This is a genomic window from Kocuria rhizosphaerae, assembly GCF_044462265.1.
GTDB classification, from domain to species: Bacteria; Actinomycetota; Actinomycetes; order Actinomycetales; family Micrococcaceae; genus Kocuria; species Kocuria rhizosphaerae.
In genome coordinates this window covers 1-57,671 of sequence record NZ_JBISWL010000044.1, presented here as the reverse complement: position 1 = coordinate 57,671, position 57,671 = coordinate 1, and the positions used below count along the sequence as shown (strand labels likewise).

Here is a 57,671-nt window from a genome sequence, read left to right as displayed (position 1 = left end):
GCAGGACCGGCTGGGCGATCCATCCGCGGGGGTCGGCCAGGACCTTCGCGCGCAGCTGCTCGAGCTCCGCCTCGGTGGCCTGCGGGCCGATGACCAGACCCTTTCCGCCGGAGCCGTCCACCGGCTTGACCACGAGCTCGTCCAGGTGGTCCAGGACGTAGGCCCGGGCCTCGGCCTCCTCCAGCCGGTAGGTGTCCACGTTGGCCAGCACCGGCTCCTCGTCGAGGTAGTAGCGGATGAGGTCGGGGACGTAGGAGTAGGTGAGCTTGTCGTCGGCCACGCCGTTGCCGATGGCGTTGGCGATCGTGACGTTGCCGGCGCGGGCGGCGTTGACGAGCCCCGAGCAGCCCAGGACGGAGTCCGAGCGGAAGTGCAGGGGGTCCACGAACTCGTCGTCGATCCGCTTGTAGATCACGTCCACCCGCTGCTCGCCGTCGGTGGTGCGCATGTACACCTTGTCGCCGCGGACCACCAGGTCACGGCCCTCCACGAGCTCCACGCCCATGAGACCCGCCAGGAGGGTGTGCTCGAAGTAGGCGGAGTTGAACACGCCGGGGGTGAGGACCACGACGGTGGGGTCCTCGGCCGCCTCGGGGGCCGTCGCTCGCAGGGCCTTGTAGAGGTGCCGGGGGTAGGCCTCCACGGCGCGGATCGGCTGGGACATGAACGCCTCCGGCAGTCCCTTGGCCATGGCCCGCCGGTTCTCGATCACGTAGGAGACCCCGGAGGGCACGCGCACGTTGTCCTCGAGGACGCGGAAGACGCCCTCCTGGTCCCGGACGACGTCGATGCCGGCCACGTGGATGCGGACGCCGCCGGCCGGCTTGAAGCCCCACACGGACCGGTGGAAGTGCGCCGAGGACGTGATGAGCGACTTCGGGACGATCCCGTCGGCCACCACGCGCTGCTCGCCGTACACGTCGTCGAGGAAGCGCTCGAGCGCCTGGACCCGCTGCACGACGCCCCGCTCGATCACGTTCCACTCGGCGGCGGTGATCACCCGCGGGACGATGTCGAGCGGGAACGGCCGCTCCTCCCCCGCGAAGTCGAAGGTCACGCCCCGGTCCAGGAAGGACCGGGCCATGGAGTCCGCCCGAGTGTTGACGTCGCTCAGGGAGAGCTCGTCCAGGACCCCGCCGATCCGTGCGTAGCCGGGGCGGGTGCGCTGGTCGGGCGTGAACATCTCGTCGTAGGCCGCCGCCCCGGCCATGTCGGCCGCATAGTTGTCGAACAGATCGGACATCTCGGTCGATCACACGCCTTCCGGGGTCGGGACGGTGGTTGCGGACAGCTCGGGCGGGCCGTGCACCGGGTCGGTGACCCGCACGCGAGGCTGTCCCCGATTGTGTCACGCGGCGCGGCCGGGCCCGGGCCGGACGTGCCCCTACGATGGGATCGCGTGTCCGGACGCCCCGGACGCGACACCGTGCCCCGGACCGGGCCCCGGTGACCCCGAGCGGAGAGGACACGATGGACGCGCCGGAGCCCCAGGACCGTGTCACGGTGGTCGTGGCCACCCGCGACCGGCGTGAGGAGCTCCTCGCCCACCTGGACCGGCACGAGGGACCCGTGGTCGTCGTGGACAACGCCTCCTCGGACGGCACCGTCGAGGCCGTGCGGGCCGCCCACCCCGGCGTGCAGGTCGTGGCGCTGCCCCGCAACGTGGGGGCCGTCGCCCGGACCGTGGGCGCACGGCTGGCCCGCACCCCCTACGTCGCCTTCGCCGACGACGACTCCTGGTGGGCCCCCGGCGCGCTCGCCCGCGCGGCCGCGGTCCTCGACGCCCACCCGCGGCTGGGCCTGCTGGCCGGGTCGATCGCCGTGGGACCCGAGGAGCGCCCCGATCCCCTCAACGCCGTCCTGGCCGCCTCCCCGCTCGGCATCCCGCCGGGGTGCCCGGGGCCGGCCCTGCTGGGCTTCGTGGGGTGCGGCGCGATCGTGCGCCGCTCGGCGTTCCTCGAGACGGGGGGCTTCGACGACGTCGTGCGCTTCCCAGGCGAGGAGGAGCGTGTCGCCCTGGACCTGTTCGACGCCGGGTGGCGGCTGTCCTACGTGCCGGAGATCCGCGCCCACCACCATCCCTCCACGCACCGCGAGCCCGGCGACCGCCGTCAGGCGGAGCTCGTCCGCAGCCGCCTGCTGACCGCGCTCATGCGCCGGCCCTGGCGGGTCGTGGCCCGCGAGGCACTGGGCGCCCTGCGCGGCGGCCCGCGCGGACGGCGGGGCCTGCTCGGTGCCCTGCCGCGGGTGCCGGCGGCCCTGCGGGCCCGCCACCCGGTCTCCCCCACCACCGAGGCCGCGCTCGCCGTCCTGCACGGCGCCGCGCCCCCGTCCGCACGGCGGCAGCGCCGCCACGACCCCTCCGCACGGCGGCGGCGCCGCCACGACCCCGAGGAGACGACCCCGTGAGCGAGACCCCGACGCCGCCCACCGGCCCGGACGAACGCCCCGACGGGCGGCCCGACGTGCGCCCGGACGAGCGGGTGGCGGTCGTGATGATCACCTACAACCGCCGCGAGGAGGCCCTGCTGGCCCTGTCCCGGCTGCGGGAGCTGCCAGAGCGGCCGCACGTCGTCGTGGTCGACAACGGCTCCGGGGACGGCACCGCGGAGGCCGTCCGGCGGGAGCACCCCTGGGCGGAGCTCGTGGCGAGCCCGGTGAACCTGGGCGCGGTGGGCCGCAACCTGGCCATGGAGCGCCTGGACGTCCCGTACGTCGCGTTCTGCGACGACGACACGTGGTGGGAGCCCGGGTCCCTGCGGCGCGCGGCCGACGCCCTCGACGCCCATCCGCGCCTGGGCGTGGTGACCGGACGGATCCTGGTGGAGCCCGGCGCGCGGGAGGACAGCATCAACGCGGAGCTGCTGCACTCCCCCGTGCAGGGCCCGGCGTGGCTGCCCGGCCCGGCGCTGGGCAGCTTCCTGGCCGGGGCCTCCGTGGTCCGGCGGACGGCGTTCCAGGCGGTGGGCGGGTTCAGCGAGCGGCTGTGGCTGGGCGGCGAGGAGGAGCTGCTGGCGGCGGACCTCGCGACCGCCGGCTGGGAGCTCGTGCACCTGCCCGACGTGGTGGTCCACCACCAGGCCTCGACCGTGCGGGACCCCCACCTGCGGCGGCGGCACGGGCTGCGCAACACGCTGTGGTTCACCTGGCTGCGCCGGCCGCTGCCGGCGGCCCTGCGCCGGACCCGGGACGTCCTCGCGGGCGCGCCCCGGGACCGGGTGACGGCGCTGGCCGTGCTGGACGCCGTGCGAGGCCTCCCGTGGGTGGTGCGCGAGCGGCGGCCGCTGCCGGAGCGCGTGGAGCGGCGGTTCCGCGCGCTCGAGGAGTCCCAGCGCACCAGCGCCGCCCGCCGCTACGTCAGCTGACGTCGCGGGCGCGGGCCCGGGCTCACCCGTGCGAGGCCGCCGCGCCCACGACCGGCACGCCGGCCTGCTCGCGGAACCACTCGACCGTGTGCGCCAGTCCCTCGGCCCACGACACCTCGGGGGCCCAGTCGAGGAGCTCGGTGGCGAGGGTGGTGTCGGGCCGGCGCACCTTCGGGTCGTCGACCGGGCGGTCGACGAACTCGATCTCCGAGGCGGAGCCGGTGGCGGCGAGCACGTCCCGGGCGATCCGGAGCACGGACAGCTCGTGCGGGTTGCCGATGTTCACGGGACCGGCGTGCCCCCTCCCTGCCAGGGCCAGGATGCCGCGCACGAGGTCGGAGACGTAGCAGACCGAGCGGGTCTGGCTGCCGTCGCCCGCCACGGTGAGGGGCTCCCCGGCCAGGGCCTGCCGGATGAACGTCGGGATCGCCCGGCCGTCGAAGGGCCGCATCCGCGGGCCGAAGGTGTTGAAGATCCGCACGATCCCGGTGTCGACCCCGTGCTCGGCGCGGTAGGCCACGGTGAGGGCCTCGGCGAAGCGCTTGGCCTCGTCGTAGACGCCGCGGGGGCCGACCGGGTTGACGTGGCCCCAGTAGCTCTCCGGCTGCGGGTGGACCTGCGGGTCGCCGTAGACCTCCGAGGTCGAGGCCAGCACGAAGCGGGCGCCCTTGTCCTTGGCGAGCCCGAGCGCGTGGTGGGTGCCGATCGAGCCGACCTTCAGCGTGTGGATGGGCAGCTTGAGGTAGTCGATCGGCGAGGCCGGGGAGGCGAAGTGCAGCACGAGGTCCACGTCGCCGGGCACGTGCACGTAGTCGGTGACGTCGCACTGGACGAGCCGGAACCCGGGGTCGCCCACGAGGTGCTCGATGTTGGCCGCGGAGCCCGTGAGGAAGTTGTCGAGGCACACGACCTCGACCTCGCGGCGCCGCAGCTCGGTGCACAGGTGGCTGCCCAGGAAGCCGGCGCCGCCGGTCACGACGGCGCGGCGGATCGGGCGGGCCGCGCCCGGGGTGGTGGTTCCGTTCGGCGTGGGGTTCACGGGGCTCCTCCGGTTCGTGGGTGGTCGGGGGGACGCGGACGGCGACGGGCGGTCGTCACCCGTCGTGGCGCGGCCTGCCGGTGCGTGCCGGCCGTCACGGGTCCGGGCGTCCCGGGTCCGGGCGTCCCGGATCCGGACGGGCGGCCAGCTGGTGCCGGGCGGCGGCGAGGACCTCGTCCACGGTGACGGCGGCCAGACGCCGGTCGAGCTCGGCCGCGTGGGGGTCGCCCCACGCCCCGGCGGCGGGGTCGCCGTGCCACAGGACGGTGTGCAGGCCGGTGTCCACGGCCGGGCCCCACCAAGCGGGCGGCGTCGGGCCGAAGAGCACGACGGAGCGCACGGCGAGGGCGGTGGCCAGGTGCGCGACGCCGGTGTCCGCGCTGAGCACGGCGGCGGCGGAGCCCACGGCCCCGGCCAGGCCGGGCAGGTCCAGGGTGCCGCAGCGGTTCTCGGCGCCGGGCACCCCGTCCACCACCGCCGCGGCGAGACCCGCCTCGGCCGCCGACCCGGTGACCACGACGCGGTGCCCGTCCGCGGCGAGGGCCGCCGCGACCCGGCGCCAGCGCCCGGCCGGCCACCGGCGGGAGGCGGAGGCCGCACCGGGGTGGATCAGCACGGGGGCGCCCACCGGGGCGGGCCGGTGGGGGCGCAGGCGCAGGTCCTCGGGGCCGCACGGACCGCCGGCCTCGCCCACGAGCCGGCACCAGCGGTGGACCTCGTGCTCCTCGCGCCGCCAGCGGGGGCCGTCGTGGCCGGGCGCGGCGAACGCCACGAGCCGCTCCGGCCGCGAGGCCCGCAGCACGTCGTGGCTGGCGGGCCCGCGCCCGTGCAGGTTCACGGCCACGTGGCCGCCCGCCAGCGGGGGCAGCGGGTCGAGCCCCGCGTGGGGCAGCACGCCGTCCACGACGCCGAGGTCCGTCAGCCACGTGCCGGGCGCCGACGGGGCGGCGAGAACGAGCCGGTGGCCGGGCAGCATGCGGCGCACGCCGCGCAGCGGAGCCACCCCGGTGAGGGCGTCGCCGAGCCCGAGGGCGCGCAGCACGAGCACGTCCCCGGGGCCGAGGTCCGCCGGGTCCACGGTCCGGGTCCCGGACGCGGTGGCCGGCTCAGCGCTCACGGCCGGCCCGCTGCAGGATCGCGGTCGTGGACCGCCCCGAGAGGTAGGGCAGCACGGTGACCCGCCCGCCCCAGCCCTGCACGTCCGCGGCCTCGGGCAGCTGCTCGGGCGTGTAGTCCCCGCCCTTGACCCACACGTCCGGGCGCAGCAGCCTCAGGGCCGCCCGGGGGTCGTCCTCGTCGAAGACGAGCACCGCGTCGACGCTGCGCAGCGCGCCCAGGACGCGGGCGCGGTCGGCCTCCCCGACCACGGGCCGCCCCGGCCCCTTGAGCCGGCGGACGGAGTCGTCCGAGTTGAGCAGCACCACGAGGGCGTCCCCCAGCCGCCGGGCGGCGTCGAGGGAGGCGATGTGCCCCGCGTGCAGGACGTCGAAGCACCCGCCCGTGGCCACGACCGTCCCGCCCCGGCCGCGCACGTCGGCGAGCAGGTCCCGGACCTCGCGCGGCAGCCGCTCCGTCCCGGGGTGCGGGACGGGCCGGCGCGGGACGGCACGGCGCGCCCGGTAGGCCGCGGCCCCGCCCGCGGCGACCCACTGCCCGGCGGCCTCGACGGCCGCCTCGACCGCGGCCGTCACGTGCGCCCCGGCCGCGAGCCCGAGGACCGCGGCGGACGCGAAGCGGTCCCCGGCCCCGCACGGGTCGGTGTTCCGCACGGGTGCCGCCGGGACCAGCTCGGTGCCGACGGCCGTGGCGAGGTACGCACCCTCGTCCCCGGCGGTCACGGCCACGGCGCGGGCCGCCCAGCGCCCGCGCAGGGCGCCCGCGAGGTCGCGCGGGGTGCCGGGCGCCCCGAGCGCGGCCTCGGCCTCCGCGGCGTTGGGGGTCACGAGGGCGCACCCGGGCACGGGCTCCCCGCCGCGCGGGTGCGGGTCCCAGACCACCACGCCGTGGCGGGCGTGCTCCGCCAGGGCCGCCCGCACGGCCGGGTCACGGGTCACCCCTCCCCCGTAGTCGGAGACCAGGACGGCGTCGGCGCCGTCCAGGACCTCGGCCACACGGTCGGCCGTGACGCCGACCGGGGTGCCCGGCCCGCCCTCGTCCACGCGCACGAGCGTCTGCCCGGAGCTGCGGATCCGGGTCTTGGTGCGGGTCCCTCCCTCGTGGCCGAGCCGTTCCAGGGCGACCTCCCCGAGGGCGTCGGCCAGTTCGTGGCCGGCCGCGTCGGGGGCCACCGGCGCCAGGAGGGTCACGTGGGCGCGCGCCGGGACGGCGCCCACGGCCGGCGGCTCGCCGCACAGCAGCGCCGCCAGGCCGGCCCCGCCGGGGCTCGCGAGGACGGCGTCGACGTCCACGACGGGCACGGGGGCGTCCGGGCTGAGCCGGGTGGAGGTGCCGGTGACGTCCCGGTCCAGGAGGGCGTCCCCCACGACGACGACGCGGGGCCCGCTCACGCCGCCCCCGCCCGGACGGTCGCCCGGGCCGCCGGTGCGGCCGCCGCCTGCGCCGCTCCCGCGGGCGGGGTGGCGAGCCGGGAGTCCACGGCCGCGCACACGGCGTGCAGAAGCATGAGGTGGACCTCCTGGATCACGGAGGTGCTGGGTGCGGCGACGGTCAGCACCTCGTCGGCGAGCTCGGCCAAGGGGTTGGGGCCGGGGCCCGTGAGCGCCCAGACGTGGAGTCCGTGCTCCCGGGCGCGCTCGGCGGCGGCCAGGACGTTCGGGCTGCGCCCGCTCGTGGAGAGCAGGACGAGCACGTCGCCGGGGCGGCCGTGGGCCTGGACCTGGCGGGCGAAGACCTCCTCCGCGCCGTAGTCGTTGACGATCGCGGTCAGGCTGGAGGTCTCCGCGGACAGGCACACGGCCGACAGCGGTCGGCGTTCGGCCTCGAAGCGGCCGACGAGCTCGGCGGTGAAGTGCTGGGCCTCCGCGGCGCTGCCACCGTTTCCTGCGGCGAGCACCCGCCCGCCGCCGGTCAGGAGCCCGGCCAGCCGGGCGCCCCACCGGTCCACGACGTCGGCGTGGCCGGCCGCGTCCCGCGCGGCGACGGCGAGCTCGTCGAGGTGCGCGCCCAGCCACCGCTCGGTCTGCCCGAGCAGCGGCGGGTGCTCGCGACGGTGGCGCTCCACGACCCTGGCGTAGGAGTGCTCGGTCTGCTGGGCCACGCGGCGCCAGCCGAAGAGCCGTTCCACCCGCTCCCGCCCGGCCCGGCCCATGCGCGCCGCCAGCTCGGGGTCCTCGAGCAGCCGCCGCAGGGCGGCGGCGGTGCCGGCGACGTCGCGCGGAGGGACGTGCAGCCCGGTGACACCGTCCTCGATGCTGTCCAGCAGACCGCCCACCGCGCTGCCCACGACGGGGCGCGCGCAGGCCATGGCCTCGAGCGGCACCATGCCGAAGGGCTCGTACCAGGGGGTGCAGGCGACGACGTCGGCGCCGGCGAGCAGCGCGCCGGTGTCCTCGTGGTCGATCCGCCCGAGCAGCCGCACGCGGTCGGCGACGCCGAGTTCCCGCGCGAGGGCCCGCAGGCGCAGTGCCTCGGGGTCGCGGTCCAGCGCCGAGCGGTCCGGTCCACCGGCCACGACCAGCTCGGCCTCGGGCAGCTCGGCGAGGGCGCGCACGACGACGTCGACGCCCTTGCGCTCGACCAGCCGGCCGAGCGCGACGATCCGCGGCCGGTGGACCCCGGCGCGGGGCGGGGCGGGGGCGAAGGCGTCCAGGTCCACGCCGCAGGGCACCACGTCGATCCGATCGAGATCCCCGCCCAGGGCCAGCAGCTCGGCGCGCTCGTCCCGGCAGGTGGCCAGGACCAGGTCGGCCGCGGCCACGATCTCGTTCTCGGCCGCCAGCCGGCCGGGCGGGCTGGTGTCGGCCGCGCCCTGGTGGCGGCGCTTGACCGCACCGAGGGCGTGGAAGGTCTGCACCACCGGGACCTGCACCGCCTGGGCGGCCCTGCGGGCGGCGAGCCCGGACATCCAGAAGTGGGCGTGGACGAGGTCGGGCGCGCCCCTGCGGGCCCAGTCGCGCACGAGCCGGCGGCCGAACTCGTCCATGTAGGGGGCGAGGTCGTCCTTGGGCAGGGGGCTGGGCGGCCCGGCGGGCACGTGCACGACCCGCGCCCCGGCGGCCAGGGGCACCTCGTCGGGCAGCCGGGCGTCGTCGCGCCGGGTGTAGACGACCACCTCGTGGCCCAGGCCGGCGAGGTGCTCGGCGAGGGCCGCCACGTAGACGTTCTGTCCGCCGGCGTCGACCCCGCCGAGCGCGGCCAGCGGGCTCGCGTGCTCGGAGACCATTGCGATTCTCATGCTGTCACCTTCTCCAGGATGCGGTCCCAGTCCGCGTGGAAGCGGTCCAGTCCGTAGTGTGCCAGGGCGTGCTCCCGGGCGGCAGTGCCCGCCGCCGCCGCCGCGTCCGGGTCCTCCAGCCAGTGCCGGGCCTGCCCGGCCAGGGCGTGCAGGTCGTTCGAGAGCAGGCCCGCCTCCGGCGGCACCGCGCGCGGCGCCTCGGTGGTCGAGAGGCCGAGCACCGGCATCCCGATGGTCATGGCTTCGAGCAGTGCGAGCCCCAGGCTCGTCCACCGGTAGGGGTGGAGGTAGGCCCGGTGCTCGCCGAGGGCCGCGTGCAGCCGTCCCTGCGGGAAGTTCTCGTGCAGCCGCCCGGCCATGTGGGGCGCGGCCTGCGCGAGCCGGTCCATGCCCATGCCGTAGACGTCCACGGGCAGGTCCTCGGCCAGCGTCGTCAGCAGGTCGGTCCCGGCGATCCTGCCCCGCCGCACGGGCTCGTTGACGACGACCGCGAGGCTGGGCCTCGTGCCGGTGTACAGGGGGCCCGGGTCGAGGATCCCGTGCTCGACGACCTCGGTGGGTGCCGACCCGTTGTCCCACATGATCCGGTTGAAGTGCGTCACGTGCACCACGGGGATGTCGCCCCGGTCGGCCAGGGGGTGTCGCGTGGCCACGGCGGGCCCGCGCGGGGTGTCGTGCTCCACGTATACGGCGGGGACGTCGACGCCGGCGCGGCGGCCGGTCCAGCGCTCCAGCAGCTCGAGCTCGCAGGGCCGCTGCAGCAGCACGACGTCGACGTCGGCGCCGGCCAGCTCCTCGGGGGACAGCTCCCGGGCGGCCGCCGGCCAGTCCCAGGTCCGGGCGCGGCCCCGGCCGTCCGGGCCGCGGTCCTCGACCACGGGCAGCAGGTACTCGTGGGTCCCGTGCACGAAGGACGTGGTCCAGGACCCGTGGACGTGCCAGGTCAGGATGCGCACGCGCGGCCTCCTTCCGCTCCGGGGACGGCGACGGGCTCGCCGTGCCGCCCGCCGTGCCGCCCGTCGTGCCGCCCGGTGAGCCGTTCGACGGCGGCGACCACGTCGGAGGCCGGCACGGACGAGAGGCAGGGGTGCCCGGGCACCGGGCAGTCCCGGGCCCGGGTGCCCCGGCACGGCGCGTCCTGGTCCCCCAGCAGGGCGAGGGGCACTCCCCACGGGGCCCAGCGCTCCGCCGGGACCACGGGGGAGAAGAGGGAGACCACGGGGGTGCCCACCGCCGCGGCGAGGTGGGCCGGCCCCGTGTTTCCCACGACGACGCACCGCGCCGCGTCCAGCACCGCGGCCAGGCCGGGCAGGTCGGTGCGGCCCGCCAGGTCGAGGACGGGGACCCCCGGGACGGGCGGGCCGGAGGCGCCGTGGACGGCGGCGGCGAGCTCCCGCTCCCCCGGTCCGCCGGTGAGGACCACCGCGTGCCCGGCGGCCGTCAGGCCCGCCACGAGCGAGCCGGCGTGCACCGGGTCGAGTCCGCGCGAGGGCACGGACGCCCCGGGGTGGAGCACCACCCACCCGTCCGGCAGCGCGGCGACCTCGCCGGGCAGGCCCGGCAGCGGCCGGCGCACGGCCAGCCGCCGCCCGTCCTCGTCCGGTTCCGGGGCGCCCGCGGCGACCGCGAGCTCGACGGCGGCCTCGACCTCGTGCCCGCCGCCGGGCGGGTCCGCGCGGCGGTGCCGCACGTCGAGGAGGGAACCGGGATAGTCCTCGCTCGTGGCCACGACCCGCCCGATCCCGGCGAGCCGCGCCAGCAGCGCCATGGGCAGCGGGCTCTGGTGATAGGACGTGAACACCACGGCGAGGTCGTAGCCGCGCACGGCGAGCTCGTCGACGAGCCCGAGCGTCGCGGCCCGGTCCACGGGCGGCGGGCGGAACCCCGTCCACGGGGCCGCGTGCACGAGGACGTCGGCCACGTCCGGCAGCAGCCGGGCGGCGGCCGCCCCGGACGGGGACGCGAGCAGGTCGACGGGGTTCCCGGCCCGTGCGAGGGCGCGGACGGCGGGGCCCGTCAGCAGGACGTCCCCGTCCGAGTCGAGGCGGACGGCGAGGGTGCGGCCCACGCTCAGCCCCGGACCCCGGCCGTCTCCGCGGCCGGGACCTCCGACGTGGCTCCGCCGTCCCCGCCGCCGGACTCTCCGTCCCCGCCGGCGAGCACCGACCGCACGGCCCCGAGCAGGGTCGCCGCCACGGCCGGCGCCGCGGCGACCTCCTCGGGGCGCGTCACCGGGGTGGCGACGAGCACGCTGCGCGCCCCGGCCGCCTGGGCCGCCTCGACGTCGGCGCCGATGTCCCCGATCAGCACGCACTGCGAGGGGTCGACCCCGAGCTCCTCGGCCGCGGCGAGGACCATGCCCGGCCGCGGCTTGCGGCACGCGCAGTTCCCCTCGGGGGCGTGCGGGCACAGCTGCCAGGACCCGAAGGGGCCCAGCAGCTCCGCCACGCGGGCGTTGACGGCGTCCACCTGCGCCCGGGTGAGCAGTCCCCGGCCGATGCCGGACTGGTTGGAGACCACGCCCACGGCCAGGCCCGCGGCGCGCACGGCGGCCACGGCCGCCGCCGCGCCGGGGACGAGCTCCACCTTCGCGGGGTCGCCGTTGTAGGGCACGTCGTGGACGAGGGTGCCGTCGCGGTCGAAGAGCACGGCCCGCACGGGCACGGGCCAGGGCCCGGTGTCCCGGTGCCGCCACCAGCCGCGCACGCGGTGGCGCACGGCCGCCGCGGGGATCGTCACGCTCGTGCGGACCATCCGGGACAGCTCGGGGACGAACTCGGGATCGCCGGGACGGGGTCCCGGGGCCACGCGCAAAGCGACGAAACGGGCGGTGAGCCAGGTCCACGCCGCCGCGCCCGCGCCGGCCGCCACGAGGGCGCCGCGGGCCGCCGGACGGTGGCCGAGGGCCGCGGCACCCAGGGCGGTCCCGGCGCCGGCGGCGGCCGTGCCCAGGGCGGCGCACGTCGCCACGTGCCACCGGAAACCGCCGGGCGGGGCCTCCGCCACGGCGCGCCAGCCGGGCCCGTGCAGGCGCCGCATGAGGGCGTCGTCGGCGTTGCCGGCCTGCACCCTCAGGCTCACGAGGTCGTCGGCGGGCCGGACCGGGTGGGTGATCCGGCGCTGTCCGCGCACGAGGTTCCAGCCGGCGCGGCGCACGCGCAGGGCGAGGTCGGCGTCCTCGCGGTAGGCCCGCGGGAAGCGCTCGTCGAAGCCGGAGACCGCTTCGAGCGCGACCGTGCGGTAGGCCATGTCCGCCGTGGCCCAGTCCGCGGCCTCCAGCGAGGCGGTGTTGCGCTCCCAGTCGGTGGGCCGGCGGTGGGCCGGCAGCGGCACGTCGATCCGGCCCTGGGTCGCACCGATCTCCGGGCCGCACGCGGCGAGATCGGCGGCCAGGCGCCGGGCCCAGCCCGCGGGCAGCTCGACGTCGTCGTCGAGGAAGACGATCCACTCCGCGCCCGAACGCCGCGCCGCCCGCCAGCCGCGGTTGCGGGCCGCGGCCGGCCCCCTCCCGTGGCCGCGGACCGTCCGCACGCTCCAGGCGACGGTCTCCGGGACGGTCGGCTCCAGCGGAGCCACGTCCCCGCGCCGGTCGTCGACCACGACGACCTCGAGGGGGCCGGGGGCCTGCACGCCGAGGTCCTGGGCGGCGAGGGTGTCCAGCAGCCACTGGAGGGACGGGCGGCCCACGGAGGGGACGACCACGGCCCAGGTCGGCGTCGCGGCGGGATCGGTGTACGTCATCGGGCCTCCTGGAAGAACTGGGCGCGGCGGACGAGGTGCGGGCCGAGCACGAGCGCGGCCACCGGCGCGGAGCCGAACAGCTCGAGGGCGTCGCGCGGGTCGTCGACCATGGGCCGGCCGGCGGTGTTGAGGGACGTGTTCACGACGACGGGCACGCCCGTGCGCTCGTCGAAGGCCCGCAGCAGGGCGGCGATCCCGGCGTTGTCCTCGTCGGTGACGGTCTGGATGCGGGCGGTCCCGTCCACGTGGGTGACCGCGGGGATCCGGTCGCGCCACTCCGGGGCCACGTCGTGGACGAAGAGCATGAAGGGGCTCGGGATCGGCCCGCCGCTGAAGATCTCCGCGGCACGCTCCTCGAGCACCATCGGCGCCACGGGGCGGAACTGCTCCCTGCCCTTGACGTCGTTGAGCCGCTCGAGGTTCTCCGCTCGCAACGGGTTCGCGAGCAGGGACCGGTGACCCAGGGCCCGCGGCCCGAACTCGCTGCGCCCGTCGAACCACGCGACCACCCCGTCCTCGGCGAGGACGTCGGCGACCTCCCCGGCCAGGTCCTCCGGGGTGGTGAAGGGCACCTGTGCCGTGGTCAGCCACCGCGCGAGCTCCTCGTCCGACCAGACGCGGCCCAGGGCAGCGGTGGGCTGCGGCGCGCCGAGCTCTCCCGCCTCCTGGGCCAGGTGCAGGGCGGCGCCCAGCGCGGTGCCGGAGTCGCCGGACGCGGGCTGGACCCAGACCTCCTCGAAGGGGGTCTGGCTCCAGATCCGGGAGTTGGCCACGCAGTTCAGGGCGGTGCCGCCCGCCATCGTCAGCACCCGGTCCCCCGTCCGCCCGTGGAGCCAGGTCGCCAGGTCCACGAGGACCTCCTCCACCACGGCCTGGACCGACGCGGCGAGGTCGGCGTGGTCGCCGCCCCACGTGCCGTCGTCGACCCGGCGCGGGGCGAAGCGGGTCCAGTCCGGTGCCTGGGCGCAGAAGCCGCCGTCGCCCTTGGCCCGCACGATCTCGCGCAGCTCCGGCAGGAAGCGGGGCTTCCCGTAGGAGGCCAGGGCCATGACCTTGAACTCGTCGGAGGAGCGCAGGAAGCCCAGGTGGTCGGTGAGGGACTCGTAGAGCAGGCCCAGGGACTCGGGCAGGGGCTGGCGGTGCAGGATCTCCAGCTCGCCGTCCCGGTAGCGTCCCGCCAGGTGCGAGTGGGCCTCGCCGCGGCCGTCCACCACCAGGACGCTGCTCGTGCGCTGCGGGGCCGCCAGACCGGCGGAGGCGGCGTGCGCCACGTGGTGCTCCACGAAGCGCACCCTCGAACGGTCGAGGCCGGGCAGCGTCTCCGCGAGGAAGCCCGGCGCCCGGCGGGCGTAGTCCACCCGCACCGGGTCGTACGGGTCGTCGGGCATGTGGGCGGCGATCGAGGGGTCGAAGGAGTAGCCCACGCCGTCCAGGTCCTCGGGGCGCAGTCCCGCCTCGTCCAGGCACCAGCGCATGGCCTGCTCCGGCAGCTCCCAGGCGGAGAACGGCACGGGCCGCTTGCCGTGCTTGCGGCGGGAGAAGCGCTCCTCCTCCGCCGCGGCCACCACCGTGCCGTCCACGACGATCGCCGCCGCGGGGTCATGGAAAATCGCGTTGACGCCCAGGAAGTTCATGGTGCGGAGTATTGCACAACTCGATCAGTCTGCTGATGCTGGACGCGGCCCGCTCCAGGCGGGAGGGGGGTCGGGGTGCGCGCACCGGCCCGTGCGGGCGCTCGGCGGCCCGCACGGCGTCCTGCCCGGCGGCCGCCACGGTCGCCCGTCCGGTCGACGGCAGGGAGGCCCGCCCGGCGGCCGGGGCCCCCCGGTTCGCCCGGCCCGTCGCGGTCGCTGCACGGGCAGGACCTGGCCGCCGGCCACGGCCCGGCGGGACGCCTGGCGGTTCCGGGGCCAGCGGACTACGCTCCTGGTACGGGTCGAGCAGACGGCCGCGGAACTCCGTCCTGGAAGGACCCACCTCCATGGAGCCCACCCTGTCCCTCGCCGTCCGGCCCGACCCGGGCCACACCGTGAACGGGCGCTGCAACACCCGCCTGGCCCCCGACCGCGAGTTCCCGGCCGAACTGGCCGCCCTGACCCTCGTGGAGCTGCAGGTGCTGCACAGCAGGATCGTGTGCCAGCTCGAGCACGAGCACCTCGAGCTGCCGGACGGCCCACACCCCGTCACGCGGGACCGGCACGAGGAGATCGTCGTCGAGCTCGGGGCGCGCACGGTCCGCTGACGCCTCGGGGGCCGGGCGGCCCGGATGGTTCAATGGCACCGTGCGCAACGACAACCTGACCCGCAGCGAGGCCGCCGACCGCTCCGAGCTGGTGGACGTGGTGAGCTACGACGTGCTGCTGGACCTCACCACCGCCCCGGACCCGCAGGCCGCCTCGTTCCGGTCCGTGACGACCGTGCGCTTCGCCGCCGAGGAGGGCGCCCAGACGTTCCTGGACTTCATCGCGGAGTCCGTGGAGTCGGTGACGGTCAACGGCCGGGAGCACGACCCGGACGACCTCGTCGAGGGCGCGCGGATCCGGCTGCCGTCGCTGGAGGCCACCAACGAGGTGACCGTGGCCGGGCGCGCGCTGTACTCGCGCTCGGGCGAGGGGATGCACCGCTTCGTCGATCCGGCCGACGGCCGCACCTACCTCTACACCCAGTACGAGCCCGCCGACGCCCGCCGCGTCTTCGCCGACTTCGAGCAGCCCGACCTCAAGGCGTCCTTCCGCTTCACCGTGCTCGCCCCGGCGGGGTGGGAGGTGTCCTCCAACGGTGTGCGCATGGCCACCTCCCCCGCTCCCGACGCCGAGCGTCCCGGTGCGGTGCGGCACGAGTTCTCCGCGACCGAGCGGATCTCCACCTACATCACCACCGTCCTGGCCGGTCCCTACCACCGGGTGGCGGGCGAGTGGCGGCACTCCTTCGAGGACGGCAGCCGGATGTCCGTGCCGCTCGCCCTGTACTGCCGTGCCGCGATGGCCGAGCACCTCGACGCCCGCGAGCTGTTCGACCTCACCCGGCAGGGCCTCACGTTCTTCACCGAGCTGTTCGGCTACCCCTACCCCTTCGGCAAGTACGAGCAGGCCTTCGTGCCCGAGTACAACCTCGGGGCCATGGAGAACCCCGGGCTGGTGACCTTCACCGAGGAGTACCTGTTCCCGGACGGGGCGACCCGCGCCCAGTACCAGGGGCGGGCGAACACCCTGCTGCACGAGATGTCCCACATGTGGTTCGGCGACCTCGTGACCATGTCCTGGTGGGACGACCTGTGGCTCAAGGAGTCCTTCGCCGAGTTCATGGGCGCCCACGCGTCCGTGCAGGCCACGGACTTCGAGGAGGCGTGGATCGCCTTCGCCGACCGCCGCAAGGCCTGGGCCTACCGGCAGGACCAGCTGCCCACGACGCACCCGGTGGTGGCCGACGTCCAGGACCTCGAGGCCGCGCGGCAGAACTTCGACGGCATCACCTACGCCAAGGGCGCGGCCGTGCTCAAGCAGCTCGTGGCGTACGTTGGCTACGGGCCGTTCGTCGACGCCTGCCGAGCCTACTTCCGGCGCCACGCCTACGGGTCCACCACGCTCGAGGACTTCCTGGCCGTGCTCGAGGAGGCCTCCGGGCGGGACGTGCGCGGCTGGGCGGAGTGCTGGCTGTCCACGTCCGGGGTCTCCACCCTCGCCCTGGACCTCGCCCGGGACGACGACGGGGCCGTGACGTTCGCCGCCCTGCTGCAGGAGCCCGGTGACGGCGTGCTGCGTCCCCACCGGCTGCTCCTGGGCGGCTACGAGCGCGGGCCCGGGGACCTTCTCGTGCGCACCGGGACGATCGGGGTGGACCTCCCGGCGGAGTCGAGCGTGGAGGTCCCCGAACTGGTCGGCTCCACCGCCCCGCTGCTGGTGGTGAACGAGGAGGACCTCACCTACGCCAAGACCCGGCTCGACCCGGTCTCGCTCACCACGGCGCTGAGCTCCCTGTCCTCCGTGGAGGACGACATGGCCCGGGCGCAGCTGTGGTCCGGGCTGTGGAACGCCACCCGGGACGCCGAGCTCGACCCGGGGGACTGGGTGGGCGCCGTGCTGGACCACGGCTTCGCGGAGGAGCAGGCCGGGATGTTCGCCAACGCCACCGACCACGCGGTGGAGGCCGTCGAGCGCTTCGCCCCGCCGGCCCGGCGGGACCACCTTCGCGGGCGCCTGCTCGACGCGACCGTGCGCCGGCTGCGCCGGGCCGACCCCGGCAGCGACCGGCAGCTCGCCCTCGCCCGGCTGGCCGCCCGGCTCGCGCGGCGGGACTGCTCCCACTCCGGCTGGCTGCGGGACCTGCTCACCGGCCAGGACACGCTGCCCGGCCTGCCGCTGGGTCCCGAGCTGCGCTGGTCGGTGTGGACCGCCCTCGCGGCGACCTCCCACGGCGCGGACCCGGAGCTCGAGACCGCCCTGGAGCAGGAGCACGCCGCGGACCGGACCCGGACCGGCCAGATCGCCTGGGTCCGCACCAGTGCGGCCCGCCCCACCCCCGAGGCCAAGGCCGCCGCCTGGTCGAGGATCACCGGGGACGAGCTCTCCAACGACCTGCTCAGCGCCACGATCACCGGCTTCCGGCTCGGCCCGCCGGAGCTGCTCGAGCCCTACCGGGAGCCCTACTTCGCGATGCTGCAGGAGGTGTGGGACCGGCGCTCCATCGGCATGGCCACCCGCACGGTGCAGGGTCTCTACCCCTCGGACGCCGACCTCGAACCGGGGCGGGATCCCGGGCACCACCCCGTGCTCGCCCGGACCGACCTGTGGCTGCGCGACCAGTCCGCCGCCCCGGCGGCGCTGCGACGGATCCTGATCGAGGAGCGGGACCACCTGCTGCGCGCGCTCCGTGCGCAGGCCGCGGCCCGTCCCTGACTCCCCACCCCGCGCCGAGTCCCCGCCCCGGCACCGACTCCCCGGGCTCCGCCTGCAGCACTCCGCTGAGCCCCCACCTGCGCGCTCTGCCCCCCAAGCCGCTCGCAATCCCCCCAGCAATGGTTTGGGGGGTTGCGAGCGGCTTGGGGAGACGGCGATGTCGGTGACAGGTATATGGGGAGTCCCCAGGCCCAGGCACGTCTTGCCTGGGGACTCGGCGACGGCATTCACCCGCACCGGGGGACTCGACTGCCGGGGCGGGCGGTCCTGGTGACCCCGCGGAACGAGCCGGGGCAACAAGCGGCCCGGGCAGACAAGCCGGGAGCAACAGGCGGCCGAGCGGGCGGGTGGGCACCGGGTGGCGGCTCAGTCCCTTGCCGGGGGCCGGGAATGGCGAACGCCGCCCCCGGCGGTGCGGGAGCGGCGTCGGACGTGGTGCGGGAGCGGCGTCAGCTCGCTCGGCGGGCGGCGCGGCGGAGCACGCGGTCCACGGCGCGCTGGGCGTCCTCGTTGGACTTGAAGACGCGCCGGTCGAGGCTCTGTCCCAGGGACATCGACGAGTTGCCCATCTGCAGCACGTTCACCTTGGATTCGTTGCGGTGCTCGCGGCGCGGCTGGGGCGCCTGCGGACCGGTCCGGGCGTCATAGGCCATGGTGGATCCTTTCCGTGACTCCTCCAGTGTAGGAGGCGGCCGTCCCGCTGAACAGAGCGCCGCCGCTCACGGGCCGTGCCGCCGGGCCCGGGCCGTGTAGCGGCCGCGGTCCACCGAGCGGCGCACCCACCAGGCGCGGACCACGAGCACGAGGGACAGCGTGTGCAGGGTGCCGAGCAGCGTCCAGTAGGCCGCGGCCGCCCCCGGCTCGAAGGGGACCGACGCGGCCCCGGCGAGCATCAGCATCACGAACGCCTCCAGGTTCAGGGCGTAGCGCAGGGGGCGCAGGACCCGCACGGAGATGTCGTGCTCGGGCTGCCGGTTGATCCAGGACAGCAGCACCGCCACCACGGACATCACGATCGAGGCCGCCGCGGAGGGCACCGCCCAGCCGGGGCCGAGGACGGAGTCCGCGGTCCGGGAGACGACCGCCACGAGCACCAGCACCGCCGTGATGAGACCGACCGCCACGGACGCGAACGCCGCGATCCCCTGACCCGCCGGAAGGATGACCATCTCGCAGGACGCGTCGTCGAAGCGGGAGGTGGGCCGCAGCGCCACGTGCCCGCGCACGGCGCCCGGCCACCGGCGCACGGCCCGGTCCTCGGCGAGCACCCGGTGCTCGGCCCGGGAGGAGCCCGCGCTCCCCCGGCCGGCCTCACGCGAGAGCACCGTGAACTCGTGGAGGCGGACCTCCGCGGGCACGGTCAGTTCGAGGTGGAAACTGCGGCAGGACGCCAGGTCGTGGAGCCCCACCCGGCCCACCCACGGCTTCCAGCAGTGCCGCAGCCGGTCCCCCACGCGCGGTCGCCCGCCCGCGGCGTACTGCTCGTCCATCGCGTACTTGACGACCACGCGCCGCCCGGCGAGCGCCGCCGGCAGCACGAAGGTCAGCAGGAAGCCGCGGGCGAGCTGGTCGGCGACCGTGGTGAACAGGGCGAGGTCCTCGTCCCAGTTCGCGGCGTCCTCCGGGGAGAGGAGGTCGCGGTCGATGAGCTCCTGGACGACGGCACGAAGGTGCTCGCAGTGGGCCCAGAAGCGGTCGAGGGCGTCCTCGACGAGCAGCTCGGGCGCGTGCACGATCGCGGGCACGTGCTCCTCCGCGAGGACGGCCGCCTCGCCGAGGGGAAGCTGCTCGGGGATCAGCCCGCGCAGCAGGAGCTCGGCGAGCGCGCCGTTGTCCTCGGTCGTCAGCACCGGGACCGGGTCGCCCTCGCACACGGCGTCGAAGTGGCGCATCGGCTGCTTGGCCTGGATGGTCGCGGGTACGAGCAGCCGGCCGGCGGGGTCCGTGGGCCAGGGATCGTGGGCGGCGAGGTCGACGTCGAGGGAGACCTTGCGGCGGGTGACTCCGTCGGGGCTCATGACCACCGACTCGACGCGGCGGTGGATCCAGTCGCGGGGGCTCAGGAACAGCGTGCGGAGCACGTCGGCGTCCACGGTCAGGTGCTCGGGCTCGGGTGGGGGAACCTGGCCCTGGGTCATCCGCGCCTCCTCTCCTGGTGCCGGGGCGGCTCTCGTCCCGGGTCGGCCACCGGGGCGGCCTGCGGCCCCGCGGGGACATCATTGCACCAGTCAGCCCGGACACCGTACGGTCCGCAGGTGCGCCGGGCCGCGGCACAATCGTGAGAAGCTATGGACGACTTGATGCCCCAGCTCCATCGAGGGAGACCATGACCGACTACGCGCTCAACGACCGCGGCTCTCTGGAGATCGTCACGGAGAACTTCTACGACACCGAGATCATGCGGGTGTTCGGCGGTCTGTCCTTCGGCAAGCTGCGCACCTGGACGGGCAACGCGGCGCTGGTGCCCGAGCCGGACAATCCGTTCGACCCCCGGACCGTCTCGGTGCGGATCGGGCCGAACAAGATCGGCCACCTGGCGCAGCAGGACGCCCAGCGCTACTGGCCGTACCTGGCGCGGGTCATCGCCTCCGGGTACACCCCGGTGGCGCCGCTGAAGCTGGAGGCCACCGTACTGCGGCAGAACGGCCAGGCGGAGGTGGACGCCTCGGCCCGCCTGTCGATCGCCGCCCCGGACCTGCTGTTCCCGCTCAACACGCCCCCGACGCAGGCCGCGGTGCTGCCCCAGGGCGCGTCCATCAAGGTGCTGGACGAGCAGGAGTTCGCGGAGTACCTGCACAGCGTGGTCCCGGCCGCCGGCGAGGGCCGGGTGATGCTGACCCTGGAGACCAACAAGGTGCGCAACCACCACGGCCAGACCCTGGACATCGTGGACGTGCTCTACGAGCGGCGGCAGGTGGGCCGGCTCTCGACCCAGATGTCGGAGCAGTTCATCCCGGTCATCGACCACGCCTTCCAGCACGAGAGGCTGACCGCCGTGTGGGGCACGATCCGCGGCTCCGCGTTCGAGGTCTCCATGACGATCCAGGCGGCGCGCCCGGAGGAGATCCCGGCCGAGTGGTTCGAGGAGCTGCCCAACGACGTCCCGGAGCTGCTGCCGCCCGCCGAGGAGTACTCCGTGCCGGAGGCCTACGTCCCGGCCGAGGCCGACCGCTCGCGCAACGCGCGCAAGTGGCGCAAGGGCCTGACGGCGACCTCCTCGGCGGCCTCCTCCGCGGCCGGCCCCGGCTCCGAGCGCGCCGGGCACGACGACGACGCGGCCGGCCGGCGTCCCTCCGTGGCGGCACGGGCGACCTCCTTCGTCCGGGTCTCCGCCGCGGTGTGGGCGCTGCTGGCGATGACGATGCTGCTGGGCACGGTGGGCGTCGTCTTCCTGGGCATCGAGCCGCTCGTGAGCGCGCTGTGCTTCATCGTGGCGGTCGCCACCGGGTTCATGTCCTTCTACGTGGCCAGGATGAGCGTGGCCGGCCGATGATCAGCCGGCGCGAACGGTTCCTCCAGATCCTGGAGGTGCTCTCGAAGCACGGGTTCGGATTCGCCCTGGGCGGCATCAAGGAGGAGTGGCGGGCGCCGCTGGCGAAGGTCCGGCTCCTGGACCCGAACAAGCTCCACAGCCAGCCGGTGCACCTGCGCCAGGCCCTGGAGGAGCTGGGCCCCACGTTCGTGAAGCTCGGCCAGCTCGTCTCGACCCGGCCGGACCTGCTGCCGCCGCGGTACGTGCAGGAGCTCACCCGGCTGCAGGACAACTCCCCGCCGGTGCCCCCGGACCTGATCCGGGCGATGATCGAGTCGGAGCCGGACTCCGCGGCGGAGGAGATCCTCGCCGAGATCGAACCCGTCCCGCTCGCCACCGGCTCGATCGGCCAGGCGCACGCGGCGGTCTACCGCGGGGTCGACGTCGTCGTGAAGGTGCGCAGGCCCGGCGTCGTCGAGGAGGTCAACCGGGACCTGGAGATCCTCGCCGAGCTCGCGAAGATCCTCTCGACGTACTGGTCGGCCGTGGAGCACTTCGACCTCGAGGGACTCGCGGAGGAGTTCGCGCAGTCCCTGCGGGAGGAGATGGACTACCTCACCGAGGCCCGCAACGCGCAGCGGATGGCGGAGAACTTCACGGGCGATCCGCGGGTGCACATCCCGCGGATCTTCTGGGAGGCCACGACGTCCCGGATCCTCACCATGGAGCGGGTCCGCGGGATCAAGATCAACGACTACCCGGCGCTGGAGTCCGCCGGTCTCGACCGTCACCTGCTGGCCGTGGACTCGACCGAGGCGATCTGCCGGATGATCTTCGAGCACGGCTTCTTCCACGCCGATCCGCACCCGGGCAACCTCTTCGTGGAGCCCGGCGGGCGGATCGGGATCATCGACTTCGGGATGATGGGCTCCCTGACCGACGACTTCCGGGACCACCTGGTGACCCTGATGCTGGGCGTGGTGCAGGAGAGCCCCCGGCGGGTCGCCGCGGGCCTGCTCGGGCTGACGTCCCAGGAGCAGGACGTCAACAAGAAGGAGCTGGAGCGGGACGTGGGGATCCTGCTGCGCCGCTACTCGAACAAGCCGCTGCACGAGATCCGGGTGGGCCAGTTGATGGGCGACCTGATCGGGCTGCTGCGCCGCTACCGCATGCACCTGCCGCGGGAGTCGGCGCTGTTCCTGCGGATGCTCGTGACGGCCGAGTCGGTGGGCACGGGCCTGGACCCGGAGTTCGACCTGGTCTCCGTCCTGACCCCGTACGCGGAGCGGTTCGTGCTGCACCGGCTCTCCCCCGAGGTCCTCGCCAAGCGGCTGCGGGACATCCTGCAGGACGCCGTGCAGATGGGCGTGGAGGCCCCGGAGTACCTGCGCCGGCTCATCGTGGTCCTGGAGCGCGGCGGATTCGACGTCCACCTGCGCGCCGACGAGTTCGAGCCCCTGCTGCACCGCGGCGAGAAGATCGGCCAGCGGGTCGTCGCGGGCGCCGTGATCGCGGCCTCCATCAACGGCATGGCCCACATCATCGCCTCCGACCCGGACCGGTGGCGCCGCTACCACACCCCGCTCCTCGCCGGCGGGGTCACCACCGTCGGCACGCTCGCCGGGTACATCGCGCTCTCCACGAACGTGCCGAAGGTCCGGCGCCTGGCGCGGACCGTCCGCATGCGCCGGACCTTCTGAACCGCCGGGCCGGCCACCGGTCCGCCTACTGGACGCCGGCCTCCGGGGGCGGCAGGCGGTGGGTGAGCTCCTCGTCCACGGACTCGACGCCGTCCACGGACCGCAGGGCAGGCACGGAGCTCTCACCGGCCGAGCCGGTGACCATGCCGATCGAGCCCAGGACCTGCTCGACCTGCATCCCGCAGGAGCGCAGGGCCCCGGCGACGTCGTCGATGACCGCGAGGTGGGCGGCGTCGACCGTCACGCAGATGCGCATCATGCTCCGAGCGTAGCCGCCCGCGCGGGCGTGGTCACCGGGTGCGCGCCAGGACAAGTCCCGAGCCGACGTCGAGGGAGGGCGCCGCGAGCCGCCGGCTCTCCTGGACCAGCTCCGCCCACAGCTCCCGTCCCCGGCGGCCGGTGGCCTCGGCCAGCAGCGCGGCCACCCCGGCCACGTGCGGGGCGGCCATGCTCGTGCCGCTGATGGTCCGGCGCCGCACGGGCATCGGCCAGGAGGAGTGCACCTCGAAGCCCGGCGCCGCGACGTCCACCTGCCCTCCGGAGCCGGGCAGGGTGCGGGCGGAGAACCAGGCGGTGTCCAGCTGCTGGTTCAGCGCGCCGACCGCCATGACGAAGGGGCTGTTGGCGGGCGCCCCGACGAATCCGGCGTCCCCGTTGACCCGGTCTGCGTTGTTGCCGGCGGCGGCCACGAGCAGCGCCCCGCGGTCGAGCGCGCGGCGCCCGGCGGCCGTGTACGGCGGGTGGACGGTGCGCACGTCGGCACCCAGGGACATGGAGATCACCGCGCAGCCGTGCCCGAGCGCCCAGTCGATCCCGGCGAGGATGCCGGCGTCACTCCCCTCCCCGGCGTCGCCGAGGACCTTGCCGGCGTAGATCTCCGCCCCGTGGGCGACGCCGTAGCGCGGTCCCGTGCCGGGCTCCCGGGGACCGCAGGCCGTGCCGATGCAGTGCGTGCCGTGCCCGTGCCCGTCCTGGGCGGTCTCCCCCGGGACGAAGGAGTGCGTGACGACCTCGCGCTGGGCGAAGTCCGGGTGGGCGATGTCGAACCCGGTGTCCAGCACGGCGACCCGCACGCCCGCCCCGGAGTGCGGTGAGGAGAGGACCTGCGTGGCCTGGAGGCCCCAGGTGAACCGGTCGGTGTCCTCGAAGTACGGGGGCCCGCCCTCCGTGGCCGTGTCCTCGCGCGCCGTGCCGGACTCCAGCCGGCGGCCCAGGTCGGTGACCCCGTCCCGGTAGCCCCGCAGGTAGTCGGCGCTCCCGGTGTCCATGACGTGGTGGACGAGCTCGGGCGAGACCGACAGCACGGGACCGTGCTCGGTCGCCCCGGCCCCGAGCCGGGAGACCTGGGCGTCCTCGGCGGCGACGACGACGATGCCGAGATCCGCCAGGTACACGGCGCCCGGCCCGCCCGACACGTCCGTGATGTCTTCCGTGAAGTCCCGGGAGTCCAGGACCTCGGCCACCCCGGCGTCCCGGAGCAGGCCCCGCGGGTCGTCCCGGGGTTCCGCCAGCACGACGACGTAGCGCCCCGTGGTGCCGGCGCGGGCCTCACCGCCGCCTCGGCCGAACCCGTCCCGACGCGTCGAGTCGATCATCATGACGTCCCCCTCTCGCTGCGGGCCGGCTCCGGCGGAGCTGCGCCCCTGGTCACGAGCCTATTCCGCCCGGACGCACTGGGCCACCGAGGACCCGGGCCGGGATCGGCGCGCCATCGTCCCCGCCAGACCCGCCCGTGGGGCAGGAGGCCCGGAGCCGCGCCCGGCGGCCGCGCCGCGACAGCGCTCGGCGGGCGCGCTCAGCGGGCGCGACAGGTCAGGCCGAGCACGACGTAGCCGGCCGGCACCGCCAGGAGCACGAGCGGCCCGTGGTCGGGCGCCGACCCGAGCAGGGCGGCCAGGGCGGCCAGGGCGGCGGCACCGCCGGCCACCGCCAGCACGGATCCCACGGCCAGGACGCTCGTCCGCGCCGCCGCCACGAGCCTCTCGTGGGACCGTCCGAGCGCCGGCCGTGGTTCTGCGCAGGCGGTCTGGGCGGTGCGGGCGGCCCGCGCGACTCCGCCCCCGCCGCGGAAGGAGCCCGAGGCGATGACCACGGCCGGCTGCCGGGACCGGGACCCGGCGGGCGAGGGGTCCTCGGTGCGCGGCAGCAGGAGGTAGCACGCCGCGGCCGCGGCGACCACGGCCAGTGCGGCCGTCGAGGACAGCAGGTCGGCCAGCCACCACAGGCCGCCGACGGGAACGTCCAGCAGCCCGCCGCCCAGGGCGTCCGCGGGCCCGGCGGGGGACGTCGGATCGGCCACGAGCCCCGGGGCCCACGCGCCGGTCAGCCGCCAGCCCAGCGGCAGCGCGAGGGCGGCGGCGGCCAGGGCGGCGCGGCCCCGCGCGGAGGCGGGGCGGAACCGCCCGGGCCGGCGGAGGGCGGTGGCCACGAAGATCGCGTACCCGAGGACGAGCACGGGCACGCCCAGCAGCAGCGTGGCGTGGAGGAGGACCATCGCGGTCCAGGCGAACGGGTTCTGCACGGCGCCGAGCGCGGGGACGGAGAGCCCGAAGGCCACGAGCAGCCAACAGGCGAAGAGTGCCGCGGTCAGCACGGTCCCGTACCGGCGGCCCAGCAGCTGCGTCCCGGCCGTCGTCACCCGGGGGGTCGAGACCACCGCGGTGGTGGCCCGGGCCGCCTGCCACAGCACGGCCAGACAGATGGCGAGCAGTCCCAGGAACCACGGCTCGGGGGCGGCGACCGCCCCGCAGGCCCCGTCGTAGCACCGCACCGTATCGACGAACACATTGACCGCGGTCACAGCAGGCCCCTCCCCAGGCGCTCCCCACGGCGGCCGCCCGGCCGCCGCCCCCCGTCTCCCGGCCTTGTCACAGGGCCTCGAGGGGTGCTCCCAGCGTAGGGTCGGCGGCGTGCCGCGGTCTGTCCCCCGCGTGTCCCCCCTTCGGCGCGGTCCGTCCCCCCTTCTGCGCCGGGGCCCGCTTCCGTGGCCGCGTGGATCAGCCCTGGGCGGGCGGCATCTCGAGGTGCACGACCTTGACCTGGGTCATCTCGCCGAGCAGCTCGGGCCCGTAGCCGAAGCCGGCGCCGCTGGCCCGGCGCGGCTGGGCGGATCCGCCCGGGGCGCCGCCGAAGACGTTGTTGATCTTCAGGGTGCCGACGGGCAGCTCCGCGACCGCCCGCTGCGCGTGGGCGATCCGCCCCGTGAGGACGGTGGCGGCCAGCCCGTAGCGGTCCTCGGCGGCGAGTCGCAGCCCCTCCTCGAAGGTCTCGACCACCTGGACGGGGGCCACCGGTCCGAAGGTCTCCTCGGTCATGACCGGCATCGGCCGGCTGCACTCGCGCAGGACCGTGGCCGGGTAGAACGCCCCGGGGCCCTCGGGCACCCGGGCCCCCTCGACGACCACGGCCCCCCGGCCGACGCTCTCGGAGACCTGGCGGTGCACCTCGTTCCGCATCCGCCGGTCGACGAGCGGAGCCAGGCCGTCCGCGGTATTGCGCCGGCGGGCCTCCTCGGCGAGCGCGGCGAGGAACGGCTCGGCCACGGCCCGGTGGACGTAGATCCGCTCGACCGCCACGCAGATCTGCCCGGTGTTGGCGAACGCGCCGAGGGCCGCCTGGGACGCGGCCCAGGCCGGGTCGACGTCGTCGTCGACCACGAGGGCGTCGTTGCCGCCGTTCTCGCGGATCACGTGGGCGCCCGTCGCGGCCGCCGCCCGGGCGATGCGCTCCCCCGTGGCCGTGGAGCCGACGTGGGCGAGGACGTCGACGCCGGGAAGCCCGGTGAGCAGCTCCCCGACCTCGGCGCCGCCGTCGACGGTGGTCAGCACACCCTCCGGAAGGGCCTCGGCGAGGATCTCCCCCATCCGCGCGCCCACGTGGGGGCACCGCTCGCTGGGCTTGTGCACCACGGTGTTCCCGGTGACGACCGCCGCCCCGAGCAGGCCGGCGGCCACGGCCACGGGGTCGTTCCAGGGCGTGAGGGCCACGACGACGCCCCGGGGCTCGGCCACGGTCCAGTCGGCGGCGAGCACGTGCCCGCGCAGGCTGTGCCCGCGGTGCACCGGGCCCAGCTCCGCGTACTGGCGCAGCGTGCCGACGCCGGCCCGGACACCGCCGAGGGCCTCGTCCACGGGTTTGCCCGTCTCACGGGCATTGAGCTCGGCCAGCTCCTGGGCGTGCTCGGCCAGCCGGTCCGCGGCCGACCGCAGGACGGCGCCCCGCTGCTCGGGGGCCGTCCACGCCCACTCCCGAGCCGCGGCCCGCGCGGCGGCGACCGCGGCGCGGACCTCGTCCTCCGAGGCGCAGCGCACGGTCCCCACGGTGGACCCGTCGCGGGGGTCCAGCACGGTGAGCTCGTCGGCGGTGGTGGCTGCGGTGGTGGCTGCTGCGGTGGTCATCGGTCTCCTTCTCGTGGGTTCTCCTGCGGCCGCTCGGGCCGGCGCCTGCCCGATGCCGGGGCCTCCGGCCGAGCCTCGGGTCCTGTCCCGATGAGCATACTGATGAACGGCCGGGAACCGGCTACGGTAGCAGTGACCGGGCCGCCGCCCTCGCGGCGGCCCACCCCCTGTCCCCGCGACCCCGCCCGCGGCGTCCGCAGCGCCGGCTGCGGACCGGGCCGCGTGCGGCCGGGCGGTGGCCGGGACGGCGGTGTCCGGCACAGCAGTCAGCAGCGCAGTCATCAGCAGAGAGGAAGAGGCATGAGTTCGCACCCCAACCCCGGACGGGTCCTGATCACCGGTGGCGCCTCGGGCCTGGGCGCCGCCGTGGCGGACGCGGTCCGTGACCACGGCGGCACCCCCATCGTCCTGGACCGGGACATCAGCACGCTCAGCGGCGTGACGGCCTACCAGGTCGACGTCGCGGACACCGCCGCCGTCGCCGAGACCGTCAGGAAGGCCGCGGAGGCCGCGGGCGGGCTGGACGCCGTCGTCACGGCGGCCGGGATCGACCGCTGCGGACGGCTCGAGGACGTGCCCGCCGAGGACTGGGAGAAGGTCGTGCAGGTCAACCTGTTCGGCACGGTGTCCACGGTCCGGGCGGCGCTGCCGGCGCTGAAGGAGTCGCGGGGCCGGGTCGTGACCGTGTCCTCGACGCTGGCGCTGAAGGGCGTCTCGGACGCCACGGCGTACTGCGCCTCGAAGTTCGGGGTCACCGGCTTCACCCAGGCCCTCGCGGCGGAGCTCAAGGGCCAGGTCGGGGTCACGCAGCTGATCCCCGGCGGCATGAAGACCCGCTTCTTCGACGACCGGGACGAGCAGTACAAGCCCCAGGACGACTCCCAGCTCAACGATCCCGAGAACGTGGCGAACGCCGTGCTCTTCGCGCTCGGCCAGCCACGGGGCTGCGAGGTCCGCGAGCTGTTCGTGGCCCACGCCGAGGAGGGCTCCTGGCCCTGACCGGCCGCCGCCGGCACCGCGCTCCGGGGCGCGCGGAGGAGATCCGCGTGCCCCGGACCCGCGGGTGTTCAGGCGGACGAGCGGGGGCCTTCCCCCACCACGAACGATCAGGGAGTAGGCTTATCAAAATGAATTTGCATCTGTAGTCGACATCGGTCGTCCCCCGTCTCCTCCAGGAAGGTCAGGACCTGCCGTGGACACCTCACCCCCCACCGTCGTGGCGCGCGTCCCCGTCGCCGTGCTCTGCCTCGACGCCGACGGCCGGCCCGTGAGCCCCTCGGCCCCGACCCTCGCGCGCGGCTCCACCGGCCTCCAGGACCTCGTGCACCGGGTCTACACCGGGATCCGGGGCGAGGTCCCCGGAGAGGCGGTCACCGTCTCCTTCCAGGAGGTCCGGCAGGGCGCCCTGCAGCTGGAGTACCTCGTGGTGGACCGTGCCCGTGGCCTCGGACGCCGCTGGCTGCGGGGTGCCCGGCACGGGGACGCGGCCCAGACCGCCCTGACGGAGGCGGCCACCGTGGTGTTCGCCACGGTGACCGTGATCTCGGCCCTCGGCGCGGCCACCTCGGCGCGCTGGGCGGACACCCCGGACCCCGAAGCCGTCGACCTGGTCCTGGACGGGGCGGCCGCCCTCCGTGTGCCCCGAGCGGTGCCCGCCCTGCTGCGGGACGGGACGGCCTTGCAGATGGTGCGCGACCCCCTCGCCCCGTTCTCCGACGGCGAGATCGAGCAGATGATCATCACCAAGGACACCGGGGCGGCAGGTGACCACGACCGCGTGGTGGTCACCCGCACCCCCGGGCTCGTGCGCTTCGTCGAGGGCGGCCCGGTCGCGCCGTTGCCGGACTCCGGCACCGCGGCGCCGGAGCGCCCGGCCCCCCGGGCTCACGGAATTCCCGCGGAGAGGCGGTAGCGGAACGCGGCCACCACGTCGCGGCCCACGGCCGGGCGGGGACAGTACTCTTTGCCCGCCGCCGTCGGCGTCCAGCTGCCGGTGGGTGCCTGGGCGCGCGGACGAGTTCCACGGGCCCAGACCGCGGAAACACCGCAGGTCAGTCCGTGGTTGTCCCCCAAAATGCGGACACCCCCCTCCGGCCTGTGAAAATGCGTGTGCATCTACGATGGAAGCCACCCCTCTTCCCGGAAAGGCCCGCTGCCAGCGTGGACACACCTCCCTCGAACGTCGTGGCTCGCATCCCGCGCGTCGTCCGCTGCCTCGACGCCCAGGGGCGGCCCGTCAGCCTCTCCGCGGCCACACTCGTGCGCAGCTCCACGGCGCTGCAGGACCTGTTGCGCCGAACCTTCGCCACCGCCCGTGGCCGGGCGTCACAGGAGCGGGTCACGGTCGCCTTTCAGGAGCAGGAGCAGGGCGAGCTGAAGCTGGAGTACCTGGTGGTGGACATCGACCCGCCCAGCCGCTGGTTGAGGCACCGGCTTCGGCACCAGAAGGCGCAGGCCCAGGCAGCTCTCGCGGAGGCCACCGTGGTCGTCGCCGCGGCCGTCGATGCGATCGGGCCGTTGGCCTGCGCTACGTCGGCCCGTTGGTCGGAAGCCGAGACCCCGGCCTTCGTCGACGTGGTGCTCGACGACGCCCGCACCGTGCGGGTGCCCCGGGCCCTGCAGACCGGGCTGGGTGACGAGGCGGTGCTGGAGCTGATGCGGCAGACCCTGCGGATGTTCGTGGACGACGACGTCGACCGGATGATCATCGGCAAGGACCCGGAGACGCCGGGCGCCTACCACGAGAGCGTGGTCGCCCGCTCCCCGGGCCTCATGGACTTCCTGCGAGGACAGCCTCTGGCCTCGCTGGTGCCCGGGGGGACAGGCCGGCAGAGCGGCTGATCCCTCCGGCCACCCCTGTGGCCTCCGCTCGCGTGCAGTCCTCGCTTTCCCCTGGATCGTCCCGCGGCCGGCCCTCCGGGTCTGCACGGGCAGGCCCTGCCGCGCCTCGAGCACTCGAGCATGCGTATCCCCCTTAATGGCTCTGTCCAGGCCGCCCGACGTCGATGAAGAATCAACTAAAGGAGGACACGCCGGCAGTCTCGTTCACGGATGACGTGGACCGTCGCCCCAGGCGTCCCCACCACCACGTCGCGGTCCACGGAAGGACACCAGCACCATGAAGCTCATCGCCCATCTCCAGCGTGTCGAGACCCGCCTCCTCGAGCTCGAAGGCGAGGACTACGTCGAAACCCGCGACAGACTCATCGCCTCGGTGCCTGATGGCTACACATTGCTGCGCATCAGCCGGGCCGCCTGAGCCACCCTTCGCCGGGTCACCGGCCCGTTCCACGAGACCGTGGTCGCCAGGTCTCCGGCTCGCCTCGACCTCGTCCGGGGACGGCCCCTGACCTCGTTGCCTTCCGGGGGTGGAACCGAGCCAGGCCCGAGTCTTGCGGGGCCGTGCACGGCAGCGCCGGCCCTGGTCGGAGGGCCGGTCAGTGTCCGACCATGGAGGGAGACCGGAGCGCGAGACCGGAGCGGGAGACTGCCGTCGGTTGGGCGGCACCTCGGCTCCGGACAGGAAGGACGCCCAGCATGGACCCCATGACGCCGTTGCGGAACCGGCTTCGGACCACGTTCACCGGCCGGTCCGACCGTGTCCCGGAGTGGGAGCTCGCTCTGGCCGAGGGGGATGACGCCGGGTACTTCCGCCCGGACTCCGCCGTGTGGGCCGTCCACGGGTCCATGGCCACGATCCCCGCCGGGATCCGGGCGCTGCTCACCCAGGCCCTGCACCCGGGCGCTCTCGCCGGGGTCGTCGAGCACTCCGACTACCGGGGCGATCCCCTGGGGCGCCTGGCGGGGACCATCCGGTGGATCTTCACCGTCACCTACGGCGACACGGCGGCGGCCCGCCGCGCCTCGGACCATGTGCGCCGCGTGCACGACGGGGTGCACGGCACCTACACCGGGGCCGACGGCGTGACACGGCCGTACAGCGCCAACGATCCGGACCTGGCCGAGTGGGTGCACCTGGCCTTCACCGACGCGTTCCTGCGCTGCCACGAACGCTGGGGCGGGCCCATTCCCGGGGGGCCCGACGCGTACGTGCGGGAGTGGGCGGTGGCCGGGGAGCTGATGGGCGTGACCGACCCGCCCCGCTCCGTGCCGGAGCTCGACTCCCGGATCCTCGCCTTCGCTGCGCAGCTGACGGGGGGTCCCCGTGTGGACGACGTCGTGCGCTTCCTGCGGCGCCCACCCCTGGACCCGTGGCTGCTCCCGGGCTACCGCGCACTGTTCGCCGCCGTCGTGGACGAACTGCCGCGACACCACCGCGACCTGCTCGGGCTGGCGCGGACGCGGCTGGGGCCCGTCCGGCTGCCGACCGGGCCGGCGGCCGGGCTCGCGCTCGCGGTGATCGGCCGGGCTCTGGGCGAGACCGGGCCCAGTGAGACGGCCGCGCGGCAACGGCTCGCGCGACTGGGCGCAGCCTAGACCGCGCAGGGCCGTCCACCCCCGTTCCCGGACACGACGTGAGTCGTCACAGGCTCCCGGCCGAGAGGCGGTAGAGGAACGCGGCCATCACGCCGCGGTCCACGGCCACACGGGGCCGGTACTCCTTGCCCTCGCTCGTGGACCACCCGCCGGAGATGCCTCTGTCGGCCATCCAGGCCATCTCCCGGTAGAACGTGGACGTGGGCGTGACATCCACGAACGGCGAGGTCGACGGCGCCGTGTACGGGGGCGAGCCGGCCAGCCGGTAGAGGAACGCGGCCATCACGCCGCGGTCCACCGCAAGGCGGGGCCGGTACTCCTTGCCCGCCGCCGTCGACCAGCCCCCTGAGATGCCCCGGTCGGCCATCCACGCCATCTCCTTGTAGAACGTCGTGGACGGGGTGATGTCCACGAACGGCGAGGTCGCCGGCGCCGTGTACGGCGGCGAGCCGGCCAGCCGGTAGAGGAACGCGGCCATCACGTCGCGGTCCACGGCCAGCCGGGGCCGGTACTCCTTGCCCGCCGCCGTCGACCAGCCCCCGGAGATCCCGGCATCGGCCATCCACGCCATCTCCTTGTAGAACGTCGTCGACGGGGTGATGTCCACGAACGGCGACGTCGCCGGGGCCGTGTAGGGAGCGCCGTCCTCGTTGGCGTTGTCCAGCACCAGCTTGACGATGTCGGTGCCCGTGGTCACCCAGAGACTCCCGCCGCCGTCGAAGTCCAGGTGCCGGTCGGTGCCGGTGAGCACCCGTGAGTACTGGCCCGTGGCCGTCGAGAGGATCGTCAGGGTGCCCCACGACATGTGCGCCAGGCGTGTGGTGCCGGGCACGACGGCGAGCTCCACGCTCTGCCAGGCGGCCCGGCCGGTGCGGTTGCCGATCACGAAGGTGCGCAGCGGCGCGCCGTCGGAGAGCCGCAGCTCCACGACCGTGTCCAGGGTGGCCACGTAGAGCTTGCCGTTGAGCAGGACGGGGCCGTAGAGCTCCTTGGTGCCGGGCAGCGTCCTTTTCCACTTCAGGGCGCCGGTGCGCGCGTCCGCCGCGAAGGCCACGGCGTCCCCGGTCCAGTCGGTGCTGCCCATCCCGCCCCGCACCGAGGTTCCTCCGTAGACGGTGTGGCCCTCGGCGGTGAGCCCCACGATCGACAGTTCGGGGATCAGCTTGTTGTACACCTTGACGGTTCCCGTGGCCCGCTCGTAAGTCCCCAGCGCACCGCCCCGCAGCCCGTAGTCGGGCACCGTGCCGAAGACGACGTGTGACTGTGCGGAGGCCCAGGCGAAGATCCGCGACTGCTGGTGGGTCTCGCTCAGGCTCGCCCGGGTCGCGAAGGCCGAGGAGTCCTGGACCCCCTTGGCGATGCTGTGCGTGACCACGACGGCCTTGGGATACGAGCCCACGAAGAGCGTCCCGCCGTCGACGGCCATGCCCTCGATCTGCTCGATCTCCGCGCTGGGCGCGGAGTGGGCGAACACGCCGGTGGCCAGGTTCGTGGAGCACAGCCCGTCCCCGCGGTAGCCGCCGGCGTAGGCGGTGTTCGTGGCGCGGTCGATGACCATGGACTGCGTGGCCAGCGGCACCGGCACCACCTGGTACTGCACGCTCCGGCCCGTGGACCCGGCGGTGCTCACCCGGGCGGCCGACAGCACCGACGACCCCTTGCTGACGAGGTAGAGCGTCGAGGCGATGAGGCCGATGTGCACCGTGTACCGGTCGTCCACCGGGGCAACCGTCTCCACGACCATGTCGGCGTCGAGGGGACGGATGCGGCGGATCACGCCGTAGTTGTTGACGTAGGCGTAGCCGTCAGCGTCGAGCTCGGTGATCGACCGGGAGGACATCTTGACGGGATTGTCCGACCACGTGCCGGAGACGACGTCGTGGACGGAGACGACCTCGCTTCCCGAGGTGTTGTTGTGCCACACGAACACCTTCCGGCCCAGGGCCACCGTCTTGGGCACGAACGACTTCAGCCCGCGGCCGGGGATGGTCCGGCGTGCCGGACTCGACGGGGCGTCGACGTCGATCCGGAACAGGTCGGGGTCCGCCGTGCCGGTACCCGACCAGACGATCTTCCGGTCCGGAGAGATGCTCAGCCCGCGGGCGTACTCGTTGCCGTTGCCCAGCGCGGGCGTGCGGGTGAGCTCGGCCCCCGTGGACGGGTCGAGGCAGACCACCACGCCGGCCGGGAACGTGCCGGCCCACAGGCGGCCCTTGTAGTCGACCTGGAACTCGTAGAGCTCGGCGATGTCGGCGGCGGCGGTGCCGAACTGCCGGATCGACCGATTGGGGACGGAGACGGCCATGAGGTTCCGGCCGGAGGAGAAGTAGATGTTGCCCTCGCCGTCGTGCCCCCAGTTGCCCGAGGTCTTGCCCGGGGTGTCGACGGCGTAGTGCACGGCGCCGGTGTCCGCGTTGAAGATCTGCAGCGCCTTCGTGCCGTCGCCCGCGTTGAAGGTGACCAGGTAGCGGGCCGTGCCCACGGTGATCACGCCGACGCCCGAGGCCGAGGTGAGCGTGTAGCTGCGGAACAGGTCGCGGTGCCGGCCCGTGACGGTTCCCGCGATGCCCAGGGCGCTCGTCTTGACCTCCTGCCCCAGCACCACGGCTGCGGCGGCGGGGCGGGCGCCGACGGCCGTGGAGGCCACGGCCGCCGAGGAGCCGAGCAGCGCGGTGGCGCCGATCAGGTGCCGCCGCGAGACGCGGGTGGACGACGTCGTGCGGATTTCCTCGGACATGCGATCCTCCGGGTTGGCCGTGGGATCCGTGCGTGCGGTCGGACCTCTCCGCCCATGGCCGTCGATGAGGGCCGGTGGTCATGAATCATGCAAACGCAACGAATACTTTTGTCCAGGCTACCCCGAAAGCAAGTGTGCTGGCCACTTTTCGTGACCCACCACGACAGGAGGCACCTGCCGTTCAGCTGGTCAACAGCCTCCCGGCGCGGTAGTGGGCCGTCACACCGCGGGAGAAGCGCTGACGGACCTCTCCGCCGACGTGGTACTCGTCGGTGAGCGGCCATCCCCACCCCCGCTCGTAGCCGGCCCGCACCCAGGCCCGGCCGATCGCCCCGTACTCCTTCACCGCGTGCGCCCCGGTCGCGGGACTCCACAGGACCTTGGTCGCCCGGCCGTCGCGGACGAACACCTGGTAGACCCCTCCCGGGACTCCTCGCTCGTCGGTGGCCGGCCATCCCCAGCCCCGCTCGTAGTCGGCGCGCATCCAGGCGCGGCCGATCGCCCCGTACTCCTTGACCGTGTGCGCCCCGGTCGCGGGCGACCACAGGAACTTGGTGCCCTTCCCGGCCTTGCGGAACACCTGGTAGGCCCCGCCGTGGAGGGCCCGCTCCGGGCTGGTCGGCGCACCGTAGACGGCGTGGCCGCCGCCGGCCGTGTACTTCGCCCCGATGGCGCCGCCGACGGCCGGTACGGCCGTGGTGGACGTGGTCGTGTCCGTCCCGGGATCCAGCCGCAGCTTGACGATGTCGGTGCCCACGGTCACCCACATGGTCCCCGTGGAGTCGAAGCCGATGTGCCGGTGGGCGCCCGTGAGCACGGTGGCCGTTCGAGCCGAGGCAGGCTCGAGCACTGTGACGGTCCCCCCGGCCAGGTGTGCCAGGCGAGAGGTGCCGGGGAGGCGGGCGAGCGCGGCGTTCTGCCACCCCGCACGCCCGGTTCGGCTGCCGAGCACGAAGGTGCGCAGCGGCGCGCCGTCGGAGACGCGCAGCTCCACGACCGTGTCCAGGGTGGCCACGTAGAGCCTGCCGTCCAGCAGGACGGGACCGTAGAGCTCGGCGGTGCCGGCGAGCGCCCGCGTCCAGTGCAGCGCCCCGCTCCGGGCGTCGGCGGCGAAGACCACGGCGTCACCGGTGTGGTCCGGCGCACCGTAGCCGCCGCGCACCGACGTGGTGCCGTAGACGGTGTGGCCGGACGCGGCGAGCCCCACGATCGACAGCTCCGGGATCAGCTTGTTGTACACCGTCACACGCCCCGTGGCCCGCTCGACGGTGCCGAGGGCGCCGCCGCGGTAGCCGTACTCGGGCACCGTGCCGAAGACCACGTGGGACTCCGCCGAGGCCCACGCGAAGATCCGCGACTGCAGGTGCGAGGTACCCAACGTGGCGAGCCTCCGGTAGGCCCCCGCGGCGCTCACGCCCGGTGCCGTCTCGTGCGCTACGACGACGGCTGAGCCGTAGGAGCCGACGTAGAGCGTCCCGCGGTCCGGGACCATGCCCTCGATCTGGCTGATCCCGGCGGTGGCCGCGGAGTGGGCGAACGCCCCCGTGGCGAGGGCCGTGGCGCACAGCCCGTCCCCCCGGAAGCCTCCGGCGTAGGCGGTGTCCGTGGCCGGGTCGACGACCATCGACGAGGTGTCGAGGGTCGTGAGGCTGACCGCGCAGTCGACCCGCGGGCGGACGTCGCCGCCGGGCGAGACGGGCACCGCGGACAGGGCGGCATTGCCCGCGCTGACCACCAGGACGGTGTCCCCCGCCAGGCCGGTGTGCCACGTGTGCCGGTCGGGTACCGTGGCGACCGCCTCGGGCGAGAGGACCGCGTCCCCGGGCCGCAGGCGCATGAGCGTGCCCTGGGAATTGACGTAGGCGTGGCCCGCGGCGTCGACCGCGGAGATGCTCCGTCCGGACATCGACGTGGGAGCCGGACCCCACGAGCCGGAGACCGTGTCGTGCACCGAGACCACCTCGGTGCCGGAGCTGTTGTCGTGCCACACGAAGACCTTGCGTCCCCGAGCCGCCGTGCGCAGGACGAAGGAGTTGAGCCCACGTCCGGGGATCGGCACGCGCACCGGTGTCGACGGGGCGTCGACGTCGATCCGGAACAGGTCGGGGTCGGCGGTTCCGGTGCCGGCCCACAGGGTCCTGCCGTCCGGCGAGACGGACAGGCTCCGGACGTAGTCGTTGCCGTGACCGAGCCGGGGCGTGCGGGCGAGCTCCGCTCCGGTCGCCGGGTCCAGGCACACCGCGGCACCGGCGGGGTACGTGCCGGCCCACAGCCGGCCGCGGTGGTCGAGCACGAAGTCGTAGAGACCCGTGACCCCCGAGGGGGCCGTGCCGTAGCGCCGGATCGAACGCCCGGTCACCGACAGGGTCATCAGCGCCGTGCCGGAGGAGAACCAGATCGTTCCCTTGCCGTCGTGGACGAAATTCCCGCCCGCGCTGCCCGGCGTGGAGGCCTTGTAGTGCAGGGCGCCCGTGGCCGCGTCGAAGACCTGCACCGTGTCCGTGCCGTCGCCGGTGTTGGTGCTCATGAGATAGTGCTTCGAGCCCACGGTGAGCACGCCCACGCCCGTGGACGAGGTGAGGTTGAAGGTGCGGAACAGGTCGCGGTGGCGCCCGACGACGGTGCCCCTGAGCGGCAGCGGCGTCGTGTCCGCCCGGCTTCCCAGCACGACCGCTGCCTCGGCGGGTCCGGCGGTGGCTGCGGCACCTCCCACCGCGGCCGTCGCCCCGAAGAGAGCCGCCGCCCCGAGCAGGCGGCGGCGCGGGACGCCCTCGATCCGGTCGTCCGCGGACGTGACTGGTGTGCTGTGCATGCGAGTCCCCCGATTCGCTCGTGCGCCGGCGCCGGCGGATCCCCCGATCCACCGTTGCCTCCCCCGCCGCGGACCCCCGTCCGCGGCTCTCCCCGCCGGCCGGCGACGGCGGGAACGGGATGCCCATGTTTTTGCATCCGTAAACATCAGACCCCATGGCGTGTCCTCCGCGGAACCCCCACAAGCGGGGACGCCTTCCTCTCGGCGGCCACCGAGGCATCGTGGATCGGCCTCAGGTGGTCCAGGTCCTCCCGGCCCGGTAGTGGGCCGTCACGCCTCGCGAGAAGCGCTGACGCATCTCGGACCCGTGGGCGTACTCGTCCGTCACGGGCCAGCCCCAGCCGCGCTCGTAGCCCGCCCGTACCCATGCGCGTCCGATCGCCCCGTACTCCTTCACCGCGTGGGCGCCGGTGCCGGGGCTCCACAGGACCTTGGTCGCCCGCCCGTTGCGGACGAACACCTGGTACACCCCGCCGGGGACGGGCCGCTCGTCGGTGGAGGGCCAGCCCCAGCCGCGCTCGTAGCCGGCTCGTATCCATGCCCGCCCGACCGCCCCGTACTCCTTCACCGCGTGGGCGCCGGTGCCGGGGCTCCACAGGACCTTGGTCGCCCGCCCGTTGCGGACGAAGACCTGGTAGGCCCCGCCGGGGAGGGGCCGCTCCGCCGACGTGGGCCCGCCGTAGCCCGCGAGGCCGCCGGCGGCCCAGTACTTGGCGCCGATGGCGCCGCCGACCTGTGACGCGCTGACCGTCTCGTCCAGACGCAGCTTGACGATGTCGTTGCCCGTGCTCACCCACATCGCCCCGGCGGAGTCGAATGCGATGTGGCGGTGAGCCCCGGTGAGCACGGTCGCGGATCGGCCGGTGGCGGGATCCAGGACGGTCACGGTGCCCCCCGCCAGGTGCGCGAGCCGGTCGCTGCCGGGGACCGCCACGAGTTCGGCGCTCTGCCACGCGGGCCGGGCGCTGCGGGAGCCGAGCACGAAGGTGCGCAGCGGGCGGCCGTCGCCCGGCCGGAGCTCGACGACGGTGTCCAGGGTCGCGACGTAGAGTCTCCCGCCGAGCAGCACGGGACCGTAGAGCTCCTTGGTGCCGGACAGAACCCGCTGCCACACCACCTTCCCGGTGGTCGTGTCGAAGGCGAAGGCCACCGCGTCCCCCGGGTGGTCGCCGATGCCGTAGCCGGCGCGGCACGAGGTCGACCCGTAGACGGTGTTCCCCTCCGCCGTCAGACCGACGATCGACAGCTCGGGGATGATGTTGTTGTAGACGTGGACGGCACCGGAGGAGCGGTTGACGACACCCAGTGCCCCGCCCCGGTGCCCGTACTCCGGAACCGTGCCGAAGACCACGTGGGAGGTGGCTGCGGCCCAGGCGAAGATGCGCGACTGCAGGTGGGAGTCGCCGAGCTTGGCCAGACGCCGGTACGCCCCGGGGTCCTGCACCCCCGGGGCGAGCTCGTGCTCCACGATCACGGCCGAGCCGTAGGACCCCACGTACAGCTTCCCTGAGTCCACGAACATGCCCTCGATCTGGGCGATGCCGGCGCTCGGCGCCGAGTGGGCGAACTCGCCCGTGGCCAGACTTGTCGAGCACAGCCCGTCGCCCCGGTAGGCCCCGGCGTAGGCCGTGTCGGTGGCGGGGTCGATGACCAGCGACTGCGTGACCAGCGGGACCGGGACGACCTGGTAGTCCACCGGAGCCGCGGGCGTGATCGTGCCGCCGGCCGCCGTGAAGCGCCCGGCTCGCAGCACGGACGGGCCCTCGTCGACGAGGTAGAGCGTGGAGCCGGCCAGGGCGGTGTGCACCGTGTTCGACGGCACCCCGGTGGCCACGGTCTCGACCGACAGCACCTCGTCGTCGGGACGCATCCGCACGACGCTGCCCTTGGCGTTGGCGTAGACCCAGCCCGCCGCGTCCGGGACGGACACGGACCACCCGGCGATGGCGGTCGGGCAGGCGGACCAGCTCCGGGTCACGTCGTCGTAGACGGAGATCGTGCTCTTCCCGGCCGCGTCGTCGTGCCAGACGAAGAGCTTCCGGCCCCGGGCCTGGGTGCGCATGATCATGGAGGGGACCCTGCGGCCGGGCAGGTCCACCCGTACCGGCGCGGAGGGCTCGTCGACGTCGATGCGGAACACGGCCGGGTCGGCGGTGCCGGTGCCGGCCCAGACCGTCCGGCCGTCGGGCGACATGGAGACACCGCGGGCGTAGTCGTTGCCGCTTCCCAGGACCGGCGTCCGGGCCAGCTCCTGGCCCGTGACCGGGTCGATGCACACGAGCCGTCCTGCCGGGTAGCTGCCGGTCCACAGCCGGCCCCTGTAGTCGAAGTGGAACTCGTAGGCGACGAGGATCCCGGGTCCCACGGTGCCGAACTGACGAACCGATCTGCCGGGGATGGACAGGACCATGAGGATCTTGTCCACGCTGAAGTAGATGTTGCCCTTGCCGTCGTGGACGAAGTTGCCGGCCGGCTTGCCCGGCGTCGAGGCCTTGAAGTGCAGCGCACCGGTGTCCGCGTTGAAGACCTGGAGCGTGTCGATCCCGTCACCGGCGTTGACGGTGACCATGTAGTTGGTGTCCCCGACCCGGGCCACGCCCACTCCGTGGGAGTTGGTGAGGCTGAACGTACGGAAGACGTCGCGGTGCCGGCCGACGACCGTGCCCCGGAGTCCCAGCTCACCGGACGGTGCCCTTTCCCCGAGAACGACGGCGGCCGACGCAGGAGCGGCGCCCGTGACGGCGCTCGTGACGACGGCCGCGGCCGATCCGGCCAGAGCCGTGGCTCCGAGCAGTCTGCGACGGGACAGCGTCCCGGCCCCGCTGGTTCCGGACGTGCTGCGATCCTGTTGCATGCCACTCCCCCTGGTCCCCCCGGGAAGCGCGCGGATCCCCCGACCCATACTCCGCTCCCCGTACCGCTGGTCCCCCGACCAGCGGTGCCGGATGCACTCATTTGCATCCGTAATCATGAAATCGCATGTGCGTCCGCCGGAGAACCCGCACAACCGGGGACGTGGCCCGAGCGGTTCCGAGCGTTGCCGCTGGTCGGCTTCCGTCATGTGGGCCGATCGGGGTAGCCGGTCCTGTCGGTGACGGGCGCGATACTGGTGACCGGTCGGCCGCCGGGCCGGTCGTGGCGCAGAACAGGAGGAATGCGAGCGCATGGGCCTCATGACGCCGCTGCAGAACCGGCTCCGGACGACGTTCGCGGGACAGGCGGACCGTGTGCCCGAGTGGGAGCTGGCGCTCGCCGAGGGCGAGGACGCCGGGTACTTCCGGCCCGGCTCGGCCGTGTGGGCCGTGCACGGATCCATGGCCTCCATCCCCGCCGGCGTGCGGGCGCTGCTCACCCAGGCCCTCCACCCGGGGGCCCTGGCCGGTGTCATGGAGCACTCCGACTACCGTCGGGATCCGCTGGGTCGGCTGGCGGGGACCATTCGGTGGATCTTCACGGTCACCTACGGGGACACGACAGCGGCTGAGTGCGCATCGGCGCATGTCCGCCATCTGCACGAGTCGGTGCGCGGCACCTACACCGGCGCCGACGGCCTCGTACGGCCCTACGCCGCGAACAACCCCGTTCTGGCCGAGTGGGTGCACCTGGCGTTCACCGATGCCTTCCTGCGCTCCCACCAACGGTGGGGCGGGGAGATCCCCGGCGGGCCGGACGCGTACGTGCGGGAGTGGGCCGTGGCCGGCGAGCTCATGGGCGTGATGGACCCGCCACGCTCCGAGGCCGAGCTGGACACCCGGCTGCAGGACTTCGGCCCGCAGCTCACCGGCGGTCCCCGTGTCGACGACGTGGTGCGCTTCCTGCGCCGCCCGCCCCTGGACCCCTTGCTCGTACCGGGGTACCGCGCACTGTTCGCGGCCGTGGTGGACTCGCTGCCCCAGGAGCGTCTGGAGCTGCTGGGATTGAGATGCCCGCACTTGGGGTCCGTGCCGCTGCCGACCAGGCAGGTCGCCGGGCTCACCCTGGCCGTCGTCGGGAAGGCCCTGGGCGAGAGAAGGCCGAGCGAGACGGCTGCGCGGCAACGCCTCGCTCGCCTCGGGCGACTGTAATCGGGGCTTTCCGGCCGGGTCCCGTCCGTGCCCCGCCGCAAGCCTGCCCCACCCTGGACACGCACTGCGACGGCTGCGGCCAACAGGCTCCGTCCCCAGGCTGGGACGACGACGTTCCATGTCGGGAGCAACACAGTACCCAGCCCTGACCTGCGGCCGGGGCCAGATCACCTAGACTGGGCACGCCAGCCACCCCCAGCGGGCCCCCGTCCCGTACCCCCGAAGAGGCGGTTCCCCCCCCATGCCCACGATCATGCCCATCTACGGAACACGCCCGGAGGCCATCAAGATGGCGCCGATCGTGAAGGCACTGCAGGGCTCCCCGGACTTCGAGTGCGTGGTCACGGTCACCGGGCAGCATCGACAGATGCTGGACCAGGTCAACGAGATCTTCGAGATCGTCCCGGACCACGACCTGAACATCATCCAGCCGCGCCAGACGCTCAACGGGATCCTCACCCGCACGGTCGAGGGCCTGGAGGCGCTCTTCGCCGAGAACGCCCCGGACGCCGTCGTCGTCCAGGGCGACACCACCACGTCGACCGCCGCGGCCGTCGCCGCGTTCTACCGGGGCATTCCGGTGATCCACGCCGAGGCTGGCCTGCGCTCCTTCAACCTCCTCTCCCCGTTCCCCGAGGAGGCCAACCGGAAGCTGACCTCCCAGATCACCTCCCTGCACCTTGCGCCCACGGCCACCTCCAAGGAGAACCTCCTGCGGGAGGCCATCGCCGAGGAGGACGTGGTGGTGACCGGCAACACCGTCATCGACGCCCTGCTGCACACCGTGGCCAAGCAACTGCCGTTCACCGATCCTGTGCTCGAGCAGATCGCCGATTCCGGGCGCAAGGTCCTGCTGGTGACCACCCACCGGCGGGAGAACCAGGGCGAGGCCATGCGCGGGGTCGGACGGGCCCTGGCCCGGATCGCCGAGGCCGAGCCGGAGCTGACCATCGTGCTGCCGGCCCACCGCAACCCGGTGGTGCGCGAGGCGGTGCTGCCCTCCCTCGTGGGTCAGGACAACGTCGTGGTCACCGAGCCGCTGGCCTACGGGGAGTTCACCCGCATGCTCTCCGTGGCCGAGGTGGTGCTCACCGACTCCGGCGGGGTGCAGGAGGAGGCCCCGTCGCTGGGCAAGCCCGTGCTGGTGATGCGCGAGAACACCGAGCGTCCCGAGGCCGTGGACGCCGGCACCGTGAAGCTCATCGGCACCGACGAGGAGCGGATCGTGGCCGAGGTCGACGCCCTGCTCAACGACCCGGACGCCTACGCGGCCATGGCCAACGCCGTGAACCCCTACGGCGACGGCCGGGCCGCCGCCCGCAGCCTGGCCGCCATCGAGCAGATGTTCGGCCTCGGCGAGCGGATCGAGGACTTCGCCGGCGCCGCGGCAGTGCGCTGACCCCGGTCCCGGACGCTCATGGCAGAGACCATCGTCATCCCACTCGCCGACCTGCGCGGCTTCGACGCCGGCCGGCTGACGCCGGACGAGCACCACCGGCTCGACGTGGTGACGGACTACTTCACCATCTCCCTGCTCGTGGTGCCCCGCCGCGGCGCGGAGGGCCTGGTCGTGCTCAACAACGGCGCCGTGGACCAGGAACGGGCCGCCGGGGCCCCGGTGTTCCAGCGCTCGACGTGGAGCCGCGAGATCCGCCACCACCAGATCTACGTCCACGACCCTGCCACGGGAGCCCCGGACTTCCTTTCCCTCGGGTGGGGACAGATGTCCCCCGACAAGTGGGCGGCGTTCTACATCGGCCGGGTGGTGCGCGCCCTAGCGGTCCAGCTCGGTGTGCGCGAGGCCCGGAACAGGGCCTACTTCGGGTCCTCCGCCGGCGGCTTCATGGCGCTGGCACTGCTCGCCGACGACGAGGGGGCCAGTGCGATCATCAATAACGCCCAGTTCGACTGGACCCGGTGGATGGCCACCGGCGTGAACGCTCTGCGGCATGCCCGTTTCGGCGGGATGCTACCGGCCGACATCCGGGAGAAGCACCCGCTGACCGCCAACGTCCTGAACCTGCTGGCCAAACGGGCGCGTCCGCTCCGGATCGACTACCACGTGAATGTGGCATCCACACACGACCGGAAGCAGGATCTTCCCACGTTCAACGCCTTCGTGGCGCAGAACCCCCGGCTGTGCGCCGACGTGAGGGTGCACCACTACTTCGACAAGAGTGCGGGGCACAATCCGTTGTCGAAGGACAGGACGTTGCATCTGCTTCATGAGGCCTTCGCCCGCTCCTGAAGTACGGTCGCAGGGAGCTTGCCGCCATTCGACCGCTTTGATCCGGATCAGGTTCAGCCTTGGGGCATGAACGCGGCGGATATGAGTTCCCGTTGCCTCATCTTCAGGTCGAAGACTTGCGACATGTCCGGCTGCGGAGCAGACACGATGTCGGCGGCAATCCGCGCGACGTCTCCACGGAGCGTCGCACGTGAGACGTTGAGCCCGTACGAGGAGTAGTAGTCCTCGAACTTGAAATCCCCCCCGTACACCTTGTCAGTCAGGACGAACGGTGCGACAGGGATCCCGTAGGCATGGCTGAAGATGCATCCGTGCAAGCTGGTCGAGGCGATGGACCGGTACCGGCTCAGCTGCCGGACGAATGATTCGAGGGGGGCGTAGTTGTCGACGATGTGCTGGACGTGGTCGGGGTACTTCTGTGCGAATGCCTCACGGTCCACGTCATGGACGATGAAACCCAGGGGCTCGGGTCTCCTGCAATGCGGGAGCGGTTCGATGTCGGACACCAGGAGCCCCGGGTCGCCGATCACTTCGGGCCTGTGGTGCGGGGAGTCACGTTGGATCAGCGCCTTGGTCAGGAAGCCTCTGACTCCCGTGATGGCGAGATCGGGGTCGTACCGTCGGGAGTTCCCGTTGATGAGCCCCCCTCCGATGATCCGGCACTTCTTGTCGACCAGGGCGGCGATCACGGATCCGACGAGAGCCACGGTGTGCTCGTCGATCCGCTTTGCGTCGCGCATGCCGATGCGCTCGTACGCATTCGGTCCGATCATCCAGTCGGCGATGTGGAAACCCATCTTGTCGCCGAGGTTCCCGTCCTCGCGGTTGACATAGGACATGTGAGCGTAGACGGACGTGGTCATGCTCCTGCCCCCTCCTGAGCGATGTTCGCCGTCAGGAGTCCATCGACGACGCGGAACCGTACTGTTGCTGACGAAGCCGCGCGCTCGATACCGAGGCACAGACTCGAGGCACTCGTGCGCTCCCCGCGGTTGAGGACTGCACCGGGATAATTCGGCAGGTTGGGCAGGATCGACGTGGCGATGAGAGCCTCTGCCGCACGCACCCCGATCCGCAGAACGGGGGCCTCGAAACACTCTCCGTACTTGACGCTGCGCCACCCCTCGATGTGGTCTGCGGAGCGCCGCCCTTCGACGACCTCGAAATAGAGGGGGGCTGAAGCGGCCACGGCCAAGGTGGCAAGGTGCTTGCCTCTCAGATAGATCAGCGCATTTCGGTCGTCGGTCCGCACTATGGCACCCGCCGGCAGCTGCCAGAGCTGCACGGTTTCCGAATGAGTGTGGGGACGGACGTGGTCGGCCACGACGATGCCGCGTCCGGGCCGGTCGTGCACGACGGCACGTTGCCAGACACTTCCTTGCCGTTCCTCGCGCCGGACCACAGTCGTTTCGTACCGGTCGCTGCTCCACGAGCTCACAAGGTCGGTGGGAGCGTCCGGATCGAATTCGTCCGCGAGGAACGTCACCGTGTTGTGGGTGCTCTGCGACTTGAAGTAGATGCTCATCGGTTGGGTGTCGTAGCGGTACCGGCCTCCTTCCGGGTGGAGCTCGACGCCTCCGTAGTTGATCGTGACGCTGCCTCCGTCCTGGTGCGCGTGCGTGTGCGCGTTCTGTGCGGGACCGAAGCGCAGAGAGTAATGGAGTACGTCCGTCATGTCCTCGACGTCCCAGTGGGTACGACCGAATGCGTAGCCGGCGTGCTCGTAGACCTTGTACAACTCGTCGGGTCGTTGTCCGGACTCGCCCTTCGAGTTGATGTAGTCGAGGACCGGCACGGAAAGTCGCGGCACCGCCGTGCGGTCCGAGTCTCCGAACTGCACGAGAACACGGTTGGTCTGGAAGGCGTGGGCCAGGAACTCCGGCATCAGGTCCACCCGGTCGAATTCCGGACCGTGGTGGATGCCCGCCGCCCGCGCGTGGTCCAGCGCCTCCTTGTACCAGTTGTAGTTGTTGATCTGGTACTGGATCGCCCCGTCGTCCGCGACGCCCTTGAGGTCGACGTTCTCGAGCAGGAGCTTCTTGAGGCGGTGGGTGGCCATCTCCGTCCATGTCGGCTCGCCCATGATGTGCCCGGCCGTGATGAGGCCGTTGTGGATGTGAATGATGTGGTTGCCGATCTGGTGCCCGAAATCCTCGGGGGCCATCCGCCGGCCGTGCTCTGCGATGCAGTCCACGATCCACTCGTCCTCCCCGATCGTGTGAAGGACACCCGCCAGGATGAGGACCCGCAATCCCGCACCCATGTCGTACCAGGCGAAGCGCGACACCTTGGCGGTCGGGTCGGCGGTGTGGGTCTCGTGCCAGGACCGCGCCACCGCGGTGTAGGCGTCCAGGTACTGCTGCTCCCCCGTCGCGTCGTAGGTTCGGCGCAGCACGTCGATCCAGCGCAGGGAGTGGTAGCTGAACTGCCAATTGTTGTCACGGAAGGGATTGGCGTGCCAGTCCGGGGCTGCGAGGTCGATCGCTGCCGCAGGATGGTTGTCCAGACGCAGGGTGCCGTTCAACAGGTCGTCGGCGACATGGCGGTCGTTCCCGCGCGCGCGGAACAGCCCCCCGAGCATGTGCTGGGCGGCGATCTCGGTCCGGGCGGCGCTCATGCGGTGCTCCCCTGGGTGGCGGGCAGGGCAGGGACAGTGAACGACGCCCTTCTCAGGACGTTGCCGAAACCGTCCTGGACGGTGACCAGCACCTCGGCCTCGCCTGGGATCGTCTCGGGCACCATGTACTCGTAGGACCCCACGCTGTAGCGCTGCACGTGGCGCCGCCGTCCTGCGACCGTCGTCTCGAACTCCGCGGCGATCCCGCCAAAACGCTCGCGGTAGCCGAGCAGGCGCACGGCCAGGCGTCGTTTGTCCTGCTCGATCCGAATCCGCCCCGTCACACGTGCCCCCCAGTTCGTAAGATCCCGTGGGCGCGTCTGTGGCGACCAGAAGACACGGGGAAAGAGCTCGGTGGCGTCCAGGTACTCCACCGACTGCCGCGCCGTCCAGTCGTCATCGGTGACCGCCCGCAGAGCGCGCACCACGGCGTCCTTGTGAGGGGCAGGGTGGCCGTGACCGATCTCCGGGAACCACACCACATGCTCGTCGTCCTGAGCGTGAAGGCCGTCCCCGACCCGCACGTAGCCGAAGGCGTGGAGGTAGGGGACGCAGTGGGAGACCACGTGCCAGTCGTCGTGGTTCTGCAGGTACACCAGCCGCCGAGGACGCTGGCGCGGCAGGAACGCCCTCGGGAGCGAATGCACCTGGTTGTGCCGTCGGAATGCCTGGCGGGCATGCGTCTTCCAGTCGGGTTGTGCCATGCGGCCCGCGATCTCGGGGAAGCTGCTGCGTACGTAGTGCTGCACGTACCCGGGCCAGTACTCGAGCAGGTCCGTCTGCGGGTTCCAGACGAATACCGATGCGGCGGAGCCGAGCATGTGCCCGAGCGTCAGTGCGGCGAAGCCGCCGGCCGAGCCACCCACCAACCACAGATTGCGCTGGGCGCGCGCCAGAGGGCGGAGGACCCGGAAAATGTCCCGCTGGGCGTTGTGCGTCTGACTGCCGACGTACCAAGCAATGGATAGGTCCTCGGTGTGGGCCAGCGAGGGGTCCGAGATCGCCACGAAGGGCCACCCCGTCTCCTGGGCGATGCCACGGCCGGACAGGAACGGCGGGCGGCGCTGGTCCCGCTGGGTGACTGCGCCGTTGAACACCACGAGGACCGGGGTGGTCGCCGACCGGAACGGGTTCCCGGACGTGAGGACGTCCAGATGGCCGCCGTCATCCGTCCGGATCACGTGGAGGCCGTCGGGCTTCGCGGGTGCGTCCCCGAAGGCTCGGATGCTGTCCCAGTCGTGGACGGGCACGTTGTGGGCGTCGTGCCGGCAGGCCTGGGGGTCGCTGAGCGAGGCGAGAGTCGTGGGTGTCATGCTTCCTGGTCTCCGTGGTGGTGCGGTCGGGAACGTCCGCGTGCGGTCATGTGGGCGCGGACTCCTCACGGAGGAAGATGCCGCCCTCGTTGCGGACGAACGCCTTCACCGTGGCGTTCTCCGGCGCGTCCGGGAACACGCCGGAGCCGGTCCTCCCGTAGGCGCGCACCCCGACCCTCCGCCCGTCCTGCAGCAGGTAGAAGCAGATCTCGGCCCCCGGCAACCGGAGGGACTCGAAGTTCGTGCTGTACCGGACAGAGCCGTCCGCGGCGCGGGCGGCGCGTACCAGTAGGTTCTGCCCGAACGTCCCGAACTCGAGCTCCGGCTCGACCTCCGGGAGTGCCTCCGAGCCCACGGCGGCAAGCTCGTCCACGCCCCCGGTGCGGAACGTGCCGAAGGTATGGGCCACGTGGAAGTCCTTCCGATAGTTGGAGAGGTTGCGTCCCCACCGGAGATAGACGAAACCGGGCCGGTTGCCCTTGACGTAGCGCAGGGTGATGCCGCGCTCGGCCAGGCGCGCGGCCATCTCGTCGTCCAGGATCTCGGGCGCGGACCACGGCGAGAGCGTGGCCAGGTCCTGGACGCTCGGATGTTCGACGCTGTAGAACTTGTCCCCGGTCAGGGTTCGCCGGAGCGAGACGACGTCCACCTCCACTCCGTCCGGCGTGAGGTATCCGACCAGACAGTTCACGGGCCCCAGGGCGAGGACCTTCGCCTCCGGGAACAGCCGGTGTCCCTCACTGGCGATCCTGTGCAGTTCGGCCGCGTGCTGAGGCAACCACAGGTCGTCGTCGTCCACGGCGACGCGGATGACGGTCCGGTACACGGAGTGGTCCACGTACAGTTGTGCGTCCTGGAACAGGCGGTCGCGATACGGGGCGTGCTTGTTAGGACTCTTCAGCCGGTCCACCCCCTGACCTGCCGGGTAGCCCTCGGGCGGATGCGCGTACTCCCAGATTCGGACGACCATGCGGGGCGGCAGCTCCGTCTCGTCGATGATCGACCAGGCGTGGTCGATCCACCGGCGCTTGTCCGAGGACATGTAGATCGTGACCAGCAGCTCCAAGTCCTCCGGGAGCTCCTGGCGCAGCACGCTGCGCAGCGTGTGTGCGAACCGCCGGAAGTACTCGGCCAACACTTCGGGGTCCTGCTCGTTGTCACAGAACATGGACTCCAGGATCATCAGGTCCGTGCCGGCGCTCATGGGCGGGCCTCCCCGGCCAGCACCTCGGTGGACGCCTGCCCATCCGCGCCGGCCACACGATCGATGACCTCGAGCGGCGAGTCCGGATCGGCCGAGTCCTGTTGCTCCACACGAATGTCGTAGAAGGTCGCCAGCTCGAGCAGCAGCGCCTTGCACTCCTCCCTGTCCTGGGCGGCCACCTGCTTGTTGAACTTGTTGACGAACCAGCCCTGGAAGTAGGCGTCCGCCCGGGTGCGGCAATAGGCCTCGTACAGCCCGTCCTGGCGGAGCCACGCGGAGCGGGCCCGCTCTAGCGGGAGGTACTTGCGGAAGAAACCGGGACCCACGGTGTTGACCATCGAGTTCGCCACGGCCCCGTAGTAGATGTGGATGGGCATCCGGACGGTGTCGATCCGCCGGGCACGCGTGAGCATCTGTTGGAACGCCATGGAGTCCTGGCCGAGAGCTCCCACGGGCTGGTGCAGGCCGATGGCGCGCAGCCATGCGGTGTCCGCCACGAGGGCCTGAATGCTCATGGGCTGGAAGCCTGTGCGCTCGAGCACGTCCTCGGGCACGAGCTTGCCCCCCACCGGGTCCTCCTCGAGGACGGGGTCGAGGACCTGGGCGTTGTGCACGTAGCGCCTCCAGGTCGAGAGTTTGAGCATGTCACCGATGGCGAACTGGAGCCTCAGGTCACGCGCCTGTTCGAGCAGCACCCGGAATCCGTCGTTGACGGCCTCGTTGTCCGGATCCAGATAGGTGAGGTACGGCGCGGTGGCCATGGCCAGACCCTGGTTGCGGGGGCGTGACGCGCTGCCGGAGCCGCCGGTCTCGTTGAACCGGGCCCGGACGTTGGGGTGCCGGGCGGCGAGCTCCTCGACAACCCGGGCCGTGGCGCCGTCCGTCGAGCCGTCGTCGATCAGCAGGATCTCCATCCGGTCGAAGACCGTGGAGCGCTGCAGGGAGCGGAAGCACTTGTGCTCGAGGTGCTGGCCGTTGTTGTACACCGGAACGACCACGGTCAGCTCGGGGGCGGCGGCCGCCACGGTCACGCCGGTGGCGGGGGCGGTGTTCACTCCGAAGGGGTCCACGGAGTAGCCGGAACCGGTGATCTCGGCGCCGACCACGTACTGCTCGAGGGCAGGCCCGTCCGCCCACAGGGCGCTGCGGTGGCGGTCGTGGGCCAGCCCCACGGGTTCGTGGTCCTCGACCGATACCACCCGTCCGGGCTGCTCGTAGCCGTTCTTGGCCACGAAGTCGACGTCCGCGTATGCGAAGCCGTTGACGAGGTCCTGGACGTAGTGACCGGCGTACTCGTACCGGGAATCAACGGGGACGACGACGTCGAACTGCGCCTGCCGCCGCCGCAGGTCCTGCTTCCGGAGCACCTGGATGCCTCCCAGGGACTGCCGCTGCGCCAGCTCGTGAACTGCGGGGGTGATCTCCTCGGCCGTGACCGCCACGCGCGGCCGGGTCGGGGCGGTGGGCAGCCCGACGGTCCGGAGGATCTCCCCCATCCTGTCGTGGGCGAGGTGGTCGGTGAACACCCGGCGCAGCCCGCTCATCTGGCTCCGGTAGAGCTCCTCGCCCTGCATCGAGCCCAAGATGGGAGGAACCTCCGCCGCGTCGTCCACGAGCTGGACCTCGGGGAAGAGGTCGTTGACGGCCATGTTGTAGTTGGACAGCACGAACCCGCCCATCGCCTGCAGCTCCACGGCGCGGTTGGCGAACATCGTGGGGCTGTAGACGACCGAGTTGAGGTTGAGGTGGACGTCGGTCATGCGCTGGATCCGCATGAGGTCCGCGTGGTCGACTCCCGGCCCGATGCAGGAGAGGTAGCCCTCGGGGAAGAAGTACCTCGGGTCCCCCAACCGGCTGTTGCGGTCGAGGATGAGCAGGTCCCGCCCGGCGTCGAGCACCCCGTCGAACAGGCGCATGGCGGCCGTCTTTCGGGCGGGGTACTTGTGGTCCAGCCAAGACCCGGCAAAGAGGACCTCCGGGCGACGGACCCGCCGGGAGCCCACGGGGTTGTGCACGAGAGGGTTCACCCCGAAGGTGAGGGAGCGCACGTCGCGGGCGTCGGGGCAGTCCGCACGGTAGTCCGGGATCTTCTCGGCCGCCGAGGTGAACACGTAGTCGGACTCCCGGCCCAGGGATCGGAAGAGCGTGTAGTTGGGCGGGTCCTCCTTCGAGTAGAAGGCGACCGGCACGCCCAGTGACCTGAAGTGCGGGATCACCTCGGTGCGCACGATCCCGGACTCGGAGATCGTGCCGTGCCACTCCTCGAACCGTCCGCGCCACGTGGACGCGATGAGCAGGAGGTCGACGTGCGGTGCCACGTCCCGGAAGTTCTCCGGCGTGAGGTAGGTGAGCTCTGCCGTGCCCTCGAACGTGGACCAGAGGAACGGGTCGGCGATGACCGCCACACGGGACGGGTGGGGGCGAAGGCTGCGTGAACCGAGGTGCACGGGGAGGGTGCGCGCCTGGGCCACGAGCTCGTCCACGAGCTCCGTGCGCAACACCTCGGCGAGCCGGGCGGTGTAGTCCTCCGGGGTGCGGGCGCGCGTCCAGCGGACGGTGTCCGGGTGGTCGGCGAGCTGGGCGCGGAAGTAGGCGGAACGGTAGTAGCCCCGGTCCTGGGACACGGCGCTCTCGCGCTCCCGTAGCTGCTGCAGTCGGTCCCGCACCCGGGTCTTGCGGAGCCGGACCCCGTCCTTGTTCAGGGGGCTCATCGCCGTGCTCCTTGCCGCATCTTCCAGTACGAGCGCTGCACCCGGCCCATGGCCGAGTTCTGCAGGTTCCGCAGGGCGCCGCGGGTCCGCTCCAGCTCCCCCTGCAGTTTCCCGATCTCCTCCTGGCGCTTGCGCAGCTCGGCCTCCAGCCACCAGATCTTCTTCAGGCGGGCGTTGTCCTGCTTCCGGGCCTCGCGGTCCCGCTTCTCGAGGTTCGTGAAGAACGCCAGCTCCTTCTCGTAGGACCTGATCAGCTCCCCGTGCAGTGCCACCAGCTCCGCGGCCTGCCCCTCGAGGACGTCGGCCACGTCCGGGAGCCGTCTCTTGCCGGCCGGCGGTTCGTGCTCGGTCATCGGAGCTCCCTGATCGTTGATCCGTCGGACTCGGCCGGGCGTCCCGTGAGGACGTCGTCGAGCCGGCTGAAGACCGCGGGGCGGTCGAAGGCGGCGCGTGCGAGGTCGCGGGCGCGGTCGGTGAAAGAGGCCCGGGCGGCGGGATCCTCGGCGAGGGCGGCGATGCGCTGTGCCATCTCCGGCACGGACGCGACGAGCCACTCGCGGGGGTAGATCAAGTCCGCCCCCGGCCAGGCGAGGGAGATCGGGGCGGCCCCGGAGGCGGCGCCGTCCGGGAGAGTGAGGTGGAAGGACTCGAGGTCGCTCAGGGAGACCGCCGTGCCGATGCCCCGGTACCACTGCGCCATGTCGTCCCCGTGGCCGTCGAAGACCACGGCCTCGGCCCCCAGGGACGCGTTGAGACGGCCGATGCGCTCGTAGGCCGCGCGGTAGAACGCCATCTCGTCCTCGCGGCGGGCCATCCAGGCGTAGTCCTCCGGGCGCTTGCCCTTGACCCGCAGCCGGAACCGGTCGTCCTGCTCGAGCAGCTGCTCCATGAGGTGCGCCGCGAGGTCGATACGCTTGATCCGGGGAACCATGCCGACCATGCCGAGCACGTGCTCCGCGCCCGGCTCCTTCGGCAGGTCCAGCTCGTCGGCCAGGACGTAGTTGGGCACTACGACCGTCTTCTCGCGCGGCACTCGGTGACTGCGCACGGCCGCGTCCCGCATGAGCTCGCCCACGAACACGTACGCGGAGACCTTGTGGTGGTCGATGCGGCGCAGGTAGGGGCGTCTCAGCTCCTGGGCGTGCACCCGGACCACGAGGCGCTGCCCAGGACGGACGTGCTGGGCGTACCAGACGGCGTTGCCCAGGCCCCACTCGCAGAAGACGGTGTCCGCCCGATCCAGCAGCTCCCGGGAGCGCTCCTCGTCGTGGCGGGCGTGGTCCTCCCACTCGTCGAGCAGGAGAGTAGCGCCCTGCCCCCGCAGGTGCTCCAGCCATGCGCGGGCGAACTTGAGGTCGTGGCCGGCCACGAGCACGGTCCCTGGTGCGTCCGGCGCAACGACGGCGCGCGACGTCCTGGCGTGCTCGCCCGTGGGGTGCTCTGTCGTGGCGGAGCTCCGTGCGGGGGTGACCAGGAGCAGGCCGGCCACGGGGGCGGCACCGGCCGCGGCGGCACGGTTGTCCCCGTGGGCGGTCAATACCCGCGCGTGCACCAGGCCGTTGTCCCGGTCCGCGTGGGCCGTGTCCGCTCCGTCCACCGGCAGGGCCAGCGGCTGCCCCGTCTCGTCCTCGCGCCGGGGGCGGCTCAGCAGCCGGTCCCAGTCACCGTAGCGGGTGGCCGTGAGCAGGTCCTCGGCCCACGTGCGGGCCAGGCCTGCGCGCGCCCGCCCCCACCACGCCACGTCCTGGGGGCGGGCCTCGCCCGGTCCCACGACGAGAGGGACACCGGCGTCGCGAAGGTCCCGGGCTGCGGAGCCGTCGGGGTCCGCATCCGTCAGCAGCACGGCCCGCGGGAGCACCGACTGGGCCGCGACGGCGTCCCGGGCGCCGGTCTCGGAAGGGTCGAGCTCCAGCCCGTAGGACGGCAGCCGCGGCCCGGTCACCGCGAGACCCGCGGTGCGGGCCAGGATCGTCAGCGCCGTGTCCACGGTGTGGGCACGGTGGACGGCGCGCATCTGCAGCCACGCCTCGGCGAGGCGCTCGTCAGGATCCCTGCTCCAGGCGCCGAGCAGCGCGTCCCAGTAGTCCTCGTTGTTCGTGGAGGGGATCACGCCGTCGAAGGTCTCGCTCACGCCGCGTCCCCAGGCCGAGAGCACCACACCGCCGCACGCGGCGATCTCCACCACGCGCCGGGAGAACATCGTCGGCGAGTAGGCCACGGAGTTGACGTTGAGGTTCGCCGTGTGCGCCTTGTAGCTGTCGATCACCTCGTGGTAGGGCAGAGCGCCTCGCACGTCGGCCTGGAAATCGTCCGGGAACCGGTAGGGCGAGTCCGGCATTGCGAGCTGTCGGTCGTACACCGCGAGGCCGTGCTTGCGGGCCGCGCGCAGCAGATTCGCCAACTGCGCGGAGCGGTCCGCGTAGCGCTCACCGTAGTAGGTGCCGGCGTAGGCGATGGTCGGCTCCACCGGGCGGCGGCCGGGTAGGGGGTTGTGAATCGCGGGCTGCGCGTAGAAGGGCAGGGAGGACGCGGTCACGGCGCGACCACCCTCGGTGGTCCGGGCGGTGGCCAGGTAGGGCCGGATCATGTCGGCGTCGGTGGTGAGGACGTGGTCACACCGCACGGCCGTGCGCTTGAACCGCTCGAAGTGGACGGGGTCCTCCTTGTTCCAGAAGACCGTGGGCACGCCGAGTTCGCCGCAGACCTCCAGCACCCGGGCGATCCGTGCGTCCTCCTCATCCGAGTACCAGCCGACGGCGCGGTGCCACTGGCCGCCGTTGCCGTTCCACGCCGACTCCACGAAGAGGAGGTCCAGCCGCTCGGAGCGCAGCTGTTCCTCGAACCGCTCGCCGTCCAGGGATACAACCGTGGCCGACCGGCGCAGGGTCTCGGTGGTGAACTCGTCCGCGATCAGCCCGATCCGCAGTTTGCCCTCCGGCCGGCCGGCAATGACCTCCCGCTCGGCCACGACGCGGCGGTAGACGTCCCGGACGGACTCGCCCAGGAATCGCCAGTTGCGTTCGTCCACGGTCCACAGCCGCCCTGCGCGGCCCATGGCTGCGCGGCGCTCGGGGTCCTCGATGAGCTGCTGCAGAGCGTCGGCCAGGGCTCGGGGGCTGTCCGGAGCGGCCAGGATGCCACGTTCACCGTGCTCCCCCACGATGGCCCGGTGGGGGGCCACGTCCGAGAGCACCACGGGCTTGGCTGCGGCGAAGGCCTCCAGGGGCTTGAGCGGGGAGACCATCTCGGTGACGGGCAGGGATCGCCGAGGGCAGCACACGATGTCGAAGCAACTGAGCAGACGAGGCATCTCCTCGGACGGGCGCCGCCCCACGAAGCGCACGTGACGGCCGAGGTTCTGCTTCTCCTTGTACTCTTTGAGCCGGTTGTAGACGCCGCCCTTGCCGGCGATCGCGATCTGGAAGCCGACCTTGCGCCCGCGCAGGATGCGGGCCGCCTGGAGCATGACCTCGAGACCCTCGTAGGCCACGAGGGAGCCGGCGAAACCGATCACCGGGACGTCCTCCCGCAGGCCCAGGTTCTTGCGGTACTCCGTGTCTGCGGGCAGGGGCTGGATGGCCAGCGGGTCCACTCCGTTGGGCAGGAGTTCGATCTTCTCCGCGGCCACGCCCCGGCGGACGAGTTCGTCCTTCACCTCCTGGGTGATGGCCAGGACGGCGTCCGCCTCCTGGCACACGAATGTCTCCATCTCGGCCTGGGCCGCGTAACGTTCCGTGCCTGCCCAGTCCTCCTTGGCGGAGGCCTCGGTGACCTCCCACAAGCCCCGGACCTCGTAGACGAAGGGCAAGCCGAGGCGGCGTGCGGCGATCAGGGCGGGCAGGCCGTTGAGGTAGTTGGACGCAGCATGCAGCACCGAAGGGCGGCGCAGCCGGGCCTCACGGACGAACCCGTCCGCGGCCACGAGTACGTAGTCGTCCGGGGCGTCGGTGCCGAGGCTCCCCTCGGGCAGGTGGGTGTACTCGACCCCGTCCACCTCGGTGACCCAGCGCCGGGGCCGGGGCTTCACCGCCTCGGTGGTGACGTCCCACGGATAGCCGGAGCGGCCGACCACCGAGACGTCGATCCCGGCCTGCCGCATGCCCGAGACGATCCCCTGGGTCCGGACAGAGTATCCGTTGGAGTGGTACACGGGAGTGGAGTAGGCGCAGTAGAGCACGCGACGACGCTCGGCCAGGTAGGCGGGCCCGGGCGCCCGGGGCGGCACGAGCCGGTGGCACTCGGTGCGCAGTGCGTCCGTGCCCCGGATCCGGTCCGCGAACTGCCGCTGCGTGCTCGTCATGCCGTCGACGAGGTCGGGGTGGGCGTCGATCAGCTCAAGGGCCCGGCCGATGGCGCCGTGCTGGTACCAGAGCCGGTTGACGCAGGCAGCAAGGGACTCCGATGTCGCGTCGGCACGGAGCACCTCCAGTAGTTCATCGAGGGCCATGTCGGACAGTCGACGTGCGGAGAGCCCGACGACCTCGGCCGCCGGTGACGACTTCGGGAGCGAAGGCGTCGCCGCCACGTCGTGCCGCTCCCCCTCCGACCGTTCCTCGCTGAGCGTCGACGCCCCACTGCCTCGCGCAGCGACATGGTCGGCGACGCTCGGGCCGGGGGCAAACTTCGCACTATCGTGCCGAACACGTCGAAAGCGAGAGCTTGGGGTCCGTTCCAGCTCGCGGACTCGGTCCGCGAGCTGCTGCCTCTCGGTCCGGGCGTCATCGAGATCCCGGGACAGCCGATCGATCTCCGCCTGGAGATCGCCGACACGCGCGGACAACTCCTTCTCGGCGCGAGCATGCGCTCGCGCCTTCTTTGTCTGTCGATCCATGTCCCGCCCGAGGCCCGCGGCCTGCGCCCGCCACTTCTTCTCCCCGGCCCTCGCCGCCTCCAGCCGCCGGTACGTCAGTTCAGCGTCGGCCGCGACGTGGCCGAGCAGCTGTCTCCGTAGGTGCAGAGGGTCACGACGTTCGTCGGCATACATTCGGTCAGAACTCCTGAGGAAAGGCGGGGGCACGGACCGGGGCAGGATGCACCGGTGTCGTGCGATTCGGTCAGCGGGTGGTGGCCACGGCCGGCAGGGTGCTGGTGTGCGTGCTGGGAACGGGCAACCGGGCCTGGCGCCACAGGCCTTTGGTGTCCACGACGGTCTTACCGTCGAGGATGCCCTTGGGCAGTCTCGTGAAGTTCTGGTGGTCCACGAGCAGCACGACCACATCTGCGTGCTTGATGGCGTCCAGCACCTCGGCGAAGCGCACGTTCTTCAGACCCTGCAGGGCCGGCGGCAGCTCCGCCACGTGCGGCTCCACGGCCAGGATGGTCCCGTGCGGGATGTCGCGGGCCAGCCGCCGGGTGACCTCCACGGCCGGGGACTCCCGCAGGTCGTCGATGTCGGGCTTGAACGCCAGGCCCAGCGCGGCCACCACGGGGACGTCCATCCCGGCGATGGCCTCCTCGACCTTGGCCACGACCCAGTCGGGCTTGGAGTCGTTGACCTCCCGGGCGGTGCGGATCAGCCGGGACTCCTCCGGGGCGGAGGAGACGATGAACCACGGGTCCACCGCGATGCAGTGCCCGCCCACGCCCGGTCCGGGTTTCAGGATGTTGACCCGCGGGTGGTGGTTGGCGAGCTCAATGAGCTCCCACACGTCGATGCCCAGCCGGTCGGCGATCAGGGACAGCTCGTTGGCGAAGGCGATGTTGACGTCCCGGAAGGAGTTCTCGGTGAGCTTGGCCATCTCGGCGGTGACGTCGTCGGTCTCCAGCAGCTCACCCACGCAGAACGTCGCGTACAGCGCCTTCGCCCGCCGGGTCGCCTCGGGCGTCATGCCCCCGATGATGCGGTCGTTGGTGATCAGCTCCTCCATCACCTTCCCCGGAAGCACCCGCTCGGGGCAGTGCGCCACGTGGATCGCCGGCTTCCCGTCGGACCCGTCCAGGGACAGGTCCGGGCGCAGCTCGATGAGGTGCTCGGCCATCTTCCGGGTGGTCTGCGGCGGGGACGTCGACTCGAGGATGATCAGCTCGTCACCGCGCAGCTGCGGGGCGATGCTGCGCGAGGCCGCCCGCACGTAGGAGAGATCTCCCTCGTAGTTGTCCGTGAACGGCGTGGGCACGGCCACGACATAGGCGTCCCCGTGGGGCATCTGCGTGGTCGCGGTGAGGGTTCCTTCGGCCACCACGCGGGCGAGCTGCTCCTCGAGGCCCGGCTCCACGAAGGGGATCTCCCCGCGGTTGATCTGGGCCACGTTCGTCTCGTTGATGTCCACGCCCACGACCCGGGACCCGTAGTTGGCCAGCACCACGGCGGTGGGCAGGCCGATGTAGCCCAGCCCGACGACGACGACGTTCTGCTGTTCAGACATGGCGTACTTCCTGTGGGGGGTCGGGGGCTGGGGATGGTCAGTGGGGGCCAGCGGGGTGGGGGCATGTAGGCCGATGCAGGGACATCTGCTGTGGAAATCATACGCTGACGTGCGGAAGGCTCTCTCCGAACATGACGATACATCCGCTGGCCAGCACCGACGCATCGCTCACCGACCAGGTGTGTCCCCCCGAGCCCCGG

The 57,671-nt window shown here is 73.0% G+C and carries 41 protein-coding genes (1 of these 41 running past the window's edge); 15 read left to right on the top strand and 26 right to left on the bottom strand.

The window, feature by feature from the left end; genetic code table 11:
• Positions 1-1,243: the 5' portion of a circularly permuted type 2 ATP-grasp protein gene (locus tag ACH9EU_RS05585; RefSeq protein ID WP_396412954.1), read on the bottom strand. The gene continues 410 nt to the left of window position 1, outside the view; only the first 1,243 of its 1,653 coding nucleotides appear in the window; the start codon lies at positions 1,241-1,243; its stop codon lies off the left edge, out of view.
• Between the two features lie 227 nt (positions 1,244-1,470).
• Between ACH9EU_RS05585 and ACH9EU_RS05580 the strand changes: the two genes are divergently transcribed.
• Positions 1,471-2,409, top strand: a complete 939-nt coding sequence (locus tag ACH9EU_RS05580; RefSeq protein ID WP_396412953.1) for a glycosyltransferase — start codon at positions 1,471-1,473, stop codon at positions 2,407-2,409.
• Positions 2,406-3,365: a glycosyltransferase gene (locus tag ACH9EU_RS05575; RefSeq protein ID WP_396412952.1), complete on the top strand. Its 960-nt coding sequence runs from the start codon at positions 2,406-2,408 to the stop codon at positions 3,363-3,365. Before ACH9EU_RS05580 ends, ACH9EU_RS05575 begins: the two co-directional genes overlap by 4 nt.
• Before the next feature lie 22 nt (positions 3,366-3,387).
• On the opposite strand, the gene ACH9EU_RS05570 is transcribed toward ACH9EU_RS05575, so the two are convergent.
• From ACH9EU_RS05570 to ACH9EU_RS05535, 8 genes are all read right to left on the bottom strand, one after another.
• A complete protein-coding gene (locus tag ACH9EU_RS05570; RefSeq protein ID WP_396412951.1) occupies positions 3,388-4,404 on the bottom strand; it encodes an NAD-dependent epimerase/dehydratase family protein in 1,017 nt (338 codons plus the stop codon).
• A 94-nt stretch (positions 4,405-4,498) separates the two neighbouring features.
• Positions 4,499-5,521: a glycosyltransferase family 9 protein gene (locus tag ACH9EU_RS05565; protein WP_396412950.1), complete on the bottom strand. Its 1,023-nt coding sequence runs from the start codon at positions 5,519-5,521 to the stop codon at positions 4,499-4,501.
• Positions 5,511-6,911, bottom strand: a complete 1,401-nt coding sequence (locus tag ACH9EU_RS05560; protein WP_396412949.1) for a PfkB family carbohydrate kinase — start codon at positions 6,909-6,911, stop codon at positions 5,511-5,513. Before ACH9EU_RS05560 ends, ACH9EU_RS05565 begins: the two co-directional genes overlap by 11 nt.
• Complete coding sequence (locus ACH9EU_RS05555) at positions 6,908-8,758, bottom strand: glycosyltransferase (protein WP_396412948.1); 1,851 nt, start codon at positions 8,756-8,758, stop codon at positions 6,908-6,910. Before ACH9EU_RS05555 ends, ACH9EU_RS05560 begins: the two co-directional genes overlap by 4 nt.
• Entirely contained in the window at positions 8,755-9,714 is a 960-nt protein-coding gene (locus ACH9EU_RS05550; RefSeq protein WP_396412947.1) for a glycosyltransferase family protein, read from the bottom strand. The genes ACH9EU_RS05555 and ACH9EU_RS05550 overlap by 4 nt, the downstream gene beginning before the upstream one ends.
• Positions 9,702-10,826 (bottom strand): glycosyltransferase family 9 protein, encoded by a 1,125-nt coding sequence (locus ACH9EU_RS05545; protein ID WP_396412946.1) that lies wholly within the window; start codon positions 10,824-10,826, stop codon positions 9,702-9,704. Before ACH9EU_RS05545 ends, ACH9EU_RS05550 begins: the two co-directional genes overlap by 13 nt.
• 2 nt (positions 10,827-10,828) lie before the next feature.
• A complete protein-coding gene (locus ACH9EU_RS05540) occupies positions 10,829-12,499 on the bottom strand; it encodes an HAD-IIIA family hydrolase (RefSeq protein ID WP_396412945.1) in 1,671 nt (556 codons plus the stop codon).
• Positions 12,496-14,133, bottom strand: coding sequence for a carbamoyltransferase C-terminal domain-containing protein (locus ACH9EU_RS05535; RefSeq protein WP_396412944.1), 1,638 nt, complete (start codon positions 14,131-14,133; stop codon positions 12,496-12,498). Before ACH9EU_RS05535 ends, ACH9EU_RS05540 begins: the two co-directional genes overlap by 4 nt.
• A 347-nt stretch (positions 14,134-14,480) precedes the next feature.
• Here ACH9EU_RS05535 and ACH9EU_RS05530 point away from each other — a divergent pair, with 347 nt between their 5' ends.
• Entirely contained in the window at positions 14,481-14,741 is a 261-nt protein-coding gene (locus tag ACH9EU_RS05530; RefSeq protein ID WP_396412943.1) for a hypothetical protein, read from the top strand.
• Between the two features lie 40 nt (positions 14,742-14,781).
• Entirely contained in the window at positions 14,782-17,394 is a 2,613-nt protein-coding gene (gene pepN, locus ACH9EU_RS05525) for an aminopeptidase N (RefSeq protein ID WP_396412942.1), read from the top strand.
• Between the two features lie 449 nt (positions 17,395-17,843).
• On the opposite strand, the gene ACH9EU_RS05520 is transcribed toward pepN, so the two are convergent.
• Together ACH9EU_RS05520 and ACH9EU_RS05515 are read right to left on the bottom strand one after the other, a co-directional pair.
• On the bottom strand, positions 17,844-18,047 hold the full coding sequence (locus tag ACH9EU_RS05520) for a hypothetical protein (RefSeq protein ID WP_396412941.1): 204 nt from the start codon (positions 18,045-18,047) through the stop codon (positions 17,844-17,846).
• Positions 18,048-18,113: 66 nt separating this feature from the next.
• Entirely contained in the window at positions 18,114-19,532 is a 1,419-nt protein-coding gene (locus ACH9EU_RS05515; protein ID WP_396412940.1) for a hypothetical protein, read from the bottom strand.
• A 188-nt stretch (positions 19,533-19,720) separates the two neighbouring features.
• Between ACH9EU_RS05515 and ACH9EU_RS05510 the strand changes: the two genes are divergently transcribed.
• Positions 19,721-20,887 carry a hypothetical protein gene (locus ACH9EU_RS05510; protein WP_396412939.1) on the top strand — a complete coding sequence of 389 codons (1,167 nt, stop codon included), beginning with the start codon at positions 19,721-19,723 and terminating at the stop codon, positions 20,885-20,887.
• The gene (locus tag ACH9EU_RS05505; protein ID WP_396412938.1) at positions 20,884-22,566 is read left to right on the top strand and encodes an AarF/UbiB family protein; all 1,683 of its coding nucleotides are present in this window, start codon (positions 20,884-20,886) and stop codon (positions 22,564-22,566) included. Before ACH9EU_RS05510 ends, ACH9EU_RS05505 begins: the two co-directional genes overlap by 4 nt.
• Positions 22,567-22,591: 25 nt before the next feature.
• Here ACH9EU_RS05505 and ACH9EU_RS05500 read toward each other — a convergent pair whose 3' ends face one another.
• From ACH9EU_RS05500 to ACH9EU_RS05485, 4 genes are all read right to left on the bottom strand, one after another.
• The gene (locus tag ACH9EU_RS05500) at positions 22,592-22,825 is read right to left on the bottom strand and encodes a hypothetical protein (protein ID WP_396412937.1); all 234 of its coding nucleotides are present in this window, start codon (positions 22,823-22,825) and stop codon (positions 22,592-22,594) included.
• 31 nt (positions 22,826-22,856) lie between these two features.
• On the bottom strand, positions 22,857-24,164 hold the full coding sequence (locus ACH9EU_RS05495) for a S8 family serine peptidase (RefSeq protein WP_396412936.1): 1,308 nt from the start codon (positions 24,162-24,164) through the stop codon (positions 22,857-22,859).
• Between the two features lie 197 nt (positions 24,165-24,361).
• Complete coding sequence (locus ACH9EU_RS05490) at positions 24,362-25,366, bottom strand: hypothetical protein (protein ID WP_396412935.1); 1,005 nt, start codon at positions 25,364-25,366, stop codon at positions 24,362-24,364.
• Positions 25,367-25,562: 196 nt separating this feature from the next.
• Complete coding sequence (locus ACH9EU_RS05485; RefSeq protein ID WP_396412934.1) at positions 25,563-26,963, bottom strand: aldehyde dehydrogenase family protein; 1,401 nt, start codon at positions 26,961-26,963, stop codon at positions 25,563-25,565.
• A 300-nt stretch (positions 26,964-27,263) separates the two neighbouring features.
• On the opposite strand from ACH9EU_RS05485, the gene ACH9EU_RS05480 reads away from it, so the two are divergent.
• The 5 genes from ACH9EU_RS05480 (at position 27,264) to ACH9EU_RS05460 (ending at position 31,400) form a co-directional block, all read left to right on the top strand.
• Positions 27,264-27,962, top strand: a complete 699-nt coding sequence (locus tag ACH9EU_RS05480) for an SDR family NAD(P)-dependent oxidoreductase (protein ID WP_396412933.1) — start codon at positions 27,264-27,266, stop codon at positions 27,960-27,962.
• A 193-nt stretch (positions 27,963-28,155) separates the two neighbouring features.
• Complete coding sequence (locus ACH9EU_RS05475; RefSeq protein WP_396412932.1) at positions 28,156-28,875, top strand: hypothetical protein; 720 nt, start codon at positions 28,156-28,158, stop codon at positions 28,873-28,875.
• Positions 28,876-29,123: 248 nt separating this feature from the next.
• The gene (locus ACH9EU_RS05470) at positions 29,124-29,804 is read left to right on the top strand and encodes a hypothetical protein (RefSeq protein ID WP_396412931.1); all 681 of its coding nucleotides are present in this window, start codon (positions 29,124-29,126) and stop codon (positions 29,802-29,804) included.
• A 277-nt stretch (positions 29,805-30,081) separates the two neighbouring features.
• Positions 30,082-30,222 carry a hypothetical protein gene (locus ACH9EU_RS05465; protein ID WP_396412930.1) on the top strand — a complete coding sequence of 47 codons (141 nt, stop codon included), beginning with the start codon at positions 30,082-30,084 and terminating at the stop codon, positions 30,220-30,222.
• Positions 30,223-30,500: 278 nt separating this feature from the next.
• On the top strand, positions 30,501-31,400 hold the full coding sequence (locus ACH9EU_RS05460) for an oxygenase MpaB family protein (protein ID WP_396412929.1): 900 nt from the start codon (positions 30,501-30,503) through the stop codon (positions 31,398-31,400).
• Positions 31,401-31,446: 46 nt separating this feature from the next.
• Here ACH9EU_RS05460 and ACH9EU_RS05455 read toward each other — a convergent pair whose 3' ends face one another.
• The 3 genes from ACH9EU_RS05455 to ACH9EU_RS05445 all read right to left on the bottom strand — a co-directional run bounded on the left by ACH9EU_RS05455 (position 31,447) and on the right by ACH9EU_RS05445 (position 39,803).
• Positions 31,447-34,137, bottom strand: coding sequence for an S-layer homology domain-containing protein (locus ACH9EU_RS05455; RefSeq protein ID WP_396412928.1), 2,691 nt, complete (start codon positions 34,135-34,137; stop codon positions 31,447-31,449).
• Between the two features lie 181 nt (positions 34,138-34,318).
• Positions 34,319-36,949 (bottom strand): LGFP repeat-containing protein, encoded by a 2,631-nt coding sequence (locus tag ACH9EU_RS05450; RefSeq protein ID WP_396412927.1) that lies wholly within the window; start codon positions 36,947-36,949, stop codon positions 34,319-34,321.
• A gap of 232 nt (positions 36,950-37,181) precedes the next feature.
• Positions 37,182-39,803, bottom strand: a complete 2,622-nt coding sequence (locus tag ACH9EU_RS05445; RefSeq protein WP_396412926.1) for a hypothetical protein — start codon at positions 39,801-39,803, stop codon at positions 37,182-37,184.
• 310 nt (positions 39,804-40,113) lie between these two features.
• Here ACH9EU_RS05445 and ACH9EU_RS05440 point away from each other — a divergent pair, with 310 nt between their 5' ends.
• From ACH9EU_RS05440 to ACH9EU_RS05430, 3 genes are all read left to right on the top strand, one after another.
• Positions 40,114-41,013 (top strand): oxygenase MpaB family protein, encoded by a 900-nt coding sequence (locus ACH9EU_RS05440; protein ID WP_396412925.1) that lies wholly within the window; start codon positions 40,114-40,116, stop codon positions 41,011-41,013.
• Between the two features lie 241 nt (positions 41,014-41,254).
• On the top strand, positions 41,255-42,412 hold the full coding sequence (wecB, locus tag ACH9EU_RS05435; protein WP_396412924.1) for a non-hydrolyzing UDP-N-acetylglucosamine 2-epimerase: 1,158 nt from the start codon (positions 41,255-41,257) through the stop codon (positions 42,410-42,412).
• A gap of 18 nt (positions 42,413-42,430) precedes the next feature.
• On the top strand, positions 42,431-43,261 hold the full coding sequence (locus ACH9EU_RS05430; protein ID WP_396412923.1) for a hypothetical protein: 831 nt from the start codon (positions 42,431-42,433) through the stop codon (positions 43,259-43,261).
• Positions 43,262-43,314: 53 nt separating this feature from the next.
• On the opposite strand, the gene ACH9EU_RS05425 is transcribed toward ACH9EU_RS05430, so the two are convergent.
• From ACH9EU_RS05425 to ACH9EU_RS05395, 7 genes are read right to left on the bottom strand one after another with little or no spacing between them, the layout of a single operon-like run.
• Entirely contained in the window at positions 43,315-44,124 is an 810-nt protein-coding gene (locus ACH9EU_RS05425; protein WP_396412922.1) for a polysaccharide pyruvyl transferase family protein, read from the bottom strand.
• Positions 44,121-45,878 (bottom strand): heparinase II/III family protein, encoded by a 1,758-nt coding sequence (locus tag ACH9EU_RS05420; protein WP_396412921.1) that lies wholly within the window; start codon positions 45,876-45,878, stop codon positions 44,121-44,123. The genes ACH9EU_RS05425 and ACH9EU_RS05420 overlap by 4 nt, the downstream gene beginning before the upstream one ends.
• On the bottom strand, positions 45,875-47,191 hold the full coding sequence (locus ACH9EU_RS05415) for a hypothetical protein (RefSeq protein ID WP_396412920.1): 1,317 nt from the start codon (positions 47,189-47,191) through the stop codon (positions 45,875-45,877). The genes ACH9EU_RS05420 and ACH9EU_RS05415 overlap by 4 nt, the downstream gene beginning before the upstream one ends.
• A 46-nt stretch (positions 47,192-47,237) precedes the next feature.
• Positions 47,238-48,395 carry a hypothetical protein gene (locus ACH9EU_RS05410; RefSeq protein WP_396412919.1) on the bottom strand — a complete coding sequence of 386 codons (1,158 nt, stop codon included), beginning with the start codon at positions 48,393-48,395 and terminating at the stop codon, positions 47,238-47,240.
• The gene (locus ACH9EU_RS05405) at positions 48,392-51,106 is read right to left on the bottom strand and encodes a glycosyltransferase (protein ID WP_396412918.1); all 2,715 of its coding nucleotides are present in this window, start codon (positions 51,104-51,106) and stop codon (positions 48,392-48,394) included. Before ACH9EU_RS05405 ends, ACH9EU_RS05410 begins: the two co-directional genes overlap by 4 nt.
• Positions 51,103-51,459, bottom strand: coding sequence for a hypothetical protein (locus ACH9EU_RS05400; protein ID WP_396412917.1), 357 nt, complete (start codon positions 51,457-51,459; stop codon positions 51,103-51,105). Before ACH9EU_RS05400 ends, ACH9EU_RS05405 begins: the two co-directional genes overlap by 4 nt.
• Entirely contained in the window at positions 51,456-55,553 is a 4,098-nt protein-coding gene (locus tag ACH9EU_RS05395; protein WP_396412916.1) for a glycosyltransferase, read from the bottom strand. Before ACH9EU_RS05395 ends, ACH9EU_RS05400 begins: the two co-directional genes overlap by 4 nt.
• Positions 55,554-55,697: 144 nt before the next feature.
• Here ACH9EU_RS05395 and ACH9EU_RS05390 point away from each other — a divergent pair, with 144 nt between their 5' ends.
• On the top strand, positions 55,698-56,057 hold the full coding sequence (locus tag ACH9EU_RS05390) for a hypothetical protein (protein WP_396412915.1): 360 nt from the start codon (positions 55,698-55,700) through the stop codon (positions 56,055-56,057).
• A gap of 103 nt (positions 56,058-56,160) precedes the next feature.
• Here ACH9EU_RS05390 and wecC read toward each other — a convergent pair whose 3' ends face one another.
• Entirely contained in the window at positions 56,161-57,471 is a 1,311-nt protein-coding gene (wecC, locus tag ACH9EU_RS05385) for a UDP-N-acetyl-D-mannosamine dehydrogenase (RefSeq protein WP_396412914.1), read from the bottom strand.
• Positions 57,472-57,671: the final 200 nt, after the last annotated feature.

Bases quoted from the DNA above. Each gene is read 5' to 3' on its own strand.
- ACH9EU_RS05445 (WP_396412926.1), bottom strand. From the start codon at position 39,803: ATGCAACAGGATCGCAGCACGTCCGGAACCAGCGGGGCCGGGACGCTG.
- ACH9EU_RS05495 (WP_396412936.1), bottom strand. From the start codon at position 24,164: ATGATGATCGACTCGACGCGTCGGGACGGGTTCGGCCGAGGCGGCGGT.
- ACH9EU_RS05390 (WP_396412915.1), top strand. From the start codon at position 55,698: ATGGTCGGCGACGCTCGGGCCGGGGGCAAACTTCGCACTATCGTGCCG.
- ACH9EU_RS05430 (WP_396412923.1), top strand. From the start codon at position 42,431: ATGGCAGAGACCATCGTCATCCCACTCGCCGACCTGCGCGGCTTCGAC.
- ACH9EU_RS05420 (WP_396412921.1), bottom strand. From the start codon at position 45,878: ATGAGCGCCGCCCGGACCGAGATCGCCGCCCAGCACATGCTCGGGGGG.
- ACH9EU_RS05580 (WP_396412953.1), top strand. From the start codon at position 1,471: ATGGACGCGCCGGAGCCCCAGGACCGTGTCACGGTGGTCGTGGCCACC.
- ACH9EU_RS05510 (WP_396412939.1), top strand. From the start codon at position 19,721: ATGACCGACTACGCGCTCAACGACCGCGGCTCTCTGGAGATCGTCACG.
- ACH9EU_RS05530 (WP_396412943.1), top strand. From the start codon at position 14,481: ATGGAGCCCACCCTGTCCCTCGCCGTCCGGCCCGACCCGGGCCACACC.
- ACH9EU_RS05450 (WP_396412927.1), bottom strand. From the start codon at position 36,949: ATGCACAGCACACCAGTCACGTCCGCGGACGACCGGATCGAGGGCGTC.
- ACH9EU_RS05500 (WP_396412937.1), bottom strand. From the start codon at position 22,825: ATGATGCGCATCTGCGTGACGGTCGACGCCGCCCACCTCGCGGTCATC.
- ACH9EU_RS05505 (WP_396412938.1), top strand. From the start codon at position 20,884: ATGATCAGCCGGCGCGAACGGTTCCTCCAGATCCTGGAGGTGCTCTCG.
- ACH9EU_RS05410 (WP_396412919.1), bottom strand. From the start codon at position 48,395: ATGAGCGCCGGCACGGACCTGATGATCCTGGAGTCCATGTTCTGTGAC.
- ACH9EU_RS05535 (WP_396412944.1), bottom strand. From the start codon at position 14,133: ATGAACTTCCTGGGCGTCAACGCGATTTTCCATGACCCCGCGGCGGCG.
- ACH9EU_RS05405 (WP_396412918.1), bottom strand. From the start codon at position 51,106: ATGAGCCCCCTGAACAAGGACGGGGTCCGGCTCCGCAAGACCCGGGTG.
- wecC (WP_396412914.1), bottom strand. From the start codon at position 57,471: ATGTCTGAACAGCAGAACGTCGTCGTCGTCGGGCTGGGCTACATCGGC.
- ACH9EU_RS05485 (WP_396412934.1), bottom strand. From the start codon at position 26,963: ATGACCACCGCAGCAGCCACCACCGCAGCCACCACCGCCGACGAGCTC.
- ACH9EU_RS05440 (WP_396412925.1), top strand. From the start codon at position 40,114: ATGGGCCTCATGACGCCGCTGCAGAACCGGCTCCGGACGACGTTCGCG.
- wecB (WP_396412924.1), top strand. From the start codon at position 41,255: ATGCCCACGATCATGCCCATCTACGGAACACGCCCGGAGGCCATCAAG.
- ACH9EU_RS05465 (WP_396412930.1), top strand. From the start codon at position 30,082: ATGAAGCTCATCGCCCATCTCCAGCGTGTCGAGACCCGCCTCCTCGAG.
- ACH9EU_RS05515 (WP_396412940.1), bottom strand. From the start codon at position 19,532: ATGACCCAGGGCCAGGTTCCCCCACCCGAGCCCGAGCACCTGACCGTG.
- ACH9EU_RS05395 (WP_396412916.1), bottom strand. From the start codon at position 55,553: ATGGCCCTCGATGAACTACTGGAGGTGCTCCGTGCCGACGCGACATCG.
- ACH9EU_RS05425 (WP_396412922.1), bottom strand. From the start codon at position 44,124: ATGACCACGTCCGTCTACGCTCACATGTCCTATGTCAACCGCGAGGAC.
- ACH9EU_RS05415 (WP_396412920.1), bottom strand. From the start codon at position 47,191: ATGACACCCACGACTCTCGCCTCGCTCAGCGACCCCCAGGCCTGCCGG.
- ACH9EU_RS05400 (WP_396412917.1), bottom strand. From the start codon at position 51,459: ATGACCGAGCACGAACCGCCGGCCGGCAAGAGACGGCTCCCGGACGTG.
- ACH9EU_RS05460 (WP_396412929.1), top strand. From the start codon at position 30,501: ATGGACCCCATGACGCCGTTGCGGAACCGGCTTCGGACCACGTTCACC.
- ACH9EU_RS05540 (WP_396412945.1), bottom strand. From the start codon at position 12,499: ATGACGTACACCGATCCCGCCGCGACGCCGACCTGGGCCGTGGTCGTC.
- ACH9EU_RS05480 (WP_396412933.1), top strand. From the start codon at position 27,264: ATGAGTTCGCACCCCAACCCCGGACGGGTCCTGATCACCGGTGGCGCC.
- ACH9EU_RS05555 (WP_396412948.1), bottom strand. From the start codon at position 8,758: ATGAGAATCGCAATGGTCTCCGAGCACGCGAGCCCGCTGGCCGCGCTC.
- ACH9EU_RS05520 (WP_396412941.1), bottom strand. From the start codon at position 18,047: ATGGCCTATGACGCCCGGACCGGTCCGCAGGCGCCCCAGCCGCGCCGC.
- ACH9EU_RS05455 (WP_396412928.1), bottom strand. From the start codon at position 34,137: ATGTCCGAGGAAATCCGCACGACGTCGTCCACCCGCGTCTCGCGGCGG.